The sequence below is a fragment of the Nocardia sp. genome, assembly GCF_025465275.1.
In the GTDB taxonomy this organism is placed as follows: Bacteria; Actinomycetota; Actinomycetes; order Mycobacteriales; family Mycobacteriaceae; genus Nocardia.
The window spans coordinates 1-57,120 of record NZ_JAODNK010000062.1 but is presented as its reverse complement, the minus strand read 5'-3'; the positions used below and the strand labels follow the sequence as shown (position 1 = coordinate 57,120).

Annotated in this window: 58 protein-coding genes, 1 tRNA gene and 1 other RNA gene (1 of these 60 only partly in view); 26 read left to right on the top strand and 34 right to left on the bottom strand. The window is 65.1% G+C overall.

Going from position 1 to position 57,120, the window contains the following annotated elements:
- The 3 genes from JWN03_RS13785 to JWN03_RS13775 all read left to right on the top strand — a co-directional run.
- Positions 1–1,321, top strand: the 3' portion of a protein-coding gene (locus JWN03_RS13785; protein WP_297614386.1) for a BCCT family transporter. Its footprint begins 248 nt before the window's first position; the window shows 1,321 of its 1,569 coding nt (coding positions 249–1,569); its start codon lies off the left edge, out of view; the stop codon is at positions 1,319–1,321.
- Positions 1,322–1,446: 125 nt separating this feature from the next.
- Positions 1,447–1,860, top strand: coding sequence for a large conductance mechanosensitive channel protein MscL (mscL, locus tag JWN03_RS13780; protein WP_297614384.1), 414 nt, complete (start codon positions 1,447–1,449; stop codon positions 1,858–1,860).
- Between the two features lie 92 nt (positions 1,861–1,952).
- Positions 1,953–3,503, top strand: coding sequence for an MFS transporter (locus JWN03_RS13775; protein WP_297614382.1), 1,551 nt, complete (start codon positions 1,953–1,955; stop codon positions 3,501–3,503).
- A 6-nt stretch (positions 3,504–3,509) separates the two neighbouring features.
- Here JWN03_RS13775 and JWN03_RS13770 read toward each other — a convergent pair whose 3' ends face one another.
- From JWN03_RS13770 to JWN03_RS13760, 3 genes are all read right to left on the bottom strand, one after another.
- Entirely contained in the window at positions 3,510–4,196 is a 687-nt protein-coding gene (locus JWN03_RS13770) for a GAF and ANTAR domain-containing protein (protein ID WP_297614380.1), read from the bottom strand.
- Between the two features lie 128 nt (positions 4,197–4,324).
- Entirely contained in the window at positions 4,325–5,017 is a 693-nt protein-coding gene (locus tag JWN03_RS13765; RefSeq protein WP_297614378.1) for a CDGSH iron-sulfur domain-containing protein, read from the bottom strand.
- A 5-nt stretch (positions 5,018–5,022) separates the two neighbouring features.
- Positions 5,023–6,327, bottom strand: a complete 1,305-nt coding sequence (locus tag JWN03_RS13760; RefSeq protein ID WP_297614376.1) for a YhgE/Pip domain-containing protein — start codon at positions 6,325–6,327, stop codon at positions 5,023–5,025.
- 79 nt (positions 6,328–6,406) lie between these two features.
- Between JWN03_RS13760 and JWN03_RS13755 the strand changes: the two genes are divergently transcribed.
- Both JWN03_RS13755 and JWN03_RS13750 read left to right on the top strand, forming a co-directional pair.
- Positions 6,407–7,015 (top strand): TetR/AcrR family transcriptional regulator, encoded by a 609-nt coding sequence (locus tag JWN03_RS13755; RefSeq protein ID WP_297614374.1) that lies wholly within the window; start codon positions 6,407–6,409, stop codon positions 7,013–7,015.
- 86 nt (positions 7,016–7,101) lie between these two features.
- A complete protein-coding gene (locus JWN03_RS13750; protein ID WP_297614372.1) occupies positions 7,102–7,731 on the top strand; it encodes a TetR/AcrR family transcriptional regulator in 630 nt (209 codons plus the stop codon).
- A 56-nt stretch (positions 7,732–7,787) separates the two neighbouring features.
- Here the strand turns inward: JWN03_RS13750 and JWN03_RS13745 are convergent, their stop codons facing one another.
- Complete coding sequence (locus JWN03_RS13745; protein WP_297614370.1) at positions 7,788–9,899, bottom strand: prolyl oligopeptidase family serine peptidase; 2,112 nt, start codon at positions 9,897–9,899, stop codon at positions 7,788–7,790.
- 158 nt (positions 9,900–10,057) lie between these two features.
- On the opposite strand from JWN03_RS13745, the gene JWN03_RS13740 reads away from it, so the two are divergent.
- Positions 10,058–10,711 (top strand): DUF4132 domain-containing protein, encoded by a 654-nt coding sequence (locus JWN03_RS13740; protein ID WP_297614368.1) that lies wholly within the window; start codon positions 10,058–10,060, stop codon positions 10,709–10,711.
- Here JWN03_RS13740 and JWN03_RS13735 read toward each other — a convergent pair.
- The 5 genes from JWN03_RS13735 to JWN03_RS13715 form a co-directional block, all read right to left on the bottom strand.
- Entirely contained in the window at positions 10,687–12,144 is a 1,458-nt protein-coding gene (locus JWN03_RS13735) for an FAD-binding protein (RefSeq protein ID WP_297614367.1), read from the bottom strand. The two genes, JWN03_RS13740 and JWN03_RS13735, sit on opposite strands and share 25 nt — an antisense overlap.
- Positions 12,141–12,632 (bottom strand): VOC family protein, encoded by a 492-nt coding sequence (locus JWN03_RS13730; protein ID WP_297614365.1) that lies wholly within the window; start codon positions 12,630–12,632, stop codon positions 12,141–12,143. The genes JWN03_RS13735 and JWN03_RS13730 overlap by 4 nt, the downstream gene beginning before the upstream one ends.
- A gap of 99 nt (positions 12,633–12,731) precedes the next feature.
- The gene (locus JWN03_RS13725; RefSeq protein WP_297614363.1) at positions 12,732–13,388 is read right to left on the bottom strand and encodes a TMEM175 family protein; all 657 of its coding nucleotides are present in this window, start codon (positions 13,386–13,388) and stop codon (positions 12,732–12,734) included.
- Positions 13,389–13,511: 123 nt separating this feature from the next.
- Positions 13,512–14,192 carry a VC0807 family protein gene (locus tag JWN03_RS13720; RefSeq protein WP_297614361.1) on the bottom strand — a complete coding sequence of 227 codons (681 nt, stop codon included), beginning with the start codon at positions 14,190–14,192 and terminating at the stop codon, positions 13,512–13,514.
- Between the two features lie 129 nt (positions 14,193–14,321).
- Entirely contained in the window at positions 14,322–14,759 is a 438-nt protein-coding gene (locus JWN03_RS13715) for a MarR family winged helix-turn-helix transcriptional regulator (protein ID WP_297614359.1), read from the bottom strand.
- A 63-nt stretch (positions 14,760–14,822) separates the two neighbouring features.
- Between JWN03_RS13715 and JWN03_RS13710 the strand changes: the two genes are divergently transcribed.
- The gene (locus tag JWN03_RS13710; RefSeq protein WP_297614357.1) at positions 14,823–15,902 is read left to right on the top strand and encodes a substrate-binding domain-containing protein; all 1,080 of its coding nucleotides are present in this window, start codon (positions 14,823–14,825) and stop codon (positions 15,900–15,902) included.
- Positions 15,903–15,953: 51 nt separating this feature from the next.
- On the opposite strand, the gene JWN03_RS13705 is transcribed toward JWN03_RS13710, so the two are convergent.
- Complete coding sequence (locus JWN03_RS13705; protein WP_297614355.1) at positions 15,954–17,678, bottom strand: purine-cytosine permease family protein; 1,725 nt, start codon at positions 17,676–17,678, stop codon at positions 15,954–15,956.
- Between the two features lie 228 nt (positions 17,679–17,906).
- Between JWN03_RS13705 and JWN03_RS13700 the strand changes: the two genes are divergently transcribed.
- Together JWN03_RS13700 and fmdA are read left to right on the top strand one after the other, a co-directional pair.
- Entirely contained in the window at positions 17,907–18,182 is a 276-nt protein-coding gene (locus tag JWN03_RS13700) for an FmdB family zinc ribbon protein (RefSeq protein WP_297614353.1), read from the top strand.
- Between the two features lie 18 nt (positions 18,183–18,200).
- The gene (gene fmdA, locus JWN03_RS13695) at positions 18,201–19,454 is read left to right on the top strand and encodes a formamidase (protein ID WP_297614351.1); all 1,254 of its coding nucleotides are present in this window, start codon (positions 18,201–18,203) and stop codon (positions 19,452–19,454) included.
- 25 nt (positions 19,455–19,479) lie between these two features.
- Here fmdA and JWN03_RS13690 read toward each other — a convergent pair whose 3' ends face one another.
- The 4 genes from JWN03_RS13690 to JWN03_RS13675 form a co-directional block, all read right to left on the bottom strand.
- Positions 19,480–20,802, bottom strand: coding sequence for an MFS transporter (locus JWN03_RS13690; protein WP_297614349.1), 1,323 nt, complete (start codon positions 20,800–20,802; stop codon positions 19,480–19,482).
- Positions 20,803–21,153: 351 nt separating this feature from the next.
- Positions 21,154–21,462 (bottom strand): DUF3467 domain-containing protein, encoded by a 309-nt coding sequence (locus JWN03_RS13685; RefSeq protein WP_297614347.1) that lies wholly within the window; start codon positions 21,460–21,462, stop codon positions 21,154–21,156.
- A gap of 71 nt (positions 21,463–21,533) precedes the next feature.
- Entirely contained in the window at positions 21,534–22,028 is a 495-nt protein-coding gene (locus tag JWN03_RS13680; RefSeq protein WP_297614345.1) for a hypothetical protein, read from the bottom strand.
- Between the two features lie 331 nt (positions 22,029–22,359).
- Positions 22,360–22,884: a PadR family transcriptional regulator gene (locus JWN03_RS13675; RefSeq protein WP_297614343.1), complete on the bottom strand. Its 525-nt coding sequence runs from the start codon at positions 22,882–22,884 to the stop codon at positions 22,360–22,362.
- Positions 22,885–22,980: 96 nt separating this feature from the next.
- Here JWN03_RS13675 and JWN03_RS13670 point away from each other — a divergent pair, with 96 nt between their 5' ends.
- The gene (locus tag JWN03_RS13670) at positions 22,981–23,538 is read left to right on the top strand and encodes a hypothetical protein (RefSeq protein ID WP_297614341.1); all 558 of its coding nucleotides are present in this window, start codon (positions 22,981–22,983) and stop codon (positions 23,536–23,538) included.
- Positions 23,535–24,857 carry a carotenoid oxygenase family protein gene (locus JWN03_RS13665; protein WP_297614339.1) on the top strand — a complete coding sequence of 441 codons (1,323 nt, stop codon included), beginning with the start codon at positions 23,535–23,537 and terminating at the stop codon, positions 24,855–24,857. Before JWN03_RS13670 ends, JWN03_RS13665 begins: the two co-directional genes overlap by 4 nt.
- Positions 24,858–24,895: 38 nt before the next feature.
- Here JWN03_RS13665 and JWN03_RS13660 read toward each other — a convergent pair whose 3' ends face one another.
- Positions 24,896–25,834, bottom strand: coding sequence for an alpha/beta hydrolase (locus JWN03_RS13660; RefSeq protein ID WP_297614337.1), 939 nt, complete (start codon positions 25,832–25,834; stop codon positions 24,896–24,898).
- 123 nt (positions 25,835–25,957) lie between these two features.
- On the opposite strand from JWN03_RS13660, the gene JWN03_RS13655 reads away from it, so the two are divergent.
- The 6 genes from JWN03_RS13655 (at position 25,958) to JWN03_RS13630 (ending at position 30,139) form a co-directional block, all read left to right on the top strand.
- Positions 25,958–26,839, top strand: coding sequence for a tat pathway signal sequence (locus tag JWN03_RS13655; RefSeq protein WP_366914396.1), 882 nt, complete (start codon positions 25,958–25,960; stop codon positions 26,837–26,839).
- A gap of 78 nt (positions 26,840–26,917) precedes the next feature.
- On the top strand, positions 26,918–27,334 hold the full coding sequence (locus tag JWN03_RS13650; protein WP_297614335.1) for a nuclear transport factor 2 family protein: 417 nt from the start codon (positions 26,918–26,920) through the stop codon (positions 27,332–27,334).
- 170 nt (positions 27,335–27,504) lie between these two features.
- Positions 27,505–27,780 (top strand): helix-turn-helix transcriptional regulator, encoded by a 276-nt coding sequence (locus JWN03_RS13645; RefSeq protein ID WP_297614333.1) that lies wholly within the window; start codon positions 27,505–27,507, stop codon positions 27,778–27,780.
- Positions 27,777–28,319, top strand: a complete 543-nt coding sequence (locus JWN03_RS13640; RefSeq protein WP_297614331.1) for a hypothetical protein — start codon at positions 27,777–27,779, stop codon at positions 28,317–28,319. The genes JWN03_RS13645 and JWN03_RS13640 overlap by 4 nt, the downstream gene beginning before the upstream one ends.
- Before the next feature lie 66 nt (positions 28,320–28,385).
- A complete protein-coding gene (locus JWN03_RS13635) occupies positions 28,386–29,138 on the top strand; it encodes a dienelactone hydrolase family protein (RefSeq protein ID WP_297614329.1) in 753 nt (250 codons plus the stop codon).
- 65 nt (positions 29,139–29,203) lie between these two features.
- Entirely contained in the window at positions 29,204–30,139 is a 936-nt protein-coding gene (locus tag JWN03_RS13630) for an aldo/keto reductase (RefSeq protein ID WP_297614326.1), read from the top strand.
- Here JWN03_RS13630 and JWN03_RS13625 read toward each other — a convergent pair.
- Positions 30,126–31,733: a DHA2 family efflux MFS transporter permease subunit gene (locus JWN03_RS13625; protein WP_297614325.1), complete on the bottom strand. Its 1,608-nt coding sequence runs from the start codon at positions 31,731–31,733 to the stop codon at positions 30,126–30,128. The genes JWN03_RS13630 and JWN03_RS13625 overlap by 14 nt on opposite strands.
- Positions 31,730–32,362, bottom strand: a complete 633-nt coding sequence (locus JWN03_RS13620; RefSeq protein WP_297614323.1) for a TetR/AcrR family transcriptional regulator — start codon at positions 32,360–32,362, stop codon at positions 31,730–31,732. Before JWN03_RS13620 ends, JWN03_RS13625 begins: the two co-directional genes overlap by 4 nt.
- Positions 32,363–32,457: 95 nt before the next feature.
- On the opposite strand from JWN03_RS13620, the gene JWN03_RS13615 reads away from it, so the two are divergent.
- Entirely contained in the window at positions 32,458–33,261 is an 804-nt protein-coding gene (locus tag JWN03_RS13615; protein ID WP_297614322.1) for an SDR family NAD(P)-dependent oxidoreductase, read from the top strand.
- A gap of 7 nt (positions 33,262–33,268) precedes the next feature.
- Here the strand turns inward: JWN03_RS13615 and JWN03_RS13610 are convergent, their stop codons facing one another.
- Together JWN03_RS13610 and JWN03_RS13605 are read right to left on the bottom strand one after the other, a co-directional pair.
- Positions 33,269–34,231 (bottom strand): DNA polymerase domain-containing protein, encoded by a 963-nt coding sequence (locus tag JWN03_RS13610; protein ID WP_297614320.1) that lies wholly within the window; start codon positions 34,229–34,231, stop codon positions 33,269–33,271.
- A gap of 94 nt (positions 34,232–34,325) precedes the next feature.
- A complete protein-coding gene (locus tag JWN03_RS13605; RefSeq protein WP_441342985.1) occupies positions 34,326–34,559 on the bottom strand; it encodes an SDR family oxidoreductase in 234 nt (77 codons plus the stop codon).
- Here JWN03_RS13605 and JWN03_RS13600 point away from each other — a divergent pair.
- A complete protein-coding gene (locus tag JWN03_RS13600; RefSeq protein ID WP_297614519.1) occupies positions 34,528–34,746 on the top strand; it encodes a hypothetical protein in 219 nt (72 codons plus the stop codon). The genes JWN03_RS13605 and JWN03_RS13600 overlap by 32 nt on opposite strands.
- Before the next feature lie 18 nt (positions 34,747–34,764).
- Here JWN03_RS13600 and JWN03_RS13595 read toward each other — a convergent pair whose 3' ends face one another.
- Positions 34,765–34,962, bottom strand: a complete 198-nt coding sequence (locus JWN03_RS13595) for a hypothetical protein (protein ID WP_297614317.1) — start codon at positions 34,960–34,962, stop codon at positions 34,765–34,767.
- Positions 34,963–35,108: 146 nt separating this feature from the next.
- Here JWN03_RS13595 and JWN03_RS13590 point away from each other — a divergent pair, with 146 nt between their 5' ends.
- The 3 genes from JWN03_RS13590 to JWN03_RS13580 all read left to right on the top strand — a co-directional run bounded on the left by JWN03_RS13590 (position 35,109) and on the right by JWN03_RS13580 (position 36,959).
- Positions 35,109–35,798 carry a DUF899 domain-containing protein gene (locus tag JWN03_RS13590; protein WP_297614315.1) on the top strand — a complete coding sequence of 230 codons (690 nt, stop codon included), beginning with the start codon at positions 35,109–35,111 and terminating at the stop codon, positions 35,796–35,798.
- A gap of 61 nt (positions 35,799–35,859) precedes the next feature.
- Complete coding sequence (locus tag JWN03_RS13585; RefSeq protein WP_297614314.1) at positions 35,860–36,072, top strand: DUF5302 domain-containing protein; 213 nt, start codon at positions 35,860–35,862, stop codon at positions 36,070–36,072.
- Between the two features lie 185 nt (positions 36,073–36,257).
- Positions 36,258–36,959 carry a serine hydrolase gene (locus tag JWN03_RS13580; RefSeq protein ID WP_297614312.1) on the top strand — a complete coding sequence of 234 codons (702 nt, stop codon included), beginning with the start codon at positions 36,258–36,260 and terminating at the stop codon, positions 36,957–36,959.
- A gap of 78 nt (positions 36,960–37,037) precedes the next feature.
- On the opposite strand, the gene JWN03_RS13575 is transcribed toward JWN03_RS13580, so the two are convergent.
- The 12 genes from JWN03_RS13575 to JWN03_RS13520 form a co-directional block, all read right to left on the bottom strand.
- On the bottom strand, positions 37,038–37,370 hold the full coding sequence (locus tag JWN03_RS13575) for an EthD family reductase (RefSeq protein WP_297614310.1): 333 nt from the start codon (positions 37,368–37,370) through the stop codon (positions 37,038–37,040).
- 112 nt (positions 37,371–37,482) lie between these two features.
- The gene (locus JWN03_RS13570; RefSeq protein ID WP_366914395.1) at positions 37,483–39,735 is read right to left on the bottom strand and encodes an MMPL family transporter; all 2,253 of its coding nucleotides are present in this window, start codon (positions 39,733–39,735) and stop codon (positions 37,483–37,485) included.
- Positions 39,736–39,751: 16 nt separating this feature from the next.
- Entirely contained in the window at positions 39,752–41,341 is a 1,590-nt protein-coding gene (locus JWN03_RS13565) for an ArnT family glycosyltransferase (RefSeq protein WP_297614306.1), read from the bottom strand.
- A 756-nt stretch (positions 41,342–42,097) separates the two neighbouring features.
- Positions 42,098–42,470: a transfer-messenger RNA gene (gene ssrA, locus JWN03_RS13560) on the bottom strand.
- A gap of 134 nt (positions 42,471–42,604) precedes the next feature.
- Positions 42,605–43,081: an SsrA-binding protein SmpB gene (gene smpB / locus JWN03_RS13555; RefSeq protein ID WP_297614304.1), complete on the bottom strand. Its 477-nt coding sequence runs from the start codon at positions 43,079–43,081 to the stop codon at positions 42,605–42,607.
- A gap of 383 nt (positions 43,082–43,464) precedes the next feature.
- A tRNA-Glu gene (locus JWN03_RS13550) sits at positions 43,465–43,537 on the bottom strand.
- Between the two features lie 244 nt (positions 43,538–43,781).
- Positions 43,782–45,911 carry a DNA helicase RecQ gene (gene recQ, locus JWN03_RS13545; protein ID WP_441342984.1) on the bottom strand — a complete coding sequence of 710 codons (2,130 nt, stop codon included), beginning with the start codon at positions 45,909–45,911 and terminating at the stop codon, positions 43,782–43,784.
- A gap of 130 nt (positions 45,912–46,041) precedes the next feature.
- Complete coding sequence (gene ftsX, locus JWN03_RS13540; RefSeq protein WP_297614302.1) at positions 46,042–46,947, bottom strand: permease-like cell division protein FtsX; 906 nt, start codon at positions 46,945–46,947, stop codon at positions 46,042–46,044.
- Entirely contained in the window at positions 46,947–47,636 is a 690-nt protein-coding gene (gene ftsE, locus JWN03_RS13535; RefSeq protein ID WP_297614300.1) for a cell division ATP-binding protein FtsE, read from the bottom strand. The genes ftsX and ftsE overlap by 1 nt, the downstream gene beginning before the upstream one ends.
- Positions 47,637–47,850: 214 nt before the next feature.
- Entirely contained in the window at positions 47,851–48,708 is an 858-nt protein-coding gene (locus JWN03_RS13530) for a mechanosensitive ion channel family protein (protein WP_297614298.1), read from the bottom strand.
- Positions 48,709–48,710: 2 nt separating this feature from the next.
- A complete protein-coding gene (gene prfB / locus JWN03_RS13525) occupies positions 48,711–49,835 on the bottom strand; it encodes a peptide chain release factor 2 (protein WP_297614296.1) in 1,125 nt (374 codons plus the stop codon).
- Between the two features lie 329 nt (positions 49,836–50,164).
- Positions 50,165–51,022 (bottom strand): helix-turn-helix domain-containing protein, encoded by an 858-nt coding sequence (locus JWN03_RS13520; protein WP_297614294.1) that lies wholly within the window; start codon positions 51,020–51,022, stop codon positions 50,165–50,167.
- A gap of 142 nt (positions 51,023–51,164) precedes the next feature.
- Here JWN03_RS13520 and JWN03_RS13515 point away from each other — a divergent pair, with 142 nt between their 5' ends.
- Complete coding sequence (locus tag JWN03_RS13515) at positions 51,165–51,761, top strand: NADPH-dependent FMN reductase (protein WP_297614292.1); 597 nt, start codon at positions 51,165–51,167, stop codon at positions 51,759–51,761.
- 82 nt (positions 51,762–51,843) lie between these two features.
- The gene (hisN, locus tag JWN03_RS13510) at positions 51,844–52,629 is read left to right on the top strand and encodes a histidinol-phosphatase (RefSeq protein ID WP_297614290.1); all 786 of its coding nucleotides are present in this window, start codon (positions 51,844–51,846) and stop codon (positions 52,627–52,629) included.
- Positions 52,630–52,968: 339 nt separating this feature from the next.
- On the opposite strand, the gene JWN03_RS13505 is transcribed toward hisN, so the two are convergent.
- Together JWN03_RS13505 and JWN03_RS13500 are read right to left on the bottom strand one after the other, a co-directional pair.
- On the bottom strand, positions 52,969–54,429 hold the full coding sequence (locus JWN03_RS13505) for a glycosyltransferase family 39 protein (RefSeq protein WP_297614288.1): 1,461 nt from the start codon (positions 54,427–54,429) through the stop codon (positions 52,969–52,971).
- Positions 54,430–54,499: 70 nt separating this feature from the next.
- Positions 54,500–54,751 (bottom strand): hypothetical protein, encoded by a 252-nt coding sequence (locus tag JWN03_RS13500; RefSeq protein WP_297614287.1) that lies wholly within the window; start codon positions 54,749–54,751, stop codon positions 54,500–54,502.
- Positions 54,752–54,984: 233 nt separating this feature from the next.
- Here JWN03_RS13500 and JWN03_RS13495 point away from each other — a divergent pair, with 233 nt between their 5' ends.
- Together JWN03_RS13495 and JWN03_RS13490 are read left to right on the top strand one after the other, a co-directional pair.
- Positions 54,985–56,379, top strand: a complete 1,395-nt coding sequence (locus JWN03_RS13495; protein WP_441342983.1) for an acyl-CoA dehydrogenase family protein — start codon at positions 54,985–54,987, stop codon at positions 56,377–56,379.
- 28 nt (positions 56,380–56,407) lie between these two features.
- Positions 56,408–57,120, top strand: a 713-nt coding sequence (locus tag JWN03_RS13490) for an acyl-CoA dehydrogenase family protein (RefSeq protein ID WP_297614283.1), incomplete at its 3' end; no start/stop codon positions are given.

Sequence of the window (57,120 nt, the reverse complement as noted above, 5' to 3'; positions counted from 1 at the left end):
CGGTGACATCAGCCTGGGTGAGGACGGGGAGCCCGCCGAATACTCGATCGGCGCTTGGCTTTCCATGCTCTTCGCGGCGGGCATGGGCATCGGCCTGGTCTTCTGGGGCGTGGCCGAACCGCTGTTCCACTACGACGATCCGCGGCCGGGCGTCGGGTCCTCGCCGGCGCAGCGTGCCGATTCCGCAATGGTGCAAACTTTCCTTCATTGGGGAATCCATCCGTGGGCAATCTATGTGGTGGTCGGGCTGGCGCTCGCGTATTCGATGCATCGCAAGGGGCATCCGGTATCCATCCGCTGGTCGCTGGAGTCGCTGCTGGGCGATCGGATTCGAGGCTGGGCCGGCGATGTCATCGATATCGTGGCGGTCATCGGCACCGTCTTCGGTGTGGCCACCTCGCTGGGGCTGGGCATTCTGCAGATCTCGGCTGGCCTGAATTACCAGGGCTGGTTGCACGAACCGGGCAAGGGCCTGCAGGTGGTGCTGATCATCGTGGTCACCGCGCTGGCGACCATTTCGGTGGTGACCGGTGTAGACAAGGGCATCAAGCTGCTGTCCCAGGCGAATATGGGCGTGGCCGGATTGCTGCTGCTGTACGTGCTGGTGGCCGGGCCGACGCTGTTCATTGTCAACGACCTGGTGCAGAATTTCGGCACCTATATCCAGTCGCTGCCGAAGATCAGCCTGTACACCGGCGCGACCGAAGGCCCGAGCGGTACCGCCTGGACCCAGCAGTGGACGGTTTTCTACTGGGGCTGGTGGATCTCCTGGGCGCCGTTTGTCGGCGTCTTCATCGCGCGCATCTCGCGCGGCCGCACCGTGCGCGAATTCGTGGCCGGGGTACTGCTGGTGCCGACGCTGCTGACCTTCGTCTGGTTCGCGGTCTTCGGCGGCGCGGGCCTGCATCGTGAAATGTTCGGCGGCGGTGGACTTGTCGGGCCGGACGGACCGGACCGCGACAGCGCCCTGTTCGCCATGCTGAACACGCTGCCGGGCGGCGGCATCACCGCGGGCCTGGCCATTCTGGTGATCGTGCTGTTCTTCGTCACCTCGGCCGACTCCGGGGCGCTGGTGGTGAACATGCTGTCCTCGGGCGGCAATCCGAACCCGCCGATCTGGAGCCGGGTGTTCTGGACCTTTGCGCAAGGCGCGGTAGCTATCGCATTGCTGCTTGCCAGCGGCACCGGCATTGCCGCATTGACGACATTGCAAACCGTGGCGATTCTGATCGCGCTGCCGTTCAGTGTGGTCATGTTGGCCATGTGCTGGGCGCTGGTCCGCACCTTCCGGGCCGAGCAGAGTCCGGCGCCTGCGGGCTGATCACAAACTGACCAGGATGTGACGGTCAACAAGCGGGGTGTGCCGTGTACCAACCGTGGTACCACGACCCCCTAGACTTCGGCGCAGAAGATTACGAATTCGTCACGGATTGGATTTCCTGCGTCATGTTCAAGGGCTTCAAAAACTTCCTGATGAGGGGCAACGTCATCGATCTTGCGGTCGCTGTCGTGATGGGCACCGCATTTACCGCCATCGTCACCTCGGTGACAAAGGGGCTGGTAGAGCCACTGCTGGCAACGGCGGGGGGTAATAGCGAATTCGGCCTGGGCTTCCAGATTCTGGCAGACAAGCCCTCGACCTTCGTGGCGCTCGGCCCGATCATCAGCGCCGGCATCAATTTTGTCACGGTCGCGGCGGTGCTCTACTTCGTTCTCATTCTGCCGATGACGCATCTCAAGTCGCGGCTCGTGAAGCCGACTGTCAAGGCCGACCCCACCGAGCTGGAGCTGCTCGCCGAGATCCGCGATCTGCTCGCGAAGCAGCGGTCCGAGAAAACCGACGAGCTCGACAACAGGTAACAGGGGTTTCCGCCGCCTCCCCGGAACGGCGATAGGGTGCTAGCCAGAGCGTTGCTGGTATGTCGCGAGTACCTATCCGAGGAGGCGGGAACGTGGGTCGCATCCCACCCCGGCAGTTATCGCAGGAACTGCCAGGCAGCAGCCGTGCCCCGATAACCGGCCGCTGGGCGATGCTCGCGGTGCTGTGCGCGAGCCTGCTGCTCGTCGCCATGGATGCCACGATTCTGAATGTGGCGCTGCCATCACTGATCGACCATATGGATCCCAGCCCCATGCAACAGCTGTGGATCGTCGACCTCTATGGCCTGGTCCTGGGCGGCCTGCTCATCACCTGCGGTGCGATCGGTGACCGATTCGGCCGCAAGCGCCTGTTCATTGCCGGATTCATCCTGTTCGGCCTGGCCTCGGTGGTCGCCGCCACCTCGCATACGCCCACGCAGCTGATTGCCGGTCGCGCACTGCTCGGCATCGGCGGCGCCATGGTGATGCCGTCCACGCTCTCGATCATTCGCACCATCTTCACCGACGATCACGAGCGCACCCAGGCCATCGGCATCTGGGCCTCGGTGGCGGGCGCGGGTGCGGCCATCGGTCCGCTGGTCGGCGGGCATCTGGTGCAGTCCTTCGGCTGGTCGGCGGCCTTCTGGCTGAATGTGCCGGTTGTCGTGTTCACCGTGGTGGCCGGACTGTGGCTGCTGCCGGAATACCGTGCGCCGCAACACGGCAGCCTGGACTGGTTCAGCGCGGTGCTCTCCGTGCTCGGCATCGTCGCGCTCGCCTGGGGTATCAAGCATGTGGCCAAGGGCAATCCGGCGGCGGTGGATCTGGTGATCCTGGCCGCCGCAATACTGCTGCTGGGACTGTTCACCTACCGCCAGCTGAAATCGCCCGATCCGCTGCTGGATGTGCGGCTGTTCCGCAATCGCGCCTTCACGGCGGCGGCGCTGGCGACGCTGCTGGCCATGCTCGCCATCGGTGCTGCGCTGTTCCTGATCTCGTTGTGGCTGCAATACATTCACGGCTACACGCCGTCGGAGGCGGGCCTGCGCACCCTGCCCGCCGCCGTCGCCATGCTGCTCGGATCACTCTCGACGCCGTGGCTGCTGCAGCGGGTCGGTGTGCGCGCTCTGATGGGCGTCGCGCTGGGTGCGGTCGCGCTGGGTTTCGCGGTGCTGGCGGCCGTGCCGGACACCACGTATCCGCTGGTGGCGCTGGTGCTGTTCACGCTCGGACTCGGGGACGGGCTGGCAATCACCACGGCCGCAGCGGTTCTGGTGTCCGCGGTGCCTGCGGAGCGCGCCGGAATGGCGGGCGCGGTCGAGGAGACCAACTACGAATTGGGGATCGGTCTGGGTGTGGCCCTGCTGGGCAGTATCCACGGCCGCCTGTTCGTCTCACATATGACGGATCTGCCGCTACAGGGCGATCAGCTCGATACCGCGCGCGGTTCGGTCGGCGGGGCGGCCTATGTGGCGGACCAGGTCGGCGGACCGGCCGGGGCGCATATTCTCGAAATCGCCCAGCACGCCTTCGATTCCGCACTCACCACCACCTCGTGGATCTCCGCCGGCATGGTGGGCGCGGTGGCGGTGCTGACGGTGGTGCTGGTGCCGCGCGGCTTCACGGCCACCTCCGCGCACTGAGCGGTTTCACTCGGATTCGATGCGGAGGCGGCACTGCACCACGCGGTGCGCCACCTCCGCCAGCGAAAGATCATGGGTGAAGGCGTATCCGCGCATCCGGGCGTACGCATCGGTGATCTCGATGCCCAATTGCGCGCTGGTCATGCCCGCCGCCTGGTGAATCCACTGACTGGACAACGGTTGTGCCCACTGCTGCGCCTGCACGCCGGAGGCCAGCACCAGGCTGGCGGTCACCAGATCGGCAATGTGCAGGGCCGCCGACATGAGCCGTGGCCCAGGGCGGCCGAGCGCATCGCGATACAGATCCACCGCGCCGAGCCGAATCGGTCCCAGCCGCATGGGCACCGCGAACATGGAACCGGAGACCGCCGCGCCCGCAAGGGCTTCGGCGAAGCCCGGCCACTGCTCGCATTCGGAGTGGAAGTCGCTGACCAGCACCGGCACCCCGCCGGTCACCGCCGACGTCGCCGGGCCCTCCCCCGCGGTGGCTTGCGCGCACTCCACCGTGCCGGCGAATTCGTCACTGGCACACCAGGGTTGCATGCCCGCATCGCGCTCCTCCAGCACGATGGCGGCACGACGGACCGGCAGCACCCGAATGCAGGCCCCGCAGACCGCTGTCAGCCCACCGCCCGCATCTCCGACCGCGCGCAGGAATTGTCCTGTCAGCTGGTCGAACTGTGCGGAACCCATGCCACGAATCCATCCCACGAGCCGCCCCCAATGATCATCACGCCGGATGAGTGATTCGGTGCCCGAGGCCAATGGTGCCGTCACAGCTCTGCAACGAACAGGGCCGAAAGTCACTCGGCCCCAATCGGTCACCGCGCTTGGTCGTCGCCCGGCGAGTCGGTGAATCCGATGGCGGCATGGCTGCCGTCGCAGAACGGCTTATTACGCGATTCCCCGCAGCGGCACAGTGTTACCCGGTTGCGCAGCTCGTAGTCGGTGCCGTCGGCGGCGGTGACCCGGATGCCGCCGCGCACCCAGTACGGCCCGCTGACACCCTTCGCCGGATCCTCGACCAGACCAATGGATTTCGGCAGTTCCGGTTCGAATGCGGTGCGCTCGGCCAGATTCCAGGCGACCAGGCGACCGGACGGGCAGTCCTGCGATTGCTGCCGGGTGGCCGCGGCGGCCTGCGCTCCCGGCTGTTCCACCAGATTCCAGACCTGGCCGTCGGCATCGCAGAAGCGGGCGAACGCGCACAGCTGCTGCGCATCGGTCAGGGTGAGCTCCGGGCCGTCCTGTTCGGTGGCCTGTGCCAGATACGGTGCGCGCGTGGCGACTTCGGTGCCGTCGAATCCGATCTTGGCATGCGTGCCGTCGCAGAACGGCTTCTTGCCCGAATGTCCGCACCGGCACAGGCTGTAGCTGTCGCCCGGCGGCTGGACCGGGTCACCTTCCTGCCACTCCCGCGAGGTGCCCGCCGCATCGGTGCCGATGGTCTGCGTCGCGAGCGGGACCGCGCCGGTGACGCGATACGGGCCGTTCTCCGTAACCCTGATCTGCACAGGAACTACTCCACCAGCACCTCTGCATCGGGCTTGTGCGACACGCCGAGCCGCGACAGGCCGCGCAGGTCGTAACCGTGGGTGGCGATCGCACCGAGCAGCAGACCGGCGGTGAGACCGAACAGCGTCATCCACAGACCGGTACTCAGGCCGGCTTCGAGATGCCCGTCGAAGAAGAGCAGCGAGCGCACGGCCAGGTAGATCTGGTGCATGGGTTCGAAATTCGCGAGGAAGGCGATATAGCGCGGAGTCGCCTCGATGGGGATGCTGCCCGAAGAGGACGGCAGGCCCAGCACCACGAAGACGATCATATTGATCAGCAGACCGGCGGTACCGAAGGCGGCCAGCACCGACAGGCCCGTCACACAGACGGCGATGATCGCGAGAGTGCCGTAGAGGAACAGCGGCAAGGCATGCTCGATCGGCATATCGAGCAGCTTCGCGATGCCGAGGAAGACTCCCGAGGAGATCGGCGCGATCACCACCGCCATGGCCCATTTCACCAGCAGGGTGCGCCAGCGTGAGATGGCCACCGGCGGCAGGTGCCGGTACCAGGGGCCGTATTCGGCGGGCACGTAGCCGAGCACATTGTCGACCATGGAGTGAATGATCATGGCCCCGCTGAATCCGATGAACAGCAGGATGAGGGTGTAGAAGAAGGCCGACAAACCCTGGCCGGTGCCCTCGGGCAGCGGATGGAAGGCGCTGACACTGACATCGATCGGCTTGGCCAACTGCAAGCGCGCCGCACCGCTGAGCTCGGTGGGCGCGACGCCCGGGGCGGGTTGCAGTTTCGCCTTGACCTGGGCGGTGAGCTGCGCGCCGACGGTGTCATTGACCTGGGCCATGGCCCGATCGGTAATGCGCTGCACGATCGAGGCGGAGTAGGTGCTCGCGCGCGGATTGGTGTGCACGCTGATGACGGGTCGCTCGATATCACCGGGCACCACCGAGGCGGCAGCCAGGATGGTGAGCCGCTTCGTGAAATCGCTCGGGATGACGATCTCGCCGTAGATGCGGCCGTCGGAGAGCAACCGCTGGGACTCGCTGATGCCGATCACCCGCAGGTCGATCTTGTCGGCCGGAATCTGCGCGGTCAGCGCGTCGGTGATCTGGTTGCCGATATTCATCGGCTTCCCGTCGAGGACGTCGCCGTTGTCCTGGTTCACCAGCGCGATCGGGAAATCGTGCAGGTTTTTCTCGGGATCGGAGGTGTATCCCAGGTACATGGTGCCCATCAGCGCAGCCAGCAGGGTGACCACCAGGACCGGTCCGATCCAGCCGCGCAGCGGCACACTGTTTTTCGTCATAGCAAGTGTCAATGTAGGCACTGACAACAAAGTAGTCAATGCCAACATCGCGGAGTGTGTCCGATATCCTGCAATGACCATGTCTCGTCATGACACCGTTGTCGCCACCCAGCGCTCGTATCACCACGGCGACCTCCGAGCCGAACTCCTGCGCCGCGCCGAAGCGCTGCTGCGCCGCGGCGGGGTCGACGGGCTCTCGCTGCGGCAGCTCGCCCGCGATACCGGCGTTTCGCACGCCGCCCCGAGCCGGCACTTCCGCGATAAGCAGGCGCTGCTGGACGCGCTCGCCGCCGCGGGCTTCGAACGGCTCGGCGCCTCCTTCGAAACCGTCGCGGCTTCCGGCACCCTGCTCGAGCGCGTCACCGCGGTGGCGCGGGCCTATATGCGCTTCGCCATCGACAATCCGGCGCTGCTGGCCGTCATGTTCGCGCGCAAGAGCCGGCAGACCCCGGCCATCGAGGCGGCGGTGGGTAAGGCGCTCGCCATGCCGTTCGCCATGATCACCGATGGCCAGGAGCTCGGCGAGGTGGTGGCCGGTGACCCGCGGCGAATCTGCCTGTCGGCCATGGCGGCGCTGCAGGGGCTGGCGACCTTCGTGGGATCGGGCTTTGTGACCGCCGAGGATGCGGACGGACTTTTCGAAGAGACCGTGACCCACATGTTGGACGGTTTGCGTCCCCGTCGCTGAATTCCCGGCACTCCCCCGTTACCTTTGGTGCGGACCATAAAGAGCGCGCTACACCGAAGGCAGGCAGTGAAACCCGAGGGCAGGCAGTGACGATCGAGGGCAGGCAGTACGGCGGCCGAGCCGTCACCGAACGGAAAGCCGAACGCCGGCAGCGGTTTCTCGATGCCGCCATCCAGATCTTCGGTGCACGCGGCTATGCCAACTGCTCGCTCGCCGATGTGTGCGCGGCCGCCGGACTGTCCAAGCGGCAGTTCTACGAGGAGTTCGCCACCCGCGAGGATGTACTCGTCGCCGCCTACGACCAGATCCAGGACGCGGCCGCCGCCGCGCTCGGCGCCGCGCTCAGCACGCTCGGCCCCGATCCCGAACCCCGCGATACGGTCACGCTGGTGCTGTCCGCCTTTCTCGAATCGGTCGGCGCCGACCCCTATCGCGCCAAGGTCGCCTTCGTCGAGGTCGTCGGCGTCAGCCAGGCCATGGAAGAGCACCGCCGCGCTCGCCGGCACGTCTGGGTCGCCACCATCCGGGCTGCGCTGGAACCACTCGCCGGTCCGAGCGCCCGCATGCGCGGTAATTCGGATATGGCGGGCAGCGCCTTGATCGGCGCGGTCAACGGCCTGGCCCACGAATGGCTACTGTCGGATCCACGGCCGCCGGTCAGCGAACTCGTCGACATGCTTGTGCCCATTGCGGTTTCGCTGATCATCAGCGACTGACACCCGCTGAAACAGTCTCCTTCCCGGGGTCCCCGGGGACATGGACCCCGGGATCCCTACATCAGCTGCCGCATGAAGTAGGTGTATTCGAGGGCGCTGGTGTGCGCCTTGTCGTCATTGTTGGCCCCGGCACCGTGACCGCCCTGGGTGGCCTCGTAGAACAGGTACGGGTCACCGAGCGCGGATAGTCGGGCGGCGAATTTCCGAGCGTGCTGCGGCCCGACACGGTCGTCCTTGGTGGTGGTCCAGACGAAGGGCTCGGGATATTTCACGCCGGCCTTCAATTGCGCATAGGGCGAGATGGATTCGAGGAAGGCGCGTTCGTCCGGGTTCGCCATCGACCCGTACTCGCCCACCCAGGAGGCGCCCGCCGCGATCTTCTCGTAGCGCTCCATATCCAGCAGCGGCACCTGAATGTCCACAGCGTTCCACAGCTGGGGATGCTGCGTGAACTCCACACCCATGAGCAGCCCGCCGTTCGAACCGCCCTGGATGCCGAGGTGCCGCGGTGTGGTGACATCCCGGGCGATCAGATCGTCGGCGACCGCCTCGAAATCGTCGAAGGCCTTCTGCCGCTTGGTCTTCAGCGCCGCCTCGTGCCAGGCCGGACCGTACTCGCCGCCACCGCGAATATTGGCGATGACGTACACCCCGCCGTGCTCCAGCCAGGACTTACCGGCCAGCCCGTTGTAGGCGGGCGTGGAGGAGAGGCCGAACCCGCCGTACGCGTAGACAATCGCCGGATTGCTGCCGTCATACTTCATATCGGCCGCGTGCACGATGAAGTAGGGCACCTTGGTGCCGTCCGCCGAGGTGGCCTTGATCTGCTCGACCACAAATCGCGACGAATCGAACCGCGCGGGTGCGGATTTCACCGGCGTGGCCTTGCCGTCAGCGGTATTCACGCTCCACAGCGTGGACGGAGTGAGCAGCGAGCTCACCGACAGATAGGCGATATCCCCGTGCGCATCACCGTCGACGGTGAGCACGGTCGCATTGTCCGGCAGCACAACCGGCGCGCCCGACCAGCTGCCGTCGGGCTGCGGCGTGTAGACGGTGGCCCGCCCGCGCACGTCGTACAGCGAGGTCACCACCAGGTGCCCGCGGGTGGTCAGCAGGTGCTGAAAGGTCTCCTGCGGACCGGGCACGTAAACCACGGTCGGCTTCAAATGCTCGGGGTCCCGGGCCAATTCATCGGAATTGAGCGATACCAGCGACCCCGACCGGAAGGTGGTGCCGCCGACGGTCCAGTCGTCCCGCAGCGAGAGCACCACCCGGTCGCCGACCATGCCCTCCAGCTCGGATTTCGGCGGCAGTGCCGTCCGCACCGGCTGCCCCGCACCGACCAGATCGAACTGCGCGTCGAAGAACGACGGCCGGCGCACAATCAGACTGGCACGCTTGCCATTACCGCCGTCGAGCGATATCGGTGCGGTGGCCAGGCCGTCCGACGGATCGCCGCGCAGCAATTCCTCCGCCTGCGCGAGCGGCTGACCACGCTTCCAGCGCTTGACGATATAGGGGTACCCCGAGGTCGTCTTCTCCCCCGCCTGCCACTCCCGCGATACCAGCAGGGTGTTGTCGTCGGCCCACGAGACGTACTGCTTGCCCCGGTCGAGAGTGAACCCGTCCGCCACGAATTGACCGGTGGCACGGTCGAATTCGCGTACCGTCACCGCGTCTTCGCCGCCCTCGGACAGGTTCACCAGGCAGCGGCTGCCGGTCACCGGTGCGCAGATCATGCCCTCCCACACCCAGTTCCGGTTCTCGGCCTTCGCCAGTGCGTCGAGATCGAGCACGGTCTTCCACTGTGGTTGCGGCGACTCGTAATCGGCGACGGTCGTCTCCCGCCAGATGCCCCGCTGATGATCGGCGTCCTGCCAGAAATTTCCGATGGTCCCGTCGTGGAATTCCGGCACGGGCAGGCGGTCCGGCGCATTGCCAATAGCCACGGCCTGCGCGAGATTGTCCGCATAGTGTGAATCCTGCTCCAGCACACCGAGTGCCTTGGTGTTCTCCGAAGCCACCCAGGCCTGCGCACGCGGAGAGTCGACCGACTCCAACCATTGGAATGGATCGGGCGATGCCGCCGAACCCCCGCATCCCGCGACCATGATCGCCGTCAGCACCGCTACCGCACCCCGCCGAACCTGTCCCCCGCGACCCATGAGATCTCCCCTGTGATGATCATGTGCCCGCTCCGATAGAAGCGTCGACCAAGCACACTACCGTCGCCGACCGACACACTGCCGAATCTGTCGGTGCCGCACGGCAAGATTGTCGGAGCTACCCGGCGGACGGAAGGAAAGGCGGTGTACCGGCCGATATGACCACCGAACAGACACGGCGGCTGGAGTCCGCCATGGTCGATGGCCGCCGCTGGCGGGCCGCTGCCTATCGCACGCTCGTGGTCGAACATCCGGTGCTGGGACCGGTGGCACAGCAGCTGGTCTGGGCGACCTTCGACGCCGCGGACATGGTGACCGGATCATTCCGGATCGCGAACGACCACACCCTGCTCGACGTCGACGGCGAGTCCTTGGAGCTACCCGCCGACGGATTGATCGGCGTAGCCCACCCGCTGCCACTGGGCACCACGCTCGAGCAGTGGCGCGGACTCTTCGCCCGCGAGGAACTACGCCAGCCCTTCGATCAGCTCGATCGCAGCCTCTATCGGTTCACGCCCGAGGAAGCGGCCGCCGATCAACTGACCCGCTTCGTGAATCGGCGGGTGCCGACCGGCAGGATCTACGGTGTGCAGCAACAGGGTTGGGAGCTGTCGCACACCGCCCTGTATCGCCGGTTCACCCCGAAACGCGAGGTGACGGTCACGCTGACTCCGGGTATCCAGGGCGGCTACCGCTACCAGCCCGATGAACAGCACATCGTCTCGGTGCAACTCCGAGGCGGCGAGTTCGGCATCTTCGACGCCATTACCGCCTCGGAGCTACTACGTCAGTTGGAGCGGCTGGCCGCGTGAAGTCCGGTACGCCGGCCGAAGAACGATCCGGAGCCCAGCTGGGTACCGCTGGCATAACCCTTGCCGTCCTGCGCCAGGGTCGAGCCGTTCGCACCCGCCGCGTACAGGCCCGGTACTGGTGCACCGTTGTCGCGCAGTACCTCTCCGTTCACCGAGGTCCACAGCCCACCCAGGGTGAACCCGGCGTACAGCGCCTTGCCCAGGGTCAGATCGAACGCGCCCCAGGGCCCCTGGTCCTGCGGCTGCAACCATTCCGAGCCCTTGTGGAAGTCCGGGTCCTCACCCTTCGCGGCGTGTGTGTTGTACCGATCGAGCGTGGATTGCAGTGCCTCGTAAGGGATCCCGAGCGCGGTAGCCATCTCCTCGACCGTCTCCCATCCGTCGATGAACGGGGCGAGTGGGAAGTTCGGCCGCTCCATATGCTCCGAGTCGACAATGAGATACGCTGCCGCGCCGGGCTGTTCGAGCGCGAACGCCGAGGTCCGGGAGTGATAGGAGTCCTCGGAGACGAACCGCTTGCCCTCACGGTTCACCACAATGCCGGTGAGCAGCTTGGACGGCGGATACACCGGTGCGGTCACGAATGCCTGATCCATATTCCGCGTCGCGGCGCCTGCCGAGATGCCGAGCCGGATGCCGAGTCCGTCGTCATAGGTGGTGCCCAGCACGAACGGCTTCTCGGCGAGCTGCGGCACATGCTCGGCGACCATGTCCGAGTTCATGACGAACCCGCCCGCGGCCAGCACCACCGATTTCGCCCGCACCGCGCCGGTCTCCCCCGGCCGCCGCCACTTCACGCCGATGATGGCGCCGTCGGCATCGGCGACCAGATTGGTCACGCCGGTCTCGTACTGCACCTCGACCCCGAGCTGGGCGGCCCGCTTCACCAGCAGTTCGATCACCAGCGCCGCGCCCTGGGTATCACCGGGCACCGGCACCTTGTGCCCGCGCGGGGCCGGTACGGCCTGCTCGCGGTACGGCCAGACCTTCTCGTTGCCGGTATACATCAGCCCCTGCGTTCCGGGCTGGATCACCGCTTTCTCCGGGTAGTAGCTGCGCTCGAATTCGAAGCCGAGCCCCTCCAGCCAATCGAAGTGCGCGGTGCTGCCGTCGCAGTAGGCGCGAATCTTCTCCGGCTCGGGTTCGCGCGCCACGGCCGTCAGATACTTGTACATCTCGTCGGCCGAATCCGCATGCCCGGTCGCCTGCTGTACCGCGGTGCCGCCGCCGAGGTAGAAATGCCCGCCGGCCAGCGCCGTGGTGCCGCCGGCGACCGCCGCGCGCTCCAGCACCAGGACGCGCGCACCCTGTGCCGCGGCCTCCACCGCCGCGCATCCGCCGGCGATTCCGAAGCCCGCCACCAGTACGTCGACTTCGGTGGTCCACTCGGTAATCGACTCCGCCGCAATGATTTCCGGTATCTGTGTGCTCACTGCGCTTCCCTCTTGATCTGTTCGAAGAACGTCCGCATATTGATACCGACCTCCGCGAGTTCGATGAACGGCACCCCGGCATCGGCGCCGTCCAAATAGGCGAACCGCATCTGCCCGCCCATGGTGCCCTGCTGCACGACGGGGATGCCCTGTGCGGCCGCTTCCCGCAGCGCGACATCGAAGTCGTCCGGTTCCATGCAGATGTGATGCAGCCCCGGCCCGCTCTGCTCCAGGAATTCGGTATAGATCGAGGTCCCGCGCACGGGCTGGATCAGCTCCAGCTGGGTGTCGCCGCTGTAGGACAGCGAGATGTGTGCCGTGAAGTCCGCGGGTTCCCCACGGTAGGTACAGGTTTCGGGTCCGAAATGGATATCCGGCATTCGTGTCCAGTGCTGTGCCCCGAGGGCGGCGCCCAGGAATTTCTCGCTCTGCCCCACATCGGCGACCACCCAGGCAATCTGGGTGACGGGCCCCTTCGCCACGCTCATCACTGCTCCGTTCGACTACTCCAGTGGCCGCCGCCCGTTGCGAGCCGCGCTCCACCCACCACCGGCAGTTAATCACAGCCGCTTAAATTTGCAGCCGCCTTACTCATCGACACCCACGTCGCCCATGGCCGTCCACCCCTGATTACTGACCCCGTAGAAGATCGCCACCAGCAGGAACAGCACCAGCGCCACCACCGGCTGCACGAACCCGATCGCCGTGCACACCGCGTAGATCACGATCCCCGGCCAGGCCCGCCACCCTTCATGGCGCGCGAAGGCCGCATCGAATCCCGGCCGGAACATCTCCGGTCGCTTCGCCAGTCGCCACCACATGGGGGCCCAGGGGATCGTCATGAGCACACCCACAATCCCGTACAGCGTCACCGCGGTCGCGGAATCGCGGCGCATCCCGTGCGCCACATTGTCCGCGACCACCGCGGTCGGGAACGGCACGATCGAAACCCCCAGCAGCAACACCAGATTCCACCACCGCAATACATTGTCGATGCGGCGCAGCCGTCCGAAGAAGGTGTGGTGATTCATCCAGATCACCCCGATCAGCACGAACGACGCCAGATACGCCACATAGGACGGCCAGATCTGCTCGAGCGCCTCGAGTAAATGCCCGTCCTCATGCGGCGGTACCCGAATCTCCAGGATCAGCAATGTAATTGCGATAGCCATGACGCCGTCACTGAACGCCTCCACCCGCGCAGTCCCCGACAGCGCCGTACCCGGCGGTGCATTCTCAGCCATGTCGCGAGCCTAACTGCACGCCGAAATATCCTCTCTCGGAAGGCAATACCACCGAGAGCGCACCGGCCCGGACAACAACGAAGGCCCGGTCCCTCCGGACCGGGCCTTCGTACTGCGGTCGCGCTATTCGGCGTTCTTGCGCACACGCTTGATCGTGCGAGCGCTGATCATCATGAGTGTGGTGATGGTGACCACGATCAGCACGCTGCCCAGCCAGGCCATGGTGTGGATGGGCAGCTGGTAGGCGAGCACCACGCGCAGGATCGCCTCGGCGAGGAGCCCGACGCCCCAGAGCACCGCGAGATTCCGGTAGCTGCGGCGCGCATCCGGATCGTTCTCGTAGGTCGCCACCAGAATGGGCAGCCGATGCGGAGCCGAGGTGGCCACCGCCTTGCGCGCCGCCGCATAGGTGAGCGGCTTGCCCAGCATTGCGCTGATCAGGAAGGCGAGCCCGATGACGGCGGTGCCGAACGAGTCTTTGATGATCATGATTCGGGGATCGCCGCTGATCAGCGAGCCGACGAGTCCGATAACGAAGACGGCGAGCACAAGCACGGCCATGGCGTCGATCTTTCGCGCCCGGATGGCCGGGATCCCCACCATGACCGCCGAAACGACCGCACCGGCCAGCAGCGCGATGAAATCGGAGTATCCGAGCCAGTGCAGGACGAAGTAGGCGATCGTCGGAATCGCGACATCCCGGAGGATCGGAGCGAGCATGCGACCGATACCCGGCCGGCCCGGCTCCGGCGACGTGGCGGACTGCCGGTGCGATGCGGTCCCGGTGGTTTCGATGGCGGCCATAGCTGCGACTCCCCTGTTAGTTCGACTGTGCGCTACCAGAAATGACGCTACGGACGGACGGGCTCCACCAGATCTGCCAACCATCACCTCCTCGCCATGACAACTGTCATGCCGAGCGATGCGAGAACCTCAGGCGTGCGCCGATTCGGTCGAGTGCACCCGGTCGATCAGGGTGGTCAAGGCACGGGGCAGGCGGCTGTCGGCACCGAGCAGATCGAGGCCGCTCTCGGCGATGGCCTTGCTCATCACCTGATAGGTGATGAGGCCGCGGCGGGTCGGGAAGACGAGCACCCGGCGGCGGTCGGTGTCATCGACCTTGCGGTGCACCAGATTGTCGGAGATCATCGCGTCGATCAGGCGCGTCAGGCTGGCGCCGGCGAGCAGGGTGGCCTCCGCGATCTGCGACATGGAGCGACCGCCTCCCTCGGCGACAGCGGCCAGCACGTGCCACCGACCGACGGAGGTTTCCCCGATGCAGGCCGCGATCGCGCGATCCAATTCCTGTGATGCCAGGCGCACCAGTCGCGCCAACTCCTCCAGCGCGGCGGGCGCAGTGCTATCGTCCACCACAGCACTATATACAACGCCGTATGGTAAAGATTCAAATGGAAATATACGGTGGTGATTTCCATGGCACCCTTGATTTCTCGCACCGGCCGCACAACGGTGGATATCGCGCTGGTCGTTCCGCTGAGCGGGCCCGCGGGCATGTTCGGGCCGTCCTCGGAGGCATGCGCAGCCCTGGCCGTCGAGGACATCAATGCGATGGGCGGCATTCTGGATCGCCCGGTGCGGCTGCATCCGATCGATTCCGGTGCACCACTGCCGCAATTAGCCGCACAGATCGGCCGAATGGTCGATCACGGTGAGATCGACGGTGTTGTCGGCTGGCATCTGTCCAATGCCCGCAAGGTCATCACACCGCAGACCGCGGGCCGAATTCCCTACGTCTACACCACTTTCTACGAGGGTGGCGAGAATTCCGACGGCGTCTACATGGTCGGCGAGACCCCCGATCAGCAGCTGTTCCCGGCATTGCGCTGGCTGCGCAGCGAATTCGGCATCCGGCGCTGGTGCTTGATCGGCAACGACTATGTGTGGCCGCGGGAAACAGCACGGGCGACAAGGGAATTCACCGCCGGCACCGATATAGACGTGGTTGGCGAGGAGTATGTACCGCTCGGCAGCCGTCGTTTCGGCCGCGCCCTCGAACTGATTCGCCACTCCCCCGCGCAGGGCGTCCTGCTGTTCATGGTGGGCGCGGACTGCGCGGCCTTCAATCGGGCCTTCGCACGCGCCGGACTCGACGACGGCAGACTGCGGCTCAGCATGATGATCGGCGAAGATGTGCTGTACGCCGGTGGACCGGACAGCACTCGCGGATTGCACACCGCCTCAGGCTATTTCGAAAGCGTGGTCTCTCCGGAGGGCATGGATTTCGGCAGCCGCTATGTCCGCCGTTTCGGTACCTGCGCACCCGCACTCAACAATATCGGCGAATCCTGTTACGAGGGCATGCTGCTGTTCGCGTCACTCGCCGAAGCCGCCCGCAGTCTGGATCTGCGCACTATAGAAAGACATGCCGCGCAGGTCAGTTACGGTGGTCCGCGCGGTGAGGTCCGGGTGCGCGGTGCGCACACCACCCAGCCCGTATTCCTCGCCGACGCCGACGCACTGCGATTCAGCGTCCTGGCCGAGCTCAACACCTGACGCCGACCGGGTACCCATGGCGGGGATCACCATGGGTACACGGTCGCGGTATCAGCCGACGGCGGACGGCTGTTCCAGGCCGAGGCGCTCGGCGTCGGTGGTATCGCGGTAGGCGGCGGATTGGCACTGCTCATGGCAGTTCTTGGTAAGCGTGCAGGTCAGCGAGGAGATAGGCCCGCCGTGGAAGGGGCAGTCGTGCACCATATCCGGAAGTTCGTAGCGCTTGCCGTCCACCACGTCCAGCAGGGTCTGGCCGGCCCACAGCGGTTCCTTCTCGATTTCCTCCCGGAGCGGATTGGGCCGGGCCAGATAGTATTTCCCGCCCGTGGCCAGTGCGATCAACGGTGTGAGCACCAGCGCGATGGTCAGCGCGAGATAGGGCGACCAGGCCTCGAGGAACGCACCGAAGGCGCCGAAGTACGCGGCGATCGATACCGCCGAACCGGCGAGCATCGAACCGAAGCCGACCGGATTGATCGGGTACAGGTACGCCCGCTTGAATTCGATATAGGGCGGGCTGATCTTCAGCAGCCCCTTGTTGATCACCAGATCCGCGACGATCGCGCCGATCCAGGCGATGGCCACATTCGAGTAGAACCCGAGAATCGTATTCAGCACCGTGAACATATTGGCGAGCATGAGCGTCAGTGCGATGCCGATGTGCAGTACCAGCCACACCACCCGTCCGGGGTGGATGTGCAGCACCCGGCTGAAGAAGTTGGACCAGGACAGCGAACCCGAATACGCATTGGTGACATTGATTTTGATCTGCGACAGCAGCACCATGACGGTCGCGACGGTCAGCGCCGCGGCATGGCTGTGGATCATGGAACCGTAGCTGCCCAGGAACATTTCGATCGGCTCGGTGGCGCGGGTGAAGCCCACCTGACCGGCGATATAAAACGCGAGGAAGGCGCCGCACAGCTGTTTGGCCGCGCCCAGGATCACCCAGCCGGGTCCGGCCGACAACACCGCCGCCCACCAGCGCAACGGCGGCGTCTCCGACTTCTCCGGCATGAAGCGCAGGTAGTCGACCTGCTCACCGATCTGCGCGATGAGCGAAAGGGCCACGCCCGCACCGGATCCCACCGCAATGGCGCTGATCCGGTCACTGCCGCCATTGCCCGCCCAGGACAGGAAGCCCTCGAAGCCGTGCGGATCACTGATGTCGATCATGACCAGCGGTGCGGCGAACAGGATGAGCCACAGCGGCTGGGTCCAGACCTGAAATTTCGCCAGCGCCGACATGCCGTACAGGACCAGCGGAATAATGATCAGCGAGCCGATCAGATAGCCGAATACCAGCGGTAGATGGAAGGCCAGATGCATGGCCTGCGCCATGATCGCACCTTCCAACGCGAAGAAGATGAAGCAGAAACTGGCATAGATCACACTGGTCAGGGTCGAACCGAAGTACCCGAAACCCGCTCCGCGAGTGAGCAGATCCATGTCCAGGTTGTATTTGGCGGCGTAGTAGGCGATGGGGATGCCGGTCAGGAAGATGGTCACGGCCGCGACCAGGATGGCGATCACCGCGCTGGCGGCGCCGTGGGTGACGGCGATCGAGGCGCCGATCGAGTAGTCCGCCAGGTAGGCGATGCCGCCGAGAGCGGCGATGGAGCAGGCCATCGGGCTCCAGCGGCGAAAGGACTTGGGCGCGTAGCGCAGTGAGTAGTCCTCGATATTGTCCTTGGCGGCCCAGGTCTGAAAGCGGGCCCAGCGGGTCGGGGGCGGCGCGGTCGGATCAACCGGCGCAGACGAGGCGGTGGTGCTCATCGGGGGTCTCCTAGTTCTGACGCCGCGGCAGGGCTGGGGGTCGCGGCGAAAACAGACGCTAGGTGGAATATTTTCAGATGACTATAATCCGAATGAAAGTTAACTCACGCGATACCGGGCTCGTTCGTCGTAATACGAAGTTCACGTGCCGGTTCCGCTGCGGAGACATCCGGGCCTTTGTATCGTCTCCGTACGGAATACATTCGTTTGAAACTAAATGAGGTAAGCGTGCCCCTCTACGAGTTCCACTGCCGCGACTGCGGCAGCTTCGACCGCAGCTACTCGATGGCCGAGGTACCGGCCGCGGCGGACTGCCCCGAATGCGCGGGCGCGAGCCGGCGGCAACCCGGCGGCGCCTTCGTGCGGCCCGGATCCGCCGCCGCCCGGCTCATCGACGCCACCACTCGGACGGCGAGCGAGCCCGCGGTGGTCGGCGCCCCCGCCGGCCGCGGCGGCGCGCCCGTCACCCGGAATCCGCTGCACCGCAAGCTTCCCCGTCCCTGATACCGAAGGAGTGCTGTCATGCCCGAGTTGTTGTTCCCCCTGGATTCCCGCAAGAAGTTCACCGAGCAGCAGTTCGTCGGCCACAACCGGTGGCACCCGGACATTCCCGCGCCGGTGACCGTCAAGCCCGGCGACGAGTTCCGGGTGCACGTACGGGAATGGTTCGACGGCGCGATCCACAATGACGACAGCGCCGAGGATGTGCTGAACGCGCCGCTGAGCACCGTGCACTGCCTGTCCGGTCCGTTCGCGGTGGAGGGCGCCCAGCCCGGCGATCTGCTCATTGTCGACATTCTCGATATCGGGCCTATCCCGCAGGAGGATTCGGGTCCGCTGGCCGGGCAGGGCTGGGGTTACACCGGCATCTTCCCCACCGATAACGGCGGCGGCTTTCTCACCGAGCACTTCCCCGACGCCTACAAGGCGATCTGGGATTTCAGCGGCCACACCGCGACCTCGCGGCATGTGCCGGGCGTGAAGTTCACCGGCATCATGCATCCGGGGCTCATGGGCACCGCGCCTTCTGCCGCGCTGCTGTCGAAGTGGAATGCCCGCGAGGGTGCGCTCATCGCCACCGATCCGCTGCGCGTGCCGCCGCTCGCGCTGCCGCCGGAACCCCGCGATGCCATTCTCGGCTCGCTCACCGGAACCGAATTCGACCGTGCCGCAGGCGAAGCCGCGCGTACCGCACCGCCCCGCGAGAACGGCGGCAACCAGGACATCAAGAATTTCACCCGGGGCAGCCGCGTCTTCTATCCGGTCTTCGTGGACGGCGCGAAGCTGTCGGTCGGCGATCTGCACTTCTCGCAGGGGGATGGTGAGATCACCTTCTGCGGCGCCATCGAAATGGGCGGTTTCATCGACCTGCGCGTGGATCTGATCAAGAACGGCATGGAGCTGTACGGCGTCAGCGAGAACGCCATCTTCATGCCCGGCAACGAGGGCCCGAATTACACCGAGTTCCTGGCCTTCTCGGGCACCTCGGTCACCCTCGGCGGCGAACAGCGCTACCTGGACTCGCAACTGTCCTTCGAACGCGCCTGCCTGCACGCCATCGACTACCTCACCAAGTTCGGCTACAGCCCCGAACAGGCGTACCTGCTGCTCGGCGCCGCCCCGATCGAAGGCCGCTTCTCCGGCGTCGTGGATATCCCGAATTCCTGTGCCACCGTGTATATCCCGACCGCCATCTTCGATTTCTCGATAACCCCCACCGCGGGCGGACCGGTCACCATCGACCCCGGTATGGGCGCACCCCGAGCCACCCGCTGACCACGACCCTGCGAATCGGCAGCGGTTACGAGGCTGCCGATTCGAGGGTGTGGCCCTTGGTTTCCGGGGCTCCCCAGACGCAGATTCCGAAGCCGACCGCGGTCAGGGCGGCCGCGTACAGGAAGGTGGGGCCCATGCCCAGGTGGTTCAGGGACCAGGGCAGCAGGTAGGTGCCCAGGGCCGCGCCCACTCGGCTGATCGAGGTGGCGATGCCGACGGCGGTGGCGCGAATGTGGGTGGGGAACAGCTCGTTCGGGTAGGTCCAGTCGAGCACGTTCGGGCCGCCGCAGAAGAAGGCGTACAGGCACAGCATGAGGAAGGCCAGCAGCGCGGGCATGGTCGGCCAGACGCCGATGAACAGCACCGGAATGATCATCAGTCCGAAGCACCAGATAATGGTCGGGCGGCGGCCGACGGTATCGATGAGCCGCATGGCGGGCAGGCAGCCGACCAGGAAGACCAGGCTGATCAGCCCGGTACCGAGGGTGTCCATCCAAGTGCCCGAAGGCATTCCGAACGACGCCAGAATCTGCGGGCCGAAGGTCAGCATGGCGAACAGCACCGCGACCTGACACAGGAAGAAGCCGCAGCAGAACACGATGCGCTTGCGGTACTTCGGGCCGAACAGCTCGCGAATGCCGCCCTGCCGCTCCGTGCGCACCTCGATGAGATCCTCCGGCGCGACCCGCACGTGCAGGTATTTCTCCACCATCTGCGCGGCCTTGTCGGCCTTCCCGTGCTGCGCCAGCCAGCGCGGCGATTCCGGGGCGGTGCTCTGCCGGATGATCAGGAAGAAGACACACAGCACCGCGCTGCTCGCCAATTGCCAACGCCAGCTGCCGTTTCCACCGAAGGTCAGCAGCAGGTAGCCGACCACATACGCGAGCACCGAGCCCGCGTACCAGGCGACGATCTGGAAGCCGAGCAGTTTGCCGCGCTGCTTGGTCGGCAGCCACTCCCCCAGCAAGGAGGTGGCGATCGGATAGTCCGCGGCGACCGCCATGCCGAGCACAAAGCGCAGAATGACGATGAGCCAGGTGGATTCGGCCCAGAACGACAGAATCGAGCACACCGCCATCACCACCAGGTCCGCGGTGTACATCACCTCTCGCCCGATCTTGTCGGTCAGCACACCGAACAGGGCGCCGCCGATGAACATGCCGACCAGCGCTGCCGCACCGATCAATTGGGTATCGCCGGTACTCAGGTCCAGCTCCGCCGTCATCCCGATCAGCGCGGTGCCGACAATGCTGAGGATGTAGCCGTCCAGCAGCGGACCACCGGAACACGCGATAGCGAGGCGCTTGTGGAATCCGGTGAAGGGCGCGTCATCGATGACGGTGCTCAATTCAGCCCTCCCGTAGACGACCTGGCAAACACCCTGAAGCAGCGATTAATTAGCAAATGCCGCGAACCTACCCTCGCGGCGACCCGCTGCGAGGCGCTGACACGCCGAAGGCCCGGTCCACTGGGACCGGGCCTTCGGAAACGGCGGGGAGAACTGTCAGCGAGCGGCTCCGGGAGTCGGCGGCAGACCGGCCCCCCGGCCGGCACCGGAGGCCGGCGCGGAGGTGGTGACGTGATATCGGCGGCCACCTATCCGATCGGTCCGATAATGCACCGAAGAATCGCTCACCGTACGGTCGTTCGAATTCCCCACCATTGTGATGACACTGGAGACGATCACCTTGTACTCCTCTTACTCTCCCAAGTGGGAGATACCGCCGAATTGCTGTTCGTAATTACTCATGCTGTCGTTGAGGGTCTGCATCAATCGAAAGATCATCGCGGGCGGAAATTTCACCCGGGACACCACTTGAACCGGCTGGCGCAGCACGGATTTACCGCTGTCGTCGACGCTCGGATCGGTCGGCAGATACACGATGAAATCGATGGTGAAATCCGTGCGGTTGTACCAGCACGTGAATCCATTTGCGTAAACGCCGGAGCTCATCGATTCGGGCACGATCACCTCGATATTCACCGCGGGCGGGGTCGTATCGCTCATCAGCGCACCTCCCATGGACGCCCGGAAGGGTCACCTCGTGGATGACCCTTCCGTTCTGTCACTCGTGGTGACTAACGCGCCTGACGCTGACGCGTCTGCTGCCGGAGCTGCTGCAGCTGCATCTCGCCTTGACCTGCCTGATCCTGCGCACGATTGGCCTGGTCCTCCGCCTGCTGAGCAAGCTGGCTGGCCTGGTCGGCCTGATCCTGCGCGGACTGTGCCCGCTGTTGCGACTGGCCGGCCTCACTCTGAGCCGACTGCGCCTGGCTCTGCGCCCGGTCAGCTTCGTTCTGGGCCTGCTGCGCCTGATTCTGCGCCTGAATGGCCTGCTGACGGGCCTGTTGGGCCTGCTGCGTGGCCTGGCTGGCATCGCTCTGCGCCATTTGCGCCTGGTACTGGACCTGACGTGTCTGCTGCTGAGCCTGCCGGGCGAGGTTCTGCGCCTGCTGCGCATTCTGGCGAGCGCCCTGTGCCTCCTGCCGCGCTTCGTCCACGCGGTTCTGGAGCACGTCGATATCCCGGAAATTCATATCTTCTCGTACTGCTTCGTGGGTCTCCTGTGCCATGTGAAATCTCCTACTTTCGATCGGGTGGGACTTAATCAGCCTGGCACCACCCGTGAACGAAATGCAATGCGCACGGAACATAATCGAAACAGACAGTCAAGTATCCGATTCTGTGAAATTGACGACAGTGCGGCAATTTTCACGCCCGCCGCCACAGCACACCCTCCGCAGCGCCGCGCACTCCCGCCCGAGCAGATAACGAGACGAAGGCGCTCGGCTCAGCGAACACAGGGAATTTCATGATCATCACATAATTCAAGATCAATGTCCCGGCAAAGACCGTAAATATTCCGGCCCGCGGGATTCACCTGCGTTTACAAATAGTGCCGCGCTAAGAGTTGCGCTCCGGGATCTGTTCGAGCGCCCACTTCGCCCATTCCTGGTTCATGGCGTAGTAGCGCTCGCCCCACTCCATGGCGATGCGGCCGTAGACGGACAGGTTGCTTTCGTCCCAGTCGATGCTGGCCTCGAGGCTGTGCAGGTCGTCCTGGGCCCGCGCGGTTCCGGCGCCGAGCTCGGCCAGATATTTGCGCGCCTGTGCCTGGCTGACGGCGCCGAGGAAGAACACGCGCATCAGCATTTCGTTGCGCGCCACCCGTTTCGGCGCGGTCTCGGTCAGCCAGTGCCGCAGCTCGGCCAAGCCGTCGTCGGTGAGGGTGTATTCCTTGCGGCCGCGCGCACCCTCGTCCGATACCGAGATCAGCGCACTGTCGGCAAGCTTGGTGAGCTCGGTGTAGATCTGACTCTGGGTGGCCGGCCACACCGACGCCAATGAGCTCTTGAACCGCCGCAGCAGGTCGTATCCGCTCGCGGGATGGTCGGCCAGCAGGCCGAGCAGGGCGTACCTCAGGCTCATAAGAATCATCCTACATTCCACTATTGACATGTCGAACACACACGCTCTAGCTTTGACATGTCACAATAGGAATGTCACGCCGAGGAGCTTTCGAAGATGTCCTACCTCCGCACCTTCGCCCCCTGGATCGTCTACGCAGTGGTCCCCACCCAGCATTGGCAGTGGGCCGCCCTCATCGCCTTCGGCATCTCGATCGCCGGCATCGCCCGCCAGACCCGCGCCGGTCAGAAGTGGGACGCACTGATCATCGATATCGGCTCCGCGGTCTTCTTCGCGGCGCTGACCGTGCTCGCCTTCGCAGATCCGCACACCGCGCTGCACCCCTACACGCCGGCGCTGTCCTCGGGCGTACTCGCGCTGATCGCGGGCACCTCACTCGCACTGCGCATTCCGTTCACCCTGGCCATCGCCAAGCAGAGCACCCCGCGCGAATTGTGGGAGCACCCGGGATTCATCCGCACCAATTACGTCATCACCTCGGTGTGGACCGCGAGTTTTGTCATCGGCTGCGTGGCGCTCACCGCGCTGGCACATTCTTCCTCGGGGCTGCGCACCACCGTGCAGGTCGCGGCCTTCGCGATCCCGGTTGCCTTTACCCTCGCCTATGTGGCCCGTGTGCAGGCCAAGGCGCAGAAGTTGGTGAATCCGTCATGACCATGTCCCCGCCGTACCTGACCGGAAACTACGCCCCGGTCACCGAAGAACTGACCGCACAGGAACTTTCGGTCACCGGCAGCATTCCCCCGGAGCTCTCGGGCTGGTACCTGCGCAACGGCCCCAACCCGCACGAAGCCGCGTCCAGCCACTGGTTCCTCGGTGACGGCATGGTGCACGGCGTCCGTCTGGAGCACGGCCGCGCGGTCTCCTACCGCAACCGCTGGGTGCGCACCACCACCTTCACCGACGGCGCCCGCGGCTATCGCAGCGACGGCACCCGCGACCTGACCGCCGGAGTCGCGAACACCCACGTCATCCGGCACGCCGGACGCACGCTCGCCCTGGTCGAATCGTCGTACCCCTACGAACTGACCAGCGAACTCGATACCGTCGGCCCCTACGATTTCGACGGCGCTTTGCACACCGCCATGACCGCGCATCCGAAAACCTGCCCGCGCACCGGCGAACTGCACTTCTTCGGCTACGAGGTCACCGGGCCGCCCTTCCTCACCTATCACCGGGCCGATGCCACGGGCAAGCTGCTGCTGAGCCGCCCGATCGAGGTGCCGGCCGCGACCATGCACCACGATTTCGCTCTCACCGCCGAACATGTTGTATTCATGGATCTCCCAGTGGTTTTCGACCTGGACGTCGCCAAAGCCGGTGGCGGAATGCCATTCCGGTGGCGTGATGACTATCAGGCCAGGCTCGGTGTGCTGCGCCGCGACGATCCGCACGGCGCGATCGCCTGGTTCCCGATCGACCCCTGCTATGTCTTCCACTCCCTCAATGCCTTCGACGAACCGGGGCGAATCGTCCTGTACGTCATGCGCTATCCGCAGCTGTGGCGCACCGGATCCGACTCGTTCACCGAGGCATCGCTCTGGCGCTGGACCGTGGACCTGAGCACCGGTGCTGTGCGTGAGGAGCAATTGGACGACCGCGCCGCCGAATTCCCTCGCATCGACGACCGGCTGACCAGCCTCGACTCTCGCTTCGGGCACGCCACCATTTCCGGCGAGGCCCGCGAATCCGGTTCGGGCGGCGCACTGGTCCGCTACGACCTGCACACCGGTGACCGCAGTACCCACGAGTTCGGCGCGGGTCGGGTGCCCGCCGAGGCCGTCTTCGCTCCCGCCGACGAAAAGCCCGGCGGCAGTGGGTATCTCATCACCTACGTCTACGACGCCGCCACCGATCGCAGCGACCTCGTCATCCTCGATGCCACCGATCTGTCCGCCCCGCCACTGGCGAGCGTGCACCTGCCGCGCCGTGTTCCCTACGGATTCCACGGCAGCTGGCTGGCCGACCGATAGAGCAGCCGAAGGCCCGGTCCACATGGACCGGGCCTTTCTCAATCCTGCAGTGCCAGACGCAGATCGGTGAGCCAGCGCTGCTGGGTATTGCGGGCCAGGCGGGTGTTCGAGGCATACAACTCGAACAGGTGCCAAGCGCCCGGAACATTGTGGACGGTGACTGGAATGCCGGCGTCCATCAGTCGACGGGCGTAGTCCAATCCCTCGTCACGCAGTGGATCCATATCGCACACCAGCACAAAAGCCGGTGGCAGTCCGGACAGATCGGTGGCGCGGGCCGGGCTGGCATAGATCGGAACGGCGGTCACGCCGGGCAGGTAGTACCGGTACGTCCGCTGAATCGCGGGGCCGTTGACGATACGGGGATCGGTGATGCGCCGGGCCGATTCGGTGTCGTGCCGATCGTCGACGGTCGGAATGTACAGCGACTGATAGGCAATGGCCGGGCCGCCGCGATCGCGTGAGAGCAAGGTCAGCGAGGCGCTCAACCCGCCCCCGGCCGATTTGCCGGTCACCGCGATGCGGGTGTCGTCGATCCCGAGTTCGTTCGCGGACTTCGCCATCCATTCCAGGGTCGCGTAGCAATCCTCCAGACCTGCCGGATAGGGATGCTCCGGAGCCAGTCGGTAGTCGACCGAAATCGCCACCGCACCAACCTCTTCCGCAATATCGATGGCGGTGCGGTCGGCCCCCGGCTCGGACGCGCCGAAGGCGAAGCTGCCGCCGTGGATGTGCAGCACGCCCGGCAGCGGGCCGGTCACGCCCTTCGGCCGGTAGACGCTGATCGGAATCCGATTGCCATCCGGGCCGTCGATCTCCAGATTGTCGATCGTCACGCGCGAGGTGTCCAGGGGCAGCTGATCCATCGCGGCCTGGAAATTCCGCCTGGTCGCCGCGATATCGGCGAAGGAATCCGGCCGGTCGGGCAGGCCCGCCAGGATCTCGGCAAGCTCGGGATGGGCGGTCGTGGTGGTCATCGCTACTCCAATAGTCTCAGTGATACCGTTGCAATGGGACTAACATATAGTCTCAATGAGATGGTGTCAATAGCGAGGTCGCGCCTACGCCCTTCCAGCGGGTAGATCGGCTACGTTCGGGCGATGAGGCGGGGCATTGTCGGCGTTGCTCTCGGTGCGTCGATGCTGCTCGCCGGATGCTCGATAGGCGATGCCGGGCGCGTGGCAGCACCGACGTCCAGCACGCTGCCGTCATCGACGGTGTCGGCCCCGACAACGAAAACCCCACCGCCTGCACTCTGCCCGCCACTGGATTGCGATATGCGGGAACGTATTTCGGCAGTGAACGAGTATCTGGCGGGACGGCCCGGAACCGTCGGATATGTCATCCGCGATCGCGTGGGCGGCGGAACTTTCCGCAATAACAATGCGGACACGCGGATCTGGGCAGCCTCGACCGTGAAACTCGCGATGGCCGTTGATCTCTTCACCCGCGCCGACGCGGGTTCGATCGACCTGTCCGCCTCCGATCGAGACCGCATCCAGCGCATGCTGCACAGCTCGGACAATGACGCCGCCGATGCACTGTGGCAGCGCTATTCGGGCGCCGGTCAGACCGAGTACAACACCGGCTTCGCGCAATACGGGATGACCGACCTGCGCCCGCAGACCGAACTGCCGTACTGGGGCCTGCAGAAATGCACCGCCGATGATCTGGATCGACTCATCGTGCACGCGCTGACCGCATTGCCCGAGGCGGACACCGCGTATCTGGTCAAGCAGATGCAGAATGTCGACCCGGTCCAGCAGTGGGGTGTCTGGGGCGCGGGCGCGGCCGAAGAGCCGGGCAATAAGGACGGCTGGTCCGAGGAGGACACCGGATGGGTGGTCAACTCCGTCGGCTTCGCCGGGCCCGGCCAGCGCTACACGCTGGCGATCATGAACTCACTCGGCGACGCCGGCGGGTACGACGACGGTGTCGAAACAGTCACCCACGTGGCCGCATTGCTGCTCGCCGACCGCTGAGGGACTACCTGGACACCGGGACCGAATCTTCGGGTACCGTCCCAGGTACCTATTCAACGAGTTGCATACGAGGTGCCGATGAATTCCTTCCGACAGGCCGTGGAGGCCCGTGACCAGCAGGCCATCGAAGCGCTACTGGCCGACGATGTGGTGTTCACCAGCCCGGTGGCGTTCAAGCCGTACCCCGGCAAGGCGATCACCGCGGCCATCCTGCGCGGCGTCATGCGCGTCTTCGAGGACTTCCACTACGTCCGCGAGATCGCCGACAGCAATGGCCGCGACCACGCCCTCCTCTTCGAAGCCACCGTCGCCGGCAAGAAACTCACCGGCTGCGACTTCCTGAAATTCGACGACGAAGGCAAGATCATCGACCTCATGGTCATGGTCCGCCCCCTCTCCGGCGCCACCGCCCTCGCCGAGGCCATGGGCGCCCAGTTCGAACAGATCCAGCAGGAAGCCATGGCTCAAATCCAGCGCGAAACCGCTGAGGCATAAGCATTTTCGTGCATGCTCCGTAACGATGAAGGCCCGGTCCAGTTGGACCGGGCCTCCGCCGTTCATAGGCCGCCACAACCACATATACGCGTGACTCCCCACCGCTGTAGCTCGGAAGATGCTGTTGTAAATGCTTGATATCTTGTTGGGTTTTTGCAACACTATGTTGTGTGAGCCCAGTGAGAAGGGGGGAAACCCTCCCGATATTCAATCGGATCGCGGTGTTGCGAGCGGAGCATCGGATGAGTCGTGCGGCTCTGGCCGAGGCGGTGAACGTCAATATGCAGACGATCGGCGCGCTCGAGCGGGGCGACCACTATCCGAGTCTCGATCTGGCGCTGCGGATTTGCGAAACGTTCGGGCTGCCGGTGGAGGCCGTGTTCTCACGCACCGAGTTCCGCCCGATGTCGGCGGAGGTTTACGCCCGCACGAAAGGACAGCCATGACCACTCCATCGATCGGCCTGCTGGATCGGTACCAGGACTACCGGATTCGGCGCTGGCATGTCCGCGACGAGCGCATCTCCGGAATGCTGCCGAAGTGGCGCAACCAGCGCCGCCGCCGGAAGCTGGTGATCGTGGTCGCCGTGGCCATCGGCACCATATTCCTCACCGGACTGCTGTGCGTCTTCAACCTGAAGTGGGCCCCGCTCATCGCGGTAGCCGCGGCGGTGGTGATGATCCCGGCCTGGACCATGCTGCGCATCGCCTCCAATGGATACGACCACGCACCGGCGGAAGCACTCGACGAATTCGAGATCCAGCAACGCGATACCGCGCGGTCCATGGGCCTGGCAGTCAGCCAGTCGCTCACCGTGCTGCCGATCTTCTACCTGATCTTCGCCGGCGCCTTCGACCCGAAGGCCGAAGCATTCCGAACCGCCTACGCCGGAGGCATGATGGGCCTGGCCGCCCTCATGGCCGGCGGCTGCGCGCCCGCAATGATCCTGGGCTGGAACCGCCCGGACCCGGAACCGGAACCCTGAGGCGACTCGACTCTCAGCGATCTATGCGGTAGTGCTTGGTATCGCATCGAAGAGGAGGTATCCGACGTGAGTTCGGTGAACGGTGTGACGGTGGAGGTGCCGACCGCGGATGGTGTCGCGGACGCCTATCTGGCGAGCCCGGCGGATGGGGTCGCCCGGCCGGGTGTGCTGATGTTCATGGACGCCATCGGGATTCGTCCGCAACTCGAAGGCATGGCACGGCGAATCGCCGCACACGGGTATACCGTACTGCTGCCGAATCTGTTCTATCGGCACGGGCGTGCACCGTTGCTCGAGCTGCCGGAATTCATCGATATGAGCAAGGCGTCGATCTTCTCGGAAATCGGCCCGATGATGGCGACGCTGACACCGGATCTGGCCATGCGGGACGCGGGGAGCTACCTGGACTGGTTGTCGGCATCACCGCTGACGATCGGAGACCGGGTGGGCGTCACCGGCTATTGCATGGGCGGCCGGACGGCCCTGCTCACGGCGGAGCACTTCCCTGACCGGGTCGCTGCGGCGGCCGCGTTCCACGCCGGCCGGCTGGCCACCGATCAGCCCGACAGTCCGCACCTGCTCGCCGACCGGATCACCGCCGAACTGTATTTCGGTCACGCAGATCAAGATCCATCGCTGCCGCTCGAACAGATCGAGCGCCTGAACGAGGCACTGACTACGGCCGGAGTGACCTTTCGCGCCGAGGTCTATCCCGGTGCAGGTCACGGCTACACCCAGGCCGACACCAGCCGATACGACGCCGCGGGCGACGCCCGGCATTGGCAGGAATTGCTCGCGCTCCTCGACCGCACCTTGTGAATCGCGGTCACGCGCACCGAAGTGGACGAGGCCGCCTCCGGTAACCGGGGACTAAGTTGAAGTGCATGGCACTTCTGGGAACTACCGACCTGGATATCTATCCGCTGTGCTTGGGCGGGAACGTGTTCGGCTGGACCGCTGATCGAGAGCAGTCCTTCGCCGTGCTGGACGCGTTCACCGCGGCGGGCGGCAACCTCATCGACACCGCCGATGCCTACTCCGCCTGGGTTCCAGGCAACTCGGGCGGCGATTCCGAGACGATCATCGGCGAGTGGCTGGAAAGCCGCGGCAATCGCGACTCGGTATTCCTCGCCACCAAGCTCGGCAAATGGAGTGAGCGGCCCGGGCTGGGCACCGCCAATATCCGTGCAGCCGTGGAGGATTCGCTGCGGCGGCTGCGCACCGATCGCATCGATGTGTACTACGCCCACTTCGACGACACCGAAGTCCCGCTCGCCGAAACCCTCGGCGCGTTCGATGAGTTGGTACGAGCCGGCAAGGTGCGCTATCTGGGCGCCTCCCAGTACACCGCGCCGAGACTGGCCGAGGCCCTGGCGATCTCGAATCGCGAGGGCCTGGCCCGCTACCAGGTCGTGCAGCCGCTGTACAACCTGATGGATCGCTCGGTGTACGAGGGTGAACTCGCCGAACTGTGCGTCCGCGAAAAGCTGTCTGTGCTGCCCTACTACGGGCTCGCGATGGGCTTCCTCACCGGGAAGTACCGGCCCGGCGCCGACGAATCCGGCGCGCAGAGTCCGCGGGCGGCGGGTGCTCGCGCCTATCTGGACGAGCGCGGAGTCCGCGTGCTGGATGTCCTGGACGAGGTCGCCGACGCGCACCATGTTCCGGTCGCCGCCGTGGCACTCGCCTGGCTGCGCGCTCAGCCCGCCGTGGCCGCGCCGATCGCCAGCGCCCGCACACCTGATCAGCTGCGGGCGCTGCTCGCCTCCGCGGAGCTCAGGCTGAGCATCGGCGAGATCGAAAAGCTCAGCGCGGCATAGAAATAGGCTCTGTTTCCGGCTTCGGCGCATCCTCTTCCATGACCGCTTCGCCACGCGCCACCATGCCGGCCTGATCCGACAATGTCAGCTGCGGAATGAACAGGGCGAGCACGAAGGCGAGGACCGCGCCCGGAATCAGATACCAGAACCCCGGAACCAGCGCCTGCACATAAGCATTCACGATCGCATCGTGCAGGCCGGTGGGCAGGTGCTTGACCACCGTCGGCACCAGATTGCTCGGATCCAGGTTCGAGCCGATCACCTCCGCCCCGTGCGACCGGAAGGCGTCGGTGAGCCCTTCGGTCAGCCGGTGCGTGAAGATCGAGCCGAACACCGCGACGCCGATCGCACCGCCCATCTCGCGGAAGTAATTGTTGGCGCTGGTCGCGGTGCCGATCTGATCGGGCGCCACCGCGTTCTGCACCACCAGCACGATGATCTGCATGATCAGGCCCAGACCCGCGCCCATGGTGAACAGCATCCCGCCGATGATCCACATCGAGGTGTGCGCGTCCAGCCCGGTCAGCCACAGCAGGCTGGCGAGGATGATCAGCGCTCCCACCGGCGGATATATCCGGTAGCGACCGGTTTTGGTGATCACGCCCATCGAGGCGATCAGGGTCGCCATCATGCCGACCATCATCGGGATCAACAGCAGACCCGAGACCGCGGCGGTGGTGCCGGTAGCCATCTGCAAGTACGTCGGCAGGAAACCGAGCGCCGCGAACATCACCAGGCCGAGAATCAGGCCGATCGCCGAGGTCAGCACGAAGGTGCGATTGCGGAACAGCCACAGCGGCAGCATCGGCTCCTCGGCCCGCGCCTCCACGACAATGAACGCTCCGAGGGCGGCGACCAGCGCCGCAATCATCGACACGATCACCGTCGAACCCCATGCGTACTGCTTGCCGCCCCAGTCGGTGATCAGGATCAGCAGCGCGGTCGACGAGGACATCAGCACCACGCCGAGATAGTCGGGCCGGGTCGTCGGCCGATGGCTGGGGATCGAGAGGTAGCGGAAGGCGATGACCAGGGCCGCGAGCCCGATCGGCACATTCAGCCAGAAGCACCAGCGCCAACTGAGATCGTCGGCGAAGAAGCCGCCGAGCAGCGGGCCGGCGACCGAGGTGACGCCGAAGATCGCGCCCATCGGGGCCATGTACTTGCCGCGATCCTTCGCCGGCACCACATCGGCGATAATGGCCTGCGCCAAGATCATCAGACCGCCGCCGCCGACACCCTGCAGCCCGCGAAACGTCACGAACTCCCAGAAACCGGTGGCCGCTGCGGCGCCGACGGATGCGGCAGTGAAGACGGCGATGGCGAACAGGAACAACCAGCGCCTGCCGAACAGGTCGCCGAACTTTCCGTAGATCGGCATCACAATGGTGGTTGCCAGTAGATATGCCGTTGTGGTCCAAGCCATCTGGGAGATGCCGCCGAGATCGCCGACAATGGTGGGCATGGCGGTGCCCACGATCGTCTGATCCAGACTGGCCAGGAACATCCCCGCGATGAGCGCCGAGAAGATGAGCCAGATCCGCTTCTGTGTGAGGACAATCGGGGTCGGCGGCGCATCAGCCGTCGCGGTCATCTCGTTCTCCTGTCTTCGGGCCGTTGGAACAGCCGAGCAGCCATAACGGATTGATCGTGTAATGCGTCGGCCAGCGACCTGGTCGGGTCGGCGGCCATCGACATGGCGGCCCTCGTGGTGAGAGCCGACATGAGTCCCGCAGCGAGAGAGGCGAATTCGGGTGCAACCGGTGCACCCATCCGATCGGACAGCAGATCGGCGAGTGCGGCCTCGTGCCGAGCACCGGCGGCGATGAAGCCCGCCAGCACCCTGGGTTCGGTCGTAATAAGCTGGGTGACCAGCGAAACACCCTCGCGCGCTTCGTCTTCCGGTTCGTAGGCGGAGGCGTACAGCGCCGTCAGATCATCGATCAGCACCCCGCTCGGACCACCGGCTACGAACTCCTGCTGCGCCCGCAGCGTGCCGATATCACTGACCGGCCCGACCACGGCTTCCAGCTTCGTGTCGTAATAGTTGAAGAACGTGCGCGGCGAAACCCCTACCGCGTGCGCTACCTCCTCAACCGTCATGGCATCGAGCCCCCGCGCGACCGCCAACCGCCGCGCGGCCATACACAGTTCCAGCCGCGTCCGCCGCTTCTTCTGCTCCCGCAAGCCGATCGGCGCCTCGCCATGCTCTACTGGGGACATGGCGAAAATTTAGCATAAACTGCAATTTTTCAGAAACTGCAATAATCTGAAACGCTGGCATACAGTAGCTGGACAGACCACTAGGAGTTATCGATATGTCAGATCTGCAGGGCCGCACGGTTGTCGTCACCGGAGCGAGTTCGGGCATCGGCGCCGCCGCCGTCGCCCGCTTCGCCGAACTCGGCGCCCGCGTCGTAGTGGTCGGCCGTTCGCCGGAAAAGACTCGTGCCGTGGCTGATTCGATCAAGGCCGAGTATCACACCGCCGACTTCAGCCGGCTCGACGACGTCCGTGCGCTGGCCGACAAACTCCGCGATCGGCCGATCGACGTCCTGGCCAATAATGCCGGCGGCGTCTTCTCGGGCCGCCACCTGACCCCCGACGGCCACGAAATGACCTTTCAGGTCAACTATCTCGCGCCGTTCCTGTTGACCAACCTGCTATTGCCGTCCCTGTCCGAAGCCCAGGTGATCAATACCGGCAGCGTCGCCTACCGGTTCGCCACCCTCGACCTGAACAATCTGGACGGGCTCGGCGGCCAACGTGCTTACGGCGCAGCCAAACTCGCGGTCCTGCTCTTCACCCGCGAACTGGCCCGCCGGGAGGAGAAGCTCACCGCTACCGCCTTCCACCCCGGCGGCACGGCCACCGATGTCATGCGCGAGGACTCCATTCTCGGCCCCCTCATGCGCGTCGGCCGCTACTTCCTGCCGAGTGCCGACAAGGGCGCGGCCCCGCTGATCGAGCTGGCCACCGTCGCCGACCCGGAGTCGATCAACGGCGCCTACTTCAATAAGCACCGCCGCCAGGAACCCACCCACAAGCAGGTCACCGATCCCGAAGTCGGCGAGCGGCTCTGGGATATCTCGGCCCGGCTCACCGGTCTTCCCGCCGACTAGGACCGGCTCAGGAGTCGCGGCGGGCGCGGGCGCGGCGCTTGCCCTCGTGCATGGCCTGCACCCGGGCGACCGGGATGGTGTGGCCCTCCGCGATCAGGTCGGCGGGCAGGGCCTGTGGTGCGGGCATGAACTCCGCCCACGGATCGCGATCGCCGAGTTGCTTTGCGGCAGTGCGGATCGTGAAGTCACGCGGGTGGATATCGGGGAGGTCGGCCCAGCTCACCGGGAACGACACCGTGGCGCCGGGCCGGATCCGCGGGCTGTAGGCGGCGGCCACCGTCGCGCCGCCCGCACGGGTGGAGTCGAGAAAGACCTTGCCGCCGCGGTCTTCTCGAATGAAGGCCGTGGTGGCCAGCGCCGGATCCAATCGTTCGGCGCGGGCCGCGATGGCGCGGGTGGCAGCGGCCGCATCATCGATGCTCACCCCCGGCTCCACGGGGACGAAGATGTGCACACCCTTGGAACCACTGGTTTTCACCGCACCCGCCAGCCCATCGGCGGCCAGCGCCTGGCGAATCAGCTCGGCCGCAGCCACCACCTGCTGGAACGGCTGATCGGGCGCCGGATCGATATCGAGCACGAGATGCGTTGGGCCACCGGAGTAATCAACCAGGTTCTCGGCCAGCAGCAGTGTCACGTGATACTCGACAGCACGCTGATTGCCGAACCACAGCAGCGTCCGTACATCATCGCAAAGCGCATACGACACTTCACGTTTCGAGCTCCCCGCCCACACCGTCACCCGACTCACCCACTCCGGCGTGTACTTCGGCAGATTCTTCTGCATGAACGGCTCCTGCCCCGGCCGCACCCGCACCACCGACAGCGGCCGCCCCCGCAACCCCCGCACCATCCGCTCCCCCACCGCCTCCAAATAGTCGATGAGCTCCCCCTTGCTCGCCCCCGACCCATCGAACAGCGGACTGTCGAGACTGCTCAGCTTCAGCCCGTCACGCACCCCATCACCCATCGGCCCACCATGCGCCCGATCCCGAACCCCGTCAACCACCAGCAGTCGGCTCGGCTGGTCGCAGACCGCCGCGAGCACTTCGCCGAAACGGCCGTCAGTGCCCCATGCCGATACCACCGTCGACATTGATCACGGTGCCGGTGATGTAGGCAGCGCCGGGCGAGAGGAGGAAAGCAGCGGTAGCGGCAACTTCCTCCGGCTTCCCGAACCGGCCGAGCGGGATGGCGGCCAGCGCGGTCGCGACGATCTTCTCACTCACACCGGCAGCCATATCCGTCTCGGTGAAACCGGGGGCAATGACATTGGATGTGATTCCCCGCGAACCCAATTCGCGAGCCAGCGACCGCGGCCGACCCGATGATGACAATGCGCCCGGCGCGGTGCTTGAACATCGTATGTCCCTCGTCCACGAGGTGAGCCGCGATCGCGGCCCCGATCCCACGGTTGGCTCCGGTGACGAGAACACGCACGGCAAGACCTCCAAAAGCGCTGAATCCATTAGATTTTCGCGCTGAATCCTGCCATCCCACTCATCAGAGCCGGCGACGACCCCACTTCCGCGACTTCCACCCGCCCTGCGACTGGATCCGGGAACTGAATCCCCCGTGATGCAGCGACAAAGCTAGAAATCCGGCGATGACAAGCGCCACCACCCCGGTAGTCGTGGCCCACTTCACGAGTTCGATCAACAGGGCAATGGCGAACAGAACGACAGCAACGATGGCGAACATACTGGGGAGATACCCAGAATCCGCCACATGCACCATCAACGCCGATCTTCGGCGAACGGAGGGGGCGGGGACCGATTAGTTCGGGGGGCGGGCGGTGTCTATACAGACAAGCTCGCAATGTGTGAACACGGTCTGGGAGGACCTCTATGAGCACCAAAGCACTGCCGCCCGTCGTCGACACCGATACCTGGCGGCATGAACTCGACGCGCTGCGCATCCGGGAGAAGGCCGCGACTCGGGAGCTCGATGCGATCGCCGCGCAGCGTCGCCGCCTGCCGATGGTCGAAATGCCCGAGTACACCCTCGACGGCGAGGCGGGACCGGTCCGGCTCGTGGACCTCTTCGGCGACAAGTCACAGCTGATCGTCTACAACCACATGTGGTTCGCGGGCGAGGAGTGGCAGTGCGGCGGATGCACCGGGTTCACCTCGCAATTCACGCGATTGGAGTTCCTGGACAACTACGACGCCCGGTTCGTCATCGTCACCCAGGGGCCGATCGATGAGGCGCTCGCCTACAAGCGGCGGGTCGGAAACAAGATGACCTGGTACTCCACGGCGAACAGTTCGTTCGGCAGTGACGTCGACGCACCTCCCGGCGGCGGATTCGCCGTCAGCGTCTTCCTCCGCGATGGCGACACCGTCTACCGCACCTGGCACACCACCGGTCGCGGCACCGAACAACTCAGCCACGCCTTCCCCCTGATCGACCTGCTGCCGTACGGCCGGCAGGAGGTCTGGCAGGACTCCCCGGCCGGCTGGCCGCAGTCCCCCACCTACAGCCGCTGGGCCGGCTCCAAGGACATCGCCGCAGCCTACGGCGAACCGGGCGCCTGAATCAGCCACGCTCGGCGAAAACCAGGTAATGCCCGGCCGCCGGAAGTGGCAGGCTGGGCCCATGGCCGATGAACAAGAAGTCCCAGCCGAACAGCTAGGGGACGAAGCGACCGAATCGCCGGAAGCGGCAACCAAGCGGAAGTTCCGCGAAGCGCTCGAACGGAAGAATGGCAACGCCTCAGCCGGCGGTGCCGCCCAGAACGCCGCGAAGGTACGCGGCACCCACGCCCAGGCGGGCGGCAAACGCACCTTCCGCCGCAGGGCAGGGGGCTAGGAAACCGAGGAAGGCCCGGTCCTGACGGACCGGGCCTTCTTTTCTGGCTATGGTCCCGCTACCGGCGTAGATTCTGATGGACGCAGCTCGAGCCGTCTTCTTCTGCGAAGGGACTGCGGTGATGAGTGTGTCGAATCGCTATCGGGTAAGTGCGGTGCTGGCAGTTGTGCTCACCGTGATCATCAGTGCGTGCGGGTCGGACCGGCAAACGAGTTCGCCCGAAGCCGCCAGCTCCCCCCGAAGCCGCCCAGATCACCGATATCGTGCGCGGCAAACTGGCCGAACTCGGTCTCAGCGCAGCGGTTTTCGGCGTGTGGCGCGATAAACAGCAGATCGCCCTCGGCGCGGTGGGCGACTCCCCGCTGGGCGACCTGATCTCCCAGTACGTACTCGACCCGCTGGGCATGAAGCAGACCGAAGTGGTGCTCACCGCCCAGATCGACGAGCCGATCCTGCACGGCTACACCGATGAGCGAAAGATCTTCGAAGACGCCACCTTCTGGAACCCGACCGCATTCCTGCACAGCGGCAATATGAACTCCACCATCGCCGACATCGGCCGCTGGGTTCGCGCCCTGGGCAAGGGTGAACTGCTCTCCCCCAGCCGATTCCAGCAGATGATGGCCCCCTCCACCGCCGGCTTGGGCCCCCTCACCACCCAGAAGTACTTCGCCTTCGGCGTCCCCCACCTGGCCGACTGGCTCTTCATGAACCCCGCCTACGGCGGCTACAACGGAGTCGCCTTCTACGACACCAAAACCGCCACCACCATCGTCGTCTACGCCACTCTCGGCCCCACCGCGGACGCCGATAGAGACAACGCCATCCCGATAGGCGAGGCAATCGCCACCCTCCTGGTCCCCGACCGCCCACCACAGGTCCCATAACCCCGGCCCGGCACCAGTGGAAGAGGCCCTAGCGGCACTCTGCCGATCAGGGCCTCTTCGGCGGTTCTGACGCCGGTGCTATGCCTCGTCGAGTTGGACAACCATGCTGCGGATGGTCGCGTAGCGGCCGAGGATTGCCACATCGGTGGCGCACTGTCGCCCGATCTCGGATTCGAATGACTGACCGAGTGCATCCACGTCATCCCAATCGAGCATGCCGACAAGGTAATACGGCTCGCCGATGACCGGCTTCGCATCGCGGCTGACGGTGTAACGGCGCAGGCCGGGCAGCTGTTTGGCCAGTGGGATGTGTACGTCCCAGTAGTGGCGCTCGAATGCCTCCACGTCGGAGGGCAGGTCGTACATGACCACGAATCGTGCGCGCGGCTTGGGCTCGGTGGGCGTGCTCATCTGTCGAACTCCTGCGGGGTTGCGGCCGAGTCATCGAACCGGCTCGATAGTTCCGACGAACGCCGCTCCGCAGGATCGACAACATCACAGGATCCGGTTCATCCCTCGCGCATCATGATTCGGTGAACACCGGGATTTGCATGGTCACCGGGTCGGTGATCGGGGTGGTCCGGACGAGGTCGATGATCTCGGTGCTGCCGGGCCGTTCATCGTCGAGGATGAATTCACCCAAGCCGACCTTCTGCTGGATCTTCTTCATCCAGGCCGGCGCCCACCAGCAGTCGTCACCGAGCAATTTCATCGTCGCCGGCACCAGGAGCATGCGCAGCACGGTGGCGTCGATGAGCAGCGCGGCGATCATGCCGTACGCGATGTACTGCATCAACACCAGATCCGAGAAGGCGAACGCGCCGGTGACGACGAGCAGGATCAGCGCGGCCGCGGTGATGATGCGACCGGTATGCGCGGTCCCGATGCGCACTGCCTCGGTGGTGGAGGCCCCCTTCGCGCGCGCTTCGACCATCCGCGAGAGCAGGAAAACCTCGTAGTCGGTGGACAGGCCGTAGATGAGGGCCATGATCAACACCAGCACATTCGCCTGGATCGGCTGCGGAGTGAAGTTCATCAGCCCGGCGCCATGACCGTCTATGAAGATCCAGGTCAGGATGCCCAGGGTCGAGCCGAGCCCGAGTGCGCTCATGATCGCCGCCTTGATCGGCAGGATCAGCGAGCCGAAGGTCAGGAACATCAACAGCGTCGTGACGAGCAGGACCAGGCCGATCATCAGCGGCATCCGGCCCTCCAGTGCGTCGAGACTGTCCTTCTCGACGGCCGGCACCCCGCCGACGAACATGCTCACCCCGTCCGGCGTCGGGATAGACCGCAAGTAATCGATGGCGGTATCGGCCTCGTCGGAGTCGGCCAGTAGCGCGTGGGTCCGGTAGATGTTCGGCTGTGTGGTGGATCGCTGTGGCACATCGAACTTCCCGGACAGTCCCGGCGCGGCGTTCGCCTGGTTCCAGACGGCGCCGACAGCCTTGCTGTCTGCGGACACGAAGACCAGTTCGATCGGGTCGGACCTGCGGCCGGGGAACGACGTGTCGATCTGCTGCTGCGCGAGCCGAGTCTTGTTGTCCGGGGGCAGGTATCGCTCGCTGTATCCGCCGAAGGCCAGATTGTGCACAGGCAAGATCAACAGCAGCAGCGCGATGCACAGGGTGCCACCGACCTTCACGGGACGCTGCATCACCCAGCGCGTGGTCCTGCCCCAGAAGCTGTTCTCGATCTCCTCGACGGTCTTGGTTTTGCGCAACCTCTTGATGCCCAGCATGTCCACCCGCGGGCCGAGGACGGCCAGCATCGCGGGCAAGACCGTGATCGCGGTGAGCGCCGCCAGCGATACGGCCGAAATAGCACCGTAGGCAATCGATTTGAGAAAACCCTGCGGGAAGAGCAGCATGCCACCGGCACTCGCGATGATCATCGTCGCGGAAAACACCACCGTGCGCCCGGCGGTCATCACCGCGCGCCGTACCGCCGCTGGTGTGTCGTACCCCTCGGCGAGCTCCTCCCGGAAGCGACTCACGATGAACAGGCCGTAGTCAATGGCCAAACCCAGGCCGATCATCGAAACGACCGGCGCGACAAACGAATTGACCTCGGTGTAGTTCGTCACGAGGCGGACGATCCCGTTCGCGCCGATCATCGTCAGACCGCCCACGATCAAGGGCAGCGCAGCAGCGACCACGCCACCGAAGACGAAGAACAGCAGTAGCGCGACCAGGGGGAAGGCGAGGAGTTCCATTCGCCGGATGTCGTCGGTCATGGTGTCGTTGAGCGTGCCCGCCACCGGCTTCAAGCCACCGACCTGCACGACCACACCGGGGATGTCGAAGGCGTCCTTGACGATCCGATAGTTGTAGAGCATCGCGTTGTCGTTGTCACCGCGGATCGCGATAGTCGCCACCGCGTACTTTTTATCGGGTGTGGCGGCCTGCGACCCGCTCAGCTTCCCGGTTTCTGTGGGCCAGTAGGCAGCGTTGATTCCGGTGATCTGCCCGGGATACTCGCGCGGCAGACTGTTGAGGCTATCGACGACCTTGCGACTGAACTCGGGATCGTCGACGGTCTTTCCCGGTGGCGCGGTGTAGATCACGACCACGTCGACATCGTGATTCGGCGGAAACGCCCCACCGCCCAATTGCGCGGCGTGTGTGGATTCCGACCCGGGATCGTCGAGACCGCCGGAGCTGAGATGGTCCCCAAGCCCGGAGCCGTACGCACCCAGCGCTAGCAATCCGGCAATGAATGTACCGAGCACAGCGAACCGTAGTCGGTACACGAGATTGCCCCAGCGCGTGAACAATATGCGACCCCTTCGTTCAGTGGATGGGCCGAGTGGTGAACCGAGCGTCGCGCCAGAGACCCAGATCGAAGTACAGCGTGGTCATCGAATCCCACATAACCGACCAGGGCTGCTTCGGCCCTTGACATTTCCAGACGGCGACCATGCGATCGATGCCGGGGATACCCATGGGATCGTCGACCTTCACCACACGCTCCACTCGGTCGAAGCGGGCGCGCAGGTCGGGCTCGGCGGTGTCCAGCCCGACGTAGATCACCGAGGTCGCCGAATCCGGTGGCGGGCCGAAGAATCCGAACCCGCGGCTCGGACTGTAGGTGGGCGGTAGCTTGTACTGTCCACCGAACTCCTCGACAGCGCCTGCCTGCCAATAACCTTGGGCAACGACGGCAGAGTGCGCCTTCTCCTCAGGCGTCAGAGTCTCGTAACCGGCGTCGACGGCCGAAACCATGCGCGACCAATTGGTGGTTCCCCAGAACGCCGATCGGATGCCGAGATCGATGGCGTTCTCGGTCTGGCCGCGCCAGCTGGGCGGCAGGGGCAGGACGGTGAGCGTGGCGATGAACGTCACCACCGTGAGCACGACGATCGGAATCATCGCCAGGTTCATCCACCGTTTCCGGGGGTACTGCCACAGGCCGACGGCCCCCAGGGCGAACAGGGCGGGGAAGAAGCCCGTCGGGTAGTAGGGCCGGCCGTGCGTGATGACGACGAACAGGGTCATGAGCAGCAGGGCGACCGCGACGAAGCGATACGGGCGCAGCGACTCCTGCTTGATCACCGCCCAGAACCCGACCGCCATCAGCACGGTGCCCAGGAAGCCTGCCAATCCGAGCCACTGCGGGAAGAATCCCGGCGGACCGTAACCCGTGGCGTCCTGCTCCGCACCGATAATCGAGCCCATGGCCAGCTGCGGCCAGTTGTGCTGCGACTGCCAGTACAGAATCGGGACCACGGACAAGGCGAGGATGCCGGTGGCCACCCACAGCGCGGGGCGGCGCAGGATTTCCCGGGGACCACACAGGATGACGGCCAGGCCGAGGCAGGCCCAGACCAGTGGGATCATCCATTTCACCTGCATATCCAGGGCCGCAACCAGTCCCGCCACGACAATCAGCCAGTCCTGGCGAGTACGCACCCAGCGGATGAACAACCACGTGATCACGGCCGTGAACGTGGCGTCGAAGGAGAACGTGCTCAACGCAACTTGGGTGACCAGCAGATAGGACGTCGCGTAGGTGCCCGCCGCGAGGAGTTGCACGCGGCGGCTGCCCCGAAGTTCGTAGGCGATCAGCGCCGCCACCACGATCGCACCCACGCCCATCACGACGGCCGGGAACCGCAGTGCCGTTACCGATCCCGGTGCGAGCAGGTCCGCGATGTGGGCGAAAAACGCCACCACCACGCCCTGGTCCGCGTAGGTGTAGTCGAGTCGTCGTCCGGCGGAAAGGAAATAGAGTTCGTCGCCGAAGAAGTCGTAGCGTCCCGCCGTCACCGTCAGCACTATCGCGGAAATGAAAGCCATCATTCCGACGCCACGGAAAGCAAACCGCGGATGAATATCCGGAATATCTTCTCGTTCGATGCGAACCGCAACGACCGCTGTCATGAACTGCCCCCAGAAAACTTTCCGACAGACGCGACCAGCGGCACCTCACGGTGTCGCTGCATCTGTTCGCTGATGAACTGATTCCTCCCCGGCAGCGAACTTGATGCGCGCGGACGCTCGCGGTCGTGCTCGGATCATGCAATTTTGTGAAATGCTAGTTTGTATCACTGGAACCCGCAAATGCGCTGCGAGGCAGCAGTGATAGCAGATTGCTGTAAATCGACGTTATCGGTCAGTAATTGGTCGCTACGGCATAATGTGATCCGGGTTACTAATTGCGGAAATGCGAGTTACTCGCCGGTATCTATTCACTTGCCGTTCGTGCCCCGAAAACTATTGGCATGACATATGTTCGAATATGAGATATTTCACTCTGAGGCACACGAACACGACAGTGAGCGGGAAACCGGCCCCGTTACCGGGGCCGGCGCACAGCCCCGCCCGTCAGCCTCGGTTGCTCAGGTACGCGGACCCTGCACTCATCGCTGCGACAGCTTTTCCGAAGAGCGTGAAGAGGACTCCGAGGATTTCCATATTGACCTGTGTTCCTAACTGCCGATGTACCGGCGGACTATTTCCGCCGACAAATCGATATCACACGCCCGACTGAACCGCACCTCGATAGGGTCAGCGGCTCAGGCACAAGTCGGCCATGATGGCCGGAACGGAGTCGGCAGTTGACAAGGTCCGGAAACGAGAAAGGTGGTCCTACCCTCCCCGGCATCCCGAAGGACACCGGTTCGAGTAAGACCACCGTGGTGGAGCTGCCGGGAATCGAACCCGGGTCCTCCGCCGCATTTCCAGGGCTTCTCCGTGTGCAGTTCGCTACGCCTCTACTCGGATCTCTCGGTCTCGCGAACAAGCTGAGATGACGATCCCAGTCGCTGTTTGATGTCCCATCCGACTCCGCGACCGAGCCGAACAGTAAAGCCCTCTAGCTGATGCCAGTGACCGGGTCGAGGGCGAACCCGGGCTGACAGACACGCTCGGCTACTTAGGCAGCAAGAGCGTAGTCGCGCTGATTAGAATCGGCGCTTATAGGGTTGCAGCGACGCTTATACAGTGGTCTCCTGCCTGCACTGACACGCTTCCCCTGAATCAACGCACGCAGTCGAAACCGTTCAGCCCCGTCTGTGTTCACCGATTCGAGTGAACTCCCGGCTCACACCGGGCTTCTCATACTAACACCGCTGAAACAGCGGATCATCCCATTATCCGCGCGTCACGCGGCGGGTCTCCCGATGGCCTTCGATCGGCTGCGACTCAGCCCCGCATGCCCTTGATCCGCCGCCCGACCTCGCGGACGACCTCGCGCTCGGCATCACGCTTGGCCAGATCCTGGCGCTTGTCGTAGTCCTGCTTACCCTTGGCGAGCGCCAGCTCCACCTTGACCTTGCCGTCGGCGAAGTACATCGACAGCGGAACCAGCGTCAGACTGGACTCCTTGATCTTGCCGGTCAGCTTGTCGATCTCTTTGCGATGCAGCAGCAGCTTGCGGGTGCGCCGCGGTGAGTGATTGGTCCAAGTCCCGTGCGAGAACTCGGGCACGTGCAGACCGCGCAACCACACCTCACCGTCATCGATGGTGGCGTACGCGTCCACCATCGACGCCTTACCCTCGCGCAGGCTCTTGACCTCGGTACCGACCAGCGCGATCCCCGCCTCGTAGACGTCGAGAATCGAGTAGTTGTGCCGCGCCTTGCGGTTGGTCGCGATGGCCTTGCGCCCCTTCTCCTTCATGCTCCCTCTATCGTCGCGTCGCTCGCCGCGAAACCTGGTTCCGCACCGAAGCTGTTTCCCGGGCTCCCGTGAGGGACCCGGTCGATCCGCCTGTGTCTTTCCGCGCCCCAGAGTAATTGCCGCGGGCCCCCGAATATTCCGGACCACGCGAGTCGCGCCCCCGGCTTGACCACCTGGCCTCAACGTAACCAGCGCATCCCCCTGCGCGCGAACGATTTTCCCCGCAATCGCACTGCACCACACAGCACATGCCTGCCATCACACAGCATGTGTCGGTACCGGCCAGCGCTTCCAAGGGCTGTGCGGTCGCGAAACGCGCTGCGGCGTCATCATGCGCGATACGAAAAGCCCCTCGGCCAGATGGCTGAGGGGCTTTTTCGAGGTAGTCCCGACGGGATTTGAACCCGCGCTACCGCCTTGAGAGGGCGGCGTCCTAGGCCGCTAGACGACGGGACCAGGATGCTCACTGCGATCCAGGACCGCGGCAGCTCCGAAAGCTTATCGTGCCCACGCCCAGCCGCCAAATCCGCTGCCTACGGCCCCGCGACGCCTGAGCTACCCCGGGCGGGATGTCGCTCGAGCTACCCCAGTGGTGACTGCGACGCCCGAACCTTGCCGCGACCGCGACTACCGAGCCCGCCGCGACCACGCAGCGGGCACAGTCTGGGTGACGACCGGGGCGCGACCATAGCGACCGGGTCTATCCGAAATCGGGCGGCAGATCGTCCGGGTAGGGCTCGTCGTCGGGCCAGGGGACATCGTCGAACGCCGGCGCCGCGCTGGGAACCGCACGGGTCGCCTGAGCGGGCTGTGCTGCCGGGGCTTTGGCGGTGCGCGGCGCCTTCGCGGATGAACTCTGCGCAGCGGCAGGGGTCCGGACGGGCGGCGCGGCGGTGGTCGACTTACGTTCTGGGACTTCGGCACCCGCCGGGGCAGACGTTTTGGCGCCGGACTGCGACGACCCTCCCGCGATGACTTCGAGGACGCCTTCGCCGTATTTGGCGCGCTTGTTCTCGCCGATGCCGGAGATGGTGCCGAGGTCGGCGAGCGACGCCGGTTTGCGGGCGGCGATATCGCGGAGGGTGGCGTCGTGGAAGACGACGTAGGCGGGCACGCCGGTTTCCTTCGCGGTGGCGGCGCGCCAGGCGCGCAGACGCTCGAAGAGGTCGGCATCGCCGGGGGCGAGGTCGGCGGCCGGACGGGAGCCCTTGGCGGCCTTGGGTGTTCGAGCCGCCTTGGTGCGTTCGGGTTCGCGGCGGAGCTTGACCTGACGGCCGTCGAACAGCACCTCGTTGGAGGATTCGGTGAGGGTGAGGACGCCGTAGTCTCCGTGCACGGCGAGAAAGCCCTTTGCCAGCAGCTGGCGGACCACACCACGCCATTCGATATCGCGGAGTTCGGTGCCGATGCCGAAGACCTTGAGCTCGTGGTGGGCGTGCTGCTCGACCTTGGGATTGCGCTTGCCGATGAGGATATCGACGATATGGCCCGCGCCGAAGCTCTGCCCGCGTTCACGTTTCAGACGCAGGATGGTCGAGAGCACCTTCTGGGCGGGAACTGTGCCGTCCCACGATTCGGGCACATTGAGGCAGGTGTCGCAATTACCGCAGGCTTTCCCGGGCTGGCCGAAGTAGCCCAGCAGCTGGGTGCGCCGGCATTCCACCGTCTCGCAGAGCGCGAGCATGGCATCGAGATGCAGTTGCAGCTGACGGCGGTGCGCGGCATCACCCTCGGAGGAGTCGATCATCTTGCGTTGCTGCACGACGTCACTCAGGCCGTAGACCATCCACGCGGTCGACGACTGGCCGTCACGCCCGGCACGGCCGGTCTCCTGGTAGTACCCCTCCACCGATTTCGGCAGATCCAGGTGCGCCACGAAACGCACATCCGGCTTGTCGATACCCATGCCGAAAGCGATGGTCGCGACCACCACGAGACCGTCTTCACGCAGGAACCGCGACTGGTTCGTCGCGCGAATCCGATGATCCAGACCCGCGTGATACGGCACGGCCTGCACACCGTTGGCGCTCAGGAATGCGGCCGTCTTCTCCACCGAATTGCGCGACAGGCAGTAGACGATGCCCGCATCACCGGCATGCTCACTCTGGATGAACGCCAGCAGTTGCTGCTCCGGCCGGTTCTTGCCCTCGATGCGGTACTGGATATTCGGCCGATCGAAGCTGGCCACAAAGTGCTTGGCGCCCGTCAGATCCAGCCGCTCGGCGATCTCCTTGCGGGTGGCCCCCGTCGCGGTGGCGGTGAGCGCGATGCGCGGCACGTCCGGCCAGCGTTCGTGCAGCATCGACAGCGCGAGATAGTCCGGCCGGAAGTCGTGGCCCCACTGCGAAACACAGTGCGCCTCGTCGATCGCGAACAAGGAGATCTTGCCGCGATCGAGCAGCTGCGCCGTGGACTCGAGCCGCAACCGCTCGGGTGCGAGGTAGAGCAGATCCAACTCCCCCGCCACGAATTGCGCCTCGACGGCTCGGCGCTCATCGGGGAACTGTGTGGAGTTGAGGAAGCCGGCCCGCACCCCGACGGCATTCAAAGCATCGACCTGGTCCTGCATGAGCGCGATGAGCGGCGATACCACCACGCCCACACCCGGCCGCACCAGCGCCGGAATCTGGTAGCACAGCGATTTACCGCCACCGGTGGGCATGAGCACCAGGGCGTCCCCGCCGGAGATCACCTGTTCGACGATCTCCCGCTGCGGCCCGCGAAAGCTGTCGTAACCGAAGGTCTTTCGCAGAATCCGGTGCGCCGCATCACTTCCGGCGTCCACTGCAGACTCATTCCCTACGACGGCCTCGACCTCCGGTGCGCTCACGCGGGCAATCCTACGGACCCCGCCCGACACCCGTTTCCCCTTCTGCACACCTCACGCAACTTCGCACCCCCACCCGATCCCGCGCACAGGCAAACACCTGGTCACGAAAGACGGGCAGGGGTGAGGTGTTTCACTCTCGGACGTAATACCGCAGCGCGGCGTACGCGGTGAGCGCCGCGAAGCCGATGCCGATCGGAGTGACGATCAACGCCACTGTCGCAATGTCGTCACCGCTGATGCGCGGCAACACCTGGTCATTGAACAGACTGCCCAGCGCCCGATTGATCACCAGCGGTTGCGCCACGAACAGCCCGCCGATGGCCAGCACCGAACCGACCAGCGCAGCCAGCACCGCTTCCAGCAGGAAGGGCAGCTGCGTGTACCACCGCGTCGCACCGACCAGCCGCATAATTCCGACCTCGGTCTTGCGGGCCAGCGCGGCGACCTGAACCATATTGGCGATCAACAGCAGTGCCGCCAGCGCCTGCAGCGCCGCGAGACCGAAGGCCGCATTGCGCAGTCCGACAAAGAAACTCACCAGCCGGTCCACGATGTCCATGTCATTGAGCACCGTCATGACACCCGGCCGCTTGGCGAAATCGTCGTAGATGGACCGGTACTGCGTCACATCGGTCAGCTTCACCCGGAACGAAGCCGGCAGTCCGTCCTTGCTGACCTCGTCGGCGAGCCCGGGCTGATCCTTGAAGGTGGTCTCCTTGACCTCCTTCACCGCATCCTGGCTGTTGACGAACTGCACGCTCGCCACATCCGCGTGGTCCTTGAGATCGGCCATGAGCGATTTGCACGGATCCTGCGTGCAATCGAGATCCGTCTTCGAGACCTGATCATCGAGATACAGCCGGATCTCGACCCGCTGGACGTAGTAGTCCTCGATCTTGTTCGACATGCGGACCGCCAGCAGTCCGCCGCCCAGCATGGTCAGCGAGACCGCGGTGGTCAGGATCATGGCGATGGTCATGGTGATATTGCGGCGCAGGCCGGTGAAGACCTCACCGAAAAGGAATCCGAGACGCATTACCGGCCCACCCCGTAGACGCCCATCTCGTCGTCGCGCACCACACGGCCGCGATCCAGTTCCACCACGCGCCGCCGCATGGCGTCGACGATGGTGTTGTCGTGCGTGGCCATGACCACCGTGGTACCGGTCCGGTTGATGCGTTCCAGCAGCGTCATGATGTCCGCGCTGGTTTCCGGATCGAGATTGCCGGTGGGCTCGTCGGCGAGCAGTACCAGCGGCCGGTTCACGAACGCACGGGCCAGGGCCACCCGCTGCTGTTCACCACCGGAGAGTTCACTGGGCAGCCGGTCGGATTTGCCGGAGAGCCCGACCATATCGAGCGCCTCGGGCACCGCGCGATGAATGAAGGAGCGCGATTTGCCGATCACCTCCAGCGCGAAGGCGACGTTCTGGTAGACGGACTTCTGCTGCAGCAGCCGGAAATCCTGGAAGACACAACCCATCCGCTGCCGTAGCTTCGGAACTTTGCGCGCGGATAGCCTGTCCACCCGGAAATCCGCCACCCAGACCTCGCCCGTGGTGGGCTTCTCGTCCTTGAGCAGCAGGCGCATGAAAGTCGACTTACCGGAACCAGATGGTCCGATCACAAAGACGAACTCGCCCTTCCCGATGTCGACGGAAACGTTGTCGAGGGCGGGTCGCGTCGAAGTCTTATAGGACTTGGTGACGTTCCGGAGCACTATCACGGGTTGCCAGTGTAGCGAGACATGACCGTTACCCGGCCACGCCGCGCAGATCGGCCGTCAGCGGCGTGGGGATGGCTCAGTTGGGCCAGACAAAGGGTTGCTGAGCACCGAGTTCACAAAGGTCGGATGGTCCTGTGCGGTTTGCGTTTCCGGCTTCACGAACATGTACAACACGAACGTGGCGAGCCAGACCGTCATCAGGATCGCCGTGGACTTACGTGTTTTCACTCAAACCCTCCCGACGTAGCGCCGCGGCGACTCGCACCCGCAGCTCACGCCCGACTTCGAACTGTTTGCCCGGCAATGTCCGGGCCACCATCTTGATATTCATCTGGTTGACGGTGAGATCTTCGACACCCATCACGCTGGGCTCGTCCAGCAGTAGCGCTTTCAGCTTGCGATCAGCGAACGCTTTCGCGCCCACCTCGCGCAGGATCTCATTGACCTTGTTGATGTCGGCGGTTGCGGGTACGGGCACGTCGATGGCGGCACGTGCCCAATCCTTCGACAGGTTGGTCACTTTCACGATCTGGCCGTTCGGCACCGTGATGACTTCACCGTCGACGCTGCGCAATGTGGTGACGCGCAACGTGACGTCCTCGACGGTACCCTCGGCGTCGCCGCTCGATCCATTGACTGCGATCCTCACCACATCACCGAAGCCGTACTGCCTTTCGGTGATCAGGAAGAATCCGGCGAGCAGATCCTGCACGATGCGCTGCGCGCCGAAGCCGATCGCCGCACCGAGCACCGCGGCCGGCGCCACCAATCCGCCGAGCTGGAAACCCAAGCGCCGCAATACTTCCAAAGCCACGAGGAAGTAGACGAGAGACAGCACGACCCAGGTGATGACCTGCGCCAGCGCATGTCGATGCTTGGCCGCCTCCGACCGCACCAGCGAATCGCTGCTGCGGAAGGAGGTGTCGATCCTGCGGGTGATCCGGTCGCGCACGAAAGTCGCTGCGCGAGAAAACAACATCGCGCCGACGATCAGCAGCACGATCTCGAGACCGCTGGACCGGAACCAGTTTCCGAAATCGGCTCCGGTGCCTGCGGCGAGAATCGAACTCATATTTACCCCTGGGTAGTCGACTGCTCCCGCATACGCCAGCGGATGCCGGATTCGATGAAGGCGTCGATGTCACCGTCGAGCACAGCGGAGGGATTGTTGACCTCGTAGTTGGTCCGCAGATCCTTGACCATCTGGTACGGGTGCAGGACGTACGAACGCATCTGGTTGCCCCAGGACGCGCCCTCATTGGTCTTGAGCGCGTCCATGGTGGCGCGCTCCTCCTGCCGCTTGCGCTCGAGCAGCTTGGCCTGCAGCACGCGCATGGCCGAAATCTTGTTCTGCAGCTGCGATTTCTCGTTCTGGCAGGTGACGACGATGCCGGTCGGAATGTGCGTCAGGCGCACCGCCGAGTCGGTGGTGTTGACAGACTGACCACCGGGACCCGAGGAGCGATACACGTCGACGCGGATCTCACCGTCCGGAATCTCGATGTGGTCGGTGGTCTCGACCACGGGCAGCACCTCGACCTCGGCGAAGGAGGTCTGGCGGCGGCCCTGGTTGTCGAACGGGCTGATGCGCACCAGCCGGTGCGTGCCCATCTCCACCGACAGCGTGCCGTATGCGTAAGGCGACTTGACGGCGAAGGTGGCGGACTTGATGCCCGCCTCTTCCGCATAGGAGGTGTCGTAGATTTCGACCTGGTACTTGTGCCGCTCGGCCCAGCGCACGTACATGCGCATCAGCATCTGGGCCCAGTCGGCGGCGTCGACGCCACCCGCACCCGAGCGAATATTGACGAGCGCTTCACGCTTGTCGTATTGCCCCGACAGCAGGGTCCGAACCTCGAGGGCCTCCACATCGCCGTGCAGGGCGGATCGTTCGGCGTCGGCGTCGGCGAGGGCGGACGCGCGAGCGTCACCCTCCTCGTCCTCGGCCAGCTCGTACAGCACAGGCAGGTCTTCGAGCCGCTGCCGCAGCTCCTGGACCCGCCGCAATTCGCTCTGGGCGTGCGAGAGTTCGCTGGTAACGGCCTGCGCATGGTCCTGGTCGTTCCACAGGTCCGGGTCCGCCGCCTGGTGTTCCAGCTCGTCGATCCGCCGAATCAGCTCGTCGATATCGAGCACCGACTCCACAGTCTTCAGAGTCGAGTCGAGTTCGGCCAGGTCAGCGGATACGTCAGGATGCACGGTTGCCAAGGCTACCGCCCCCTTCCAGGTCGGCGAAACAAAGGGAGATCGGCCGCGTGCGCCGCGGTCGGCGGGCGGGCATTGCCGCCGGAGAAGTGCGTGGGGCGGCACGGTGCCCTCGGTTCTGCCGAAAGAACACCGCGCGCCGATCAAGGCGGGGCAGAGCGCACCGGCCACGGCCGGTGCGCGCCCTGGCCACTCCGCAATCGCGGCAACGCGTTGCGATGTCGGCCACAACTTGCTGCGCCCACGGGGAGGCGTGGCCCGAAAATCGCTGGTAGAGCACCGAACTCAGGCGGATACCGCGACGAGTCCCCGCCGCGGGCCAGTCAACCGGCGACTGCGCGCAGGCTGCCCGGCTTGCGGCCGATGAGGCGATCGAGGGCCTCGGCGGTGGCATCGTCGGCGGGGAGCTGAACGATCAGCCGCTGATCATCGTCGGCGGAGAGTTCGAGGGATTCGAAGGCCAGCCGGAGCAGGCCCACCTCGGGGTGGATCAGGCGGTCCACCCGACTGGCCTCGGGCAGGCCGGAGATGCGGCTGAGCCGGCCGCTGAATTCCGGGCCCGCGGTGAGCGTCAGCTCATCGACCAGAGCGGAGACGACGGGGTCCGAGCGGAACGGGCCGACTTTGAGGTTGGCGACCACCTTGTCGGCGGTGTGCTCCCAGTCCGGGTGGGCCTCCCGGGCGCGGGGGTCGGTGAAGATGTACCGGGCGAAATTGGCCGGTTCACCCTCGTCGAAGAGTCCGGTCGGGCCCATGAGCCGGCGGTAACCCGCCGTGCACGCCACGATCTCGCTGGCCCGGTTGACCACGGCTGCGGGGGCGGGCTCGAGCTGGTCGAGGATGGCCAGCACCGCGGGGCGCACCACGCGGGTGGGCTGCATGGTGCCGTTGCAGGTGAATCCGGGCGACTGCGCCTTGGCCAGCCGATGCAGGTACACGCGTTCGGTCGAGGTCATTCCGAGCGCGTCCGAGAGCGCCGCGAGCACCGCCGAGGAGGGATGGCGATCGCGTCCCTGCTCCAGCCTGGTGATGTATTCGACGCTCACCCCGGCGAGCGTCGCGAGCTCGGATCTGCGCAGGCCGGGCGTGCGGCGACGCGCACCGGCGGGCAGGCCCACCTGTGCAGGCGGGACCGCCTCGCGCCGAATGCGCAAGAACAGGCCCAACTCGTTATCGCTCACCTCTCGACGGTACCAAGAGAGGCAAGCGGGAAAGTGTCCCTGCCACTACCACTCTCAGCGCGGTCTCCCTACCGGTATCGGTGCGCGGCACAGTTGCGGACAGCGGCCGATCCGGTCGCCGCAACTCGTGAAGGAGACCCTCATGACCAGCACGCCTCTGCGCCTCGCGGTGATCATCGGCAGCGTCCGGGAGGGCCGGTTCGGTCCCGTGGTCGCGAACTGGTTCGCCGGGCAGGCGCGCGAGCACGGCGCTTTCGAGGTCGATGTGATCGATCTGGCGGAGATGGACCTGCCGCTGGCGCTGCCCGCCGTCTCACCGCTGATGGAGCCGAATCCGGTGCGGCCGGACGGCATGGTCGATCTGACCGAACGCCTGGGCGCGGCCGATGCCATTGTCATCGTCACTCCCGATATCAATCGCAGCTATCCGGCAGCGCTGAAGGCCGCGATCGACTGGCATTTCACGCAGTGGGACCGCAAGACCGTCGGCTTCGTCGGCTACAGCGGTAAGAGCGGTGGTCTGATGGCGATCGAGCACCTGCGCACGGTGCTCAATGAACTCAATGCCCACACCGTCCGCGAGTATGTTTCGTTCCCCCGCTACTTCCTGCTGTTCGGCCCGGACGGACAGCTCATCGATCCCGCCGAATTCGAGCGTGCGGCCGCCTCCATGCTCGACCAATTGTTCTGGTGGGCAGGCGCTCTTACCGCGGCCCGCGAACTCCCGGTTTCCGTTTAGCTCGTTCGATACCGGGCCGGGAGGGTGCGGGAAGTTTGCCGCCGACGCGCGGTGGCTGCCGGCAACGGCTAACGTTTCCCGGGTGACCACCTACTCCAGTGATCTCGAACTTGCCTTGCGGCTGGCCGACGCGGCCGACGCCATAACTCGTGAGCGGTTCGGTGCGCTCGATCTGAAGATCGATTCGAAGCCGGATCTGACCCCGGTCTCGGATGCCGATCTGGCCGTGGAGCGCATGATTCGGGACGTGCTGAGCGCGGAGCGCCCGGGCGATCTGGTGCTCGGTGAGGAATTCGGCGGGGATGTCGAATTCCACGGCCGGCAGTGGGTGATCGATCCCATCGACGGCACCAAGAATTTCGTGCGCGGTGTGCCGGTGTGGGCTTCGCTCATCTCCCTGCTGGAGGACGGCGTACCGGTGGTCGGCGTGGTGAGCGCCCCGGCGCTGTCGCGGCGCTGGTGGGCGGCGGCGCAGGCCGGTGCGTGGACAAGTTTCGAGAAGTCGGAGCCGAAGGCCATTTCGGTGTCGGCGATCGCCGAGCTGGGTGCGGCCAGTCTGGCCATGTCGAGCCTGTCCGGCTGGCGGGCCATCGGCCGACGCGCGAAGCTGATCGCGCTGACCGATGAGGTGTGGCGGGTGCGCGGGTACGGCGATTTCTTCGGCTACGCCCTGCTGGCGGAGGGCGCGGTGGATATCGTCACCGAACCCGAGCTCTCGCTGTGGGATATGGCCGCGCTCGACATTCTGATCCGGGAGGCGGGCGGCACCTTCACCTCACTGGACGGCAATCCGGGCCCGCACGGCGGCAGCGCGGTGGCCACCAATTCCCATCTGCAGGACCAGGTCCTGGCCGCGCTCGCGGCCTGATCTACTCCGAACGAACGAACACCCCCGCTCTGCAGTGCGGGGGTGTTCGCGTTTAGTGCCGTTGCGGGTTAGGCAGATCCACCGCCGCCCGTGTTGGTGGGGCCGATAAGCACCCCAACGAGACCACTGAGCAGACTGGTAACTACAGAGACGAGTCCTGACAACATAACCACTCCTCCTTTCGCCTCATCGAAAAACGTAGTGGCACTTGACAGTTGGAGTAATCAAAACGAAATAACCGTACCGGACTCCCGCTTATACAAGATCCACCACGCTGCGAATCACTGTGCAGACAAGCCGTTTTCGCATGTTTATACGGAATTACGTTGGGTAACCGGACTATCCGAGGTGACGGACTGCAGGCCACGCGGCGTCCCAGGAAATTCGGAGCACACGGCACAGATAGATGGGTCTGCCCTGTTCTACATTGTGAATGCCGAGCCCGTTGTCGATGTGCCCCAGCAGTTCCGGCTCCGAGCACAGTCGCCGCAACTGATCCTCGGCGATCCCCACCGTCAGCACCGGACGCCCCTCGGCCGGTGGACCCCACCACCAATAGGCATTGTGGCCACTGTGCGGCGTGGGCAACCGGTACGTGCCGCCGAACCGCTCGATGGCCGCGGCCTCGCCGTAGTTGGCGGTGAGAATCTCGGCGTCGGGCGCGGAACGGGCCCGGGCATCGGCGATCTGGTGCACGAACCCCGGCCAGCCGATGGTCTCCCCCGCATCGAAATTGATGGCGAGAACAGGGGAATCGCGAATCGTGGCGACCGGAAGCACCGGTAGAAACAGCAGGGCCGAGACGGCCGCATTGAGCGTGATCGCGAAACCCACTGCGACACGCCGGATTCGATGGTTCGCAAGCTTCGCTTCCAGCCCGGTCGCCCCGGCCGCGAGCAGCAGTGGATACATCCCGCCCAGGTAATACGCTTTGCCACCGGCAACCAGGTACCCCGTGAACAGCACCAGGTAGGTGAGCACGAATGCCCGGTAGCGAGGCCGCCGCCACAACCAATACAGACCGAATATCCACAGCGGCACCAGGATCGGGCCCATCAAACCGAACTGCAGCAGCACGAAGGCGATCGGCGAATTCGAGGTGCCCGACGATCCGCCCGCTATGGCCCGGCTCATCTCCCACTGCGCCCAGCCATTTCGCGCCTGCCACCACAGATACGGCAGCACGATCAGCCCGGCGATACCGATGGCCACCGGAAAGTATCTGGTGGCGAAGAGCTTTCGCGGCCCGGTCACAGCGAGCGCGCCCGCGAGGACCAGCACCGGGATTGCTGCGAGCGCCTTGTTCTGTAAGCCGATCCCGACCAGCACCCCGACCGCCGGCCACCATCGCGGATCGGATTCTTCGCGAACCAGCCGCAGTACCAGCACCGTAACGGCGGACCACACGGCCAGGTCGAACACGGTTGTCCCGAGCATATGCCCGGCCGCCATGAGCAGCGCCGACGAGGCGACCGCCGCGGCCGACAGTGTCTGCGCGACCCGTCCCCCACCCAGTTCCCGCGCCATCCACCCGGCACATAGCACGACGGCAACGGCTGCGGCGATCGCCGGAATGCGTAGCAGTATCAAGGAATTGGAATCGATCGCCGCCATCCCCCGGGCGATCAGCGGCACCAGCGGTGGTTGATCCGGATATCCCCAGTCCACCCGGCGCCCCGCCGCCAGGAAGTACATCTCGTCGCGGTGGTAGCCGTACCGATTCGAGTATCCAGCCAGGACTGCCGCGAAAATGGTCGCCACCCAGTACATTCCGCCACTCTGCCGAACTTTGGTGAACATCGGGTGTGATCTGCTGCTATCCGGCGCGGGGGCTGCGGTCCCCGACGCCGGACGGTACGTGGTCCGATCTCTAGGCCGAGAGGCCGAAGCCGAGCTGCGTCTTGCCGAGGCCGGAGCCGGTGCCGATATCGGTCTGCGGCTGGGCCGAACCGCTCTGCACCGCGGTCGTGCCGTCGGTGGAACCCGCCTGGTACACGGAAGTGATCGGCGCGACGACGTCCGGCTGCGCGGGCTCGAGTGAGATGCCCGCCGCACTCGCGGCGGGGGCGGCGAGGAAGAGCGCGATGGCTATCGCGCCGGTAGTACCCACCAGCGTTTTCATGTAATAGACCTCCATTTTGGTGCGAGTGTTGCGCCGACACCGTAGCCCACCCGCAACCTGTTTGAACGGAGTTTGTTTCACTATTGGCCATGGCGCATTGGAGACGCCTGGAACCACCGCGCTGACCTGCCGATTAGACAAGCCTCGACGACAGTTCTTACTCTGGAGTAAGATAGGTCTTACTCTGGAGTAAGATTGCTGGGCAGGATCACCCTCCACACTCAAGAAAACTGGTGATTATGAGCACTCGAGACACCGCAAAGACGCGACGTCCGGATACCTCCGCCGTTGGCCTGAACCCGGTCAAGCGCGACTGGATGGGCGCAGCCATGCGGGTCATGACGACCATCACGGGGTCGGAACTCGCGGAGAAGTACAACCTGCGCAAGCCCATCGAGCGTATTACGTACGAGGGCACCAAGACCGGTTTCCGCACCCTCGGTGCCGCGACCCGCGTCTTCGAAAAGGTTGCCGGAGGTGGCGCCCCGAAGCGGCTGCCCGCCAACGAGTCCCGTAAGAAGGACTACTTCGACCTGACGCCGACCGACGAGCAGCAGATGATCGTCGAGACGGTCCGCGAGTTCGCCGCCGAGATCCTGCGCCCGGCCGCCTATGACGCCGACAATGCCGCCAAGGCCCCGCGCGATCTGCTCGAGCGCGCATCGGAGCTCGGCATCACGCTGATCAATGTGCCCGAGGAGCTGGAGGGCGCTGCCTCCGAGCGCGGCGCGGTCACCAATTCCCTTGTGGCCGAGGCGCTCGCGCACGGTGACATGGGTCTGGCGCTGCCGCTGCTGGCTCCGAGCGGTGTGGCCGTCGCCCTTTCCCAGTGGGGTACGGACGCGCAGCAGCAGACCTACCTCGCAGCCTTCGCGGGTGAGAGTGTGCCGCAGGCGTCGGTCGTCATCTCCGAGCCGCAGGCGCTGTTCGATCCGTTCGCACTGAAGACCAAGGCCACCCGCTCGCCCAGCGGTTACCGTCTCAACGGTGTGAAGAGCCTGGTTCCGGCTGCCGGTGATGCCGAACTGTTCATCGTCGCCGCCGAGCTGGACGGCCGCCCGGCCTTCTTCATCGTCGAGTCCGACACCCAGGGTCTGGTCGTCGAGGCCGATCCGAGCATGGGTCTGCGCGCCGCGGGTCTGGGTCGCCTGATCCTCGACAATGTCGCTGTTTCGACCAACGCCCTGCTGGGTGATGCCGAAACCGCGCAGCGCTCCGAGGATTACGCGGATGCCGTCCGCCTGGCCCGTCTGGGCTGGGCCTCGCTGGCGACCGGTACCGGTCAGGCCGTGCTGGACTACGTGATTCCGTATGTGAAGGAGCGGGAGGCGTTCGGCGAGCCGATCGCGCACCGTCAGGCGGTGGCCTTCATGGTCGCCAATATGGCCATCGAGCTCGACGGCCTGCGGCTCGTGACCCTGCGGGGTGCGTCACGCGCTGAGCAGGGTCTTTCGTTCGCTCGCGAGGCCGCTCTGGCCCGCAAGCTGGCCACCGACAAGGGCATGCAGATCGGCCTGGACGGCGTGCAGCTGCTCGGCGGCCACGGCTTCACCAAGGAGCACCCGGTGGAGCGCTGGTACCGCGATCTTCGTGCCGTCGGCATTGCCGAGGGCGTCGTCCTCATCTGACCCGCACTTCTCAACGGAGAGACAACTCATGATCAATCTCGAACTCCCCAAGAAGCTTCGGGCCAGCGCAAACCAGGCCCACCAGGTCGCCGCGGAGATCTTCCGCCCGGTGTCCCGCAAGTACGACCTCGCCGAGCACGAGTATCCGGTCGAGCTGGACACCATGGCCGCCATGATCGAGGGCCTGTCCGCCTCGGGTGGCGACGTGTCCGGCGCCACCGGCGGCCGCAAGGCCGAGGGTGAAGAGGACGTGCACGCCACGGAGCTCCTCGGAAACACCAATGGCGGCAATATGTCCGCGCTGCTGAACGCCCTCGAGACCTGCTGGGGCGACGCCGGCCTGATGTTGTCGATCCCCTACCAGGGTCTCGGCAATGCCGCCATCGCCGCCGTCTCCACCGATGAGCAGCTGCAGCGCTTCGGCAAGGTGTGGGCCGCCATGGCCATTACCGAACCGTCCTTCGGCTCCGACTCGGCCGCGGTAACCACCACCGCCACCCGCGACGGTGACGAGTGGGTGCTCAACGGCACCAAGATCTTCGTCACCGCCGGTTCGCGCGCCACTCACATCGTGGTGTGGGCGACGGTCGACAAGTCCGCGGGCCGCGCGGCCATCAAGTCGTTCGTGGTGCCGCGGGATGCCAAGGGCCTCACCGTGTCCCGCCTCGAGCACAAGCTCGGCATCAAGGCGTCCGACACCGCCGAGATCCGCTTCGAAGACTGCCGCATCCCTGCCGACAA

Coding starts and splice junctions, on each gene's coding strand:
- smpB (WP_297614304.1), bottom strand. CDS start 43,081: ATGAAGGAGAAGGGGCGCAAGGCCATCGCGACCAACCGCAAGGCGCGG.
- JWN03_RS13500 (WP_297614287.1), bottom strand. CDS start 54,751: ATGAAAACGCTGGTGGGTACTACCGGCGCGATAGCCATCGCGCTCTTC.
- JWN03_RS13625 (WP_297614325.1), bottom strand. CDS start 31,733: ATGACCGCGACGGCTGATGCGCCGCCGACCCCGATTGTCCTCACACAG.
- JWN03_RS13725 (WP_297614363.1), bottom strand. CDS start 13,388: ATGGCTGAGAATGCACCGCCGGGTACGGCGCTGTCGGGGACTGCGCGG.
- JWN03_RS13615 (WP_297614322.1), top strand. CDS start 32,458: ATGTCAGATCTGCAGGGCCGCACGGTTGTCGTCACCGGAGCGAGTTCG.
- JWN03_RS13590 (WP_297614315.1), top strand. CDS start 35,109: ATGAGCACCAAAGCACTGCCGCCCGTCGTCGACACCGATACCTGGCGG.
- JWN03_RS13640 (WP_297614331.1), top strand. CDS start 27,777: ATGACCACTCCATCGATCGGCCTGCTGGATCGGTACCAGGACTACCGG.
- JWN03_RS13745 (WP_297614370.1), bottom strand. CDS start 9,899: ATGGGTCGCGGGGGACAGGTTCGGCGGGGTGCGGTAGCGGTGCTGACG.
- ftsX (WP_297614302.1), bottom strand. CDS start 46,947: ATGCGTCTCGGATTCCTTTTCGGTGAGGTCTTCACCGGCCTGCGCCGC.
- JWN03_RS13630 (WP_297614326.1), top strand. CDS start 29,204: ATGGCACTTCTGGGAACTACCGACCTGGATATCTATCCGCTGTGCTTG.
- JWN03_RS13730 (WP_297614365.1), bottom strand. CDS start 12,632: ATGAGCGTGGCGAAGGGGCCCGTCACCCAGATTGCCTGGGTGGTCGCC.
- JWN03_RS13595 (WP_297614317.1), bottom strand. CDS start 34,962: ATGTTCGCCATCGTTGCTGTCGTTCTGTTCGCCATTGCCCTGTTGATC.
- JWN03_RS13670 (WP_297614341.1), top strand. CDS start 22,981: ATGTCCTACCTCCGCACCTTCGCCCCCTGGATCGTCTACGCAGTGGTC.
- JWN03_RS13655 (WP_366914396.1), top strand. CDS start 25,958: ATGAGGCGGGGCATTGTCGGCGTTGCTCTCGGTGCGTCGATGCTGCTC.
- JWN03_RS13585 (WP_297614314.1), top strand. CDS start 35,860: ATGGCCGATGAACAAGAAGTCCCAGCCGAACAGCTAGGGGACGAAGCG.
- JWN03_RS13665 (WP_297614339.1), top strand. CDS start 23,535: ATGACCATGTCCCCGCCGTACCTGACCGGAAACTACGCCCCGGTCACC.
- JWN03_RS13530 (WP_297614298.1), bottom strand. CDS start 48,708: ATGAGTTCGATTCTCGCCGCAGGCACCGGAGCCGATTTCGGAAACTGG.
- JWN03_RS13650 (WP_297614335.1), top strand. CDS start 26,918: ATGAATTCCTTCCGACAGGCCGTGGAGGCCCGTGACCAGCAGGCCATC.
- JWN03_RS13600 (WP_297614519.1), top strand. CDS start 34,528: ATGACATTGGATGTGATTCCCCGCGAACCCAATTCGCGAGCCAGCGAC.
- JWN03_RS13575 (WP_297614310.1), bottom strand. CDS start 37,370: ATGAGCACGCCCACCGAGCCCAAGCCGCGCGCACGATTCGTGGTCATG.
- JWN03_RS13740 (WP_297614368.1), top strand. CDS start 10,058: ATGACCACCGAACAGACACGGCGGCTGGAGTCCGCCATGGTCGATGGC.
- JWN03_RS13610 (WP_297614320.1), bottom strand. CDS start 34,231: ATGGGTGATGGGGTGCGTGACGGGCTGAAGCTGAGCAGTCTCGACAGT.
- JWN03_RS13675 (WP_297614343.1), bottom strand. CDS start 22,884: ATGAGCCTGAGGTACGCCCTGCTCGGCCTGCTGGCCGACCATCCCGCG.
- JWN03_RS13770 (WP_297614380.1), bottom strand. CDS start 4,196: ATGGGTTCCGCACAGTTCGACCAGCTGACAGGACAATTCCTGCGCGCG.
- JWN03_RS13755 (WP_297614374.1), top strand. CDS start 6,407: ATGTCTCGTCATGACACCGTTGTCGCCACCCAGCGCTCGTATCACCAC.
- JWN03_RS13620 (WP_297614323.1), bottom strand. CDS start 32,362: ATGTCCCCAGTAGAGCATGGCGAGGCGCCGATCGGCTTGCGGGAGCAG.
- JWN03_RS13660 (WP_297614337.1), bottom strand. CDS start 25,834: ATGACCACCACGACCGCCCATCCCGAGCTTGCCGAGATCCTGGCGGGC.
- JWN03_RS13705 (WP_297614355.1), bottom strand. CDS start 17,678: ATGAGCACCACCGCCTCGTCTGCGCCGGTTGATCCGACCGCGCCGCCC.
- JWN03_RS13515 (WP_297614292.1), top strand. CDS start 51,165: ATGACCAGCACGCCTCTGCGCCTCGCGGTGATCATCGGCAGCGTCCGG.
- mscL (WP_297614384.1), top strand. CDS start 1,447: ATGTTCAAGGGCTTCAAAAACTTCCTGATGAGGGGCAACGTCATCGAT.
- JWN03_RS13760 (WP_297614376.1), bottom strand. CDS start 6,327: ATGACGAAAAACAGTGTGCCGCTGCGCGGCTGGATCGGACCGGTCCTG.
- JWN03_RS13685 (WP_297614347.1), bottom strand. CDS start 21,462: ATGAGCGATACGACCCCGCCCGCGGTGAATATCGAGGTGATCGTGCCC.
- JWN03_RS13710 (WP_297614357.1), top strand. CDS start 14,823: ATGGCACCCTTGATTTCTCGCACCGGCCGCACAACGGTGGATATCGCG.
- JWN03_RS13720 (WP_297614361.1), bottom strand. CDS start 14,192: ATGGCCGCCATCGAAACCACCGGGACCGCATCGCACCGGCAGTCCGCC.
- fmdA (WP_297614351.1), top strand. CDS start 18,201: ATGCCCGAGTTGTTGTTCCCCCTGGATTCCCGCAAGAAGTTCACCGAG.
- JWN03_RS13680 (WP_297614345.1), bottom strand. CDS start 22,028: ATGGCACAGGAGACCCACGAAGCAGTACGAGAAGATATGAATTTCCGG.
- JWN03_RS13505 (WP_297614288.1), bottom strand. CDS start 54,429: ATGTTCACCAAAGTTCGGCAGAGTGGCGGAATGTACTGGGTGGCGACC.
- JWN03_RS13565 (WP_297614306.1), bottom strand. CDS start 41,341: ATGACAGCGGTCGTTGCGGTTCGCATCGAACGAGAAGATATTCCGGAT.